Source organism: Castellaniella sp. (assembly GCF_036379515.1).
In the GTDB taxonomy this organism is placed as follows: Bacteria; Pseudomonadota; Gammaproteobacteria; order Burkholderiales; family Burkholderiaceae_B; genus Castellaniella.
Genome location: NZ_DASVGN010000007.1, coordinates 1 through 57671, shown reverse-complemented (window position 1 = coordinate 57671; position 57671 = coordinate 1). Strand labels below are relative to the sequence as shown.

Annotated in this window: 54 protein-coding genes, 1 tRNA gene, 1 pseudogene and 1 riboswitch (1 of these 57 running past the window's edge); of the genes and pseudogenes, 18 read left to right on the top strand and 38 right to left on the bottom strand. The window is 62.2% G+C overall.

Going from position 1 to position 57671, the window contains the following annotated elements:
- The 8 genes from pyrE to VF285_RS01700 all read right to left on the bottom strand — a co-directional run.
- On the bottom strand, positions 1 to 192 hold the 5' end (the start) of the coding sequence (pyrE, locus tag VF285_RS01735) for an orotate phosphoribosyltransferase (protein ID WP_346950943.1). Its footprint begins 477 nt before the window's first position; only the first 192 of its 669 coding nucleotides appear in the window; the start codon lies at positions 190 to 192; its stop codon lies off the left edge, out of view.
- A gap of 125 nt (positions 193 to 317) precedes the next feature.
- Positions 318 to 644 carry a hypothetical protein gene (locus VF285_RS01730; protein WP_346950881.1) on the bottom strand — a complete coding sequence of 109 codons (327 nt, stop codon included), beginning with the start codon at positions 642 to 644 and terminating at the stop codon, positions 318 to 320.
- Between the two features lie 115 nt (positions 645 to 759).
- Positions 760 to 1659: a helix-turn-helix transcriptional regulator gene (locus tag VF285_RS01725; RefSeq protein ID WP_346950880.1), complete on the bottom strand. Its 900-nt coding sequence runs from the start codon at positions 1657 to 1659 to the stop codon at positions 760 to 762.
- A 13-nt stretch (positions 1660 to 1672) separates the two neighbouring features.
- Positions 1673 to 2377, bottom strand: coding sequence for an orotate phosphoribosyltransferase (locus VF285_RS01720; RefSeq protein WP_346950879.1), 705 nt, complete (start codon positions 2375 to 2377; stop codon positions 1673 to 1675).
- Positions 2378 to 2416: 39 nt separating this feature from the next.
- Positions 2417 to 3673 (bottom strand): hydantoinase/carbamoylase family amidase, encoded by a 1257-nt coding sequence (locus VF285_RS01715; protein ID WP_414648042.1) that lies wholly within the window; start codon positions 3671 to 3673, stop codon positions 2417 to 2419.
- A 29-nt stretch (positions 3674 to 3702) separates the two neighbouring features.
- Complete coding sequence (locus VF285_RS01710; protein WP_346950878.1) at positions 3703 to 4653, bottom strand: dihydroorotate dehydrogenase; 951 nt, start codon at positions 4651 to 4653, stop codon at positions 3703 to 3705.
- Complete coding sequence (locus tag VF285_RS01705) at positions 4646 to 5494, bottom strand: dihydroorotate dehydrogenase electron transfer subunit (RefSeq protein WP_346950877.1); 849 nt, start codon at positions 5492 to 5494, stop codon at positions 4646 to 4648. The genes VF285_RS01710 and VF285_RS01705 overlap by 8 nt, the downstream gene beginning before the upstream one ends.
- 44 nt (positions 5495 to 5538) lie before the next feature.
- Complete coding sequence (locus VF285_RS01700; RefSeq protein WP_346950876.1) at positions 5539 to 6780, bottom strand: MFS transporter; 1242 nt, start codon at positions 6778 to 6780, stop codon at positions 5539 to 5541.
- Between the two features lie 233 nt (positions 6781 to 7013).
- Between VF285_RS01700 and VF285_RS01695 the strand changes: the two genes are divergently transcribed.
- From VF285_RS01695 to VF285_RS01680, 4 genes are all read left to right on the top strand, one after another.
- A complete protein-coding gene (locus tag VF285_RS01695) occupies positions 7014 to 7421 on the top strand; it encodes a DoxX family protein (protein ID WP_346950875.1) in 408 nt (135 codons plus the stop codon).
- A gap of 33 nt (positions 7422 to 7454) precedes the next feature.
- Complete coding sequence (locus VF285_RS01690; protein WP_346950874.1) at positions 7455 to 8264, top strand: class III extradiol ring-cleavage dioxygenase; 810 nt, start codon at positions 7455 to 7457, stop codon at positions 8262 to 8264.
- Positions 8265 to 8319: 55 nt separating this feature from the next.
- Entirely contained in the window at positions 8320 to 9111 is a 792-nt protein-coding gene (locus tag VF285_RS01685; protein WP_346950873.1) for an exodeoxyribonuclease III, read from the top strand.
- Positions 9112 to 9284: 173 nt separating this feature from the next.
- Positions 9285 to 9521 carry a hypothetical protein gene (locus VF285_RS01680; RefSeq protein WP_346950872.1) on the top strand — a complete coding sequence of 79 codons (237 nt, stop codon included), beginning with the start codon at positions 9285 to 9287 and terminating at the stop codon, positions 9519 to 9521.
- Positions 9522 to 9561: 40 nt separating this feature from the next.
- Here VF285_RS01680 and VF285_RS01675 read toward each other — a convergent pair whose 3' ends face one another.
- From VF285_RS01675 to VF285_RS01650, 6 genes are all read right to left on the bottom strand, one after another.
- Complete coding sequence (locus VF285_RS01675; RefSeq protein WP_346950871.1) at positions 9562 to 10587, bottom strand: 2Fe-2S iron-sulfur cluster-binding protein; 1026 nt, start codon at positions 10585 to 10587, stop codon at positions 9562 to 9564.
- Positions 10588 to 10630: 43 nt separating this feature from the next.
- On the bottom strand, positions 10631 to 11110 hold the full coding sequence (locus VF285_RS01670; RefSeq protein ID WP_346950870.1) for a heme-binding protein: 480 nt from the start codon (positions 11108 to 11110) through the stop codon (positions 10631 to 10633).
- Between the two features lie 22 nt (positions 11111 to 11132).
- The gene (locus VF285_RS01665) at positions 11133 to 12593 is read right to left on the bottom strand and encodes an aldehyde dehydrogenase family protein (RefSeq protein WP_346950869.1); all 1461 of its coding nucleotides are present in this window, start codon (positions 12591 to 12593) and stop codon (positions 11133 to 11135) included.
- Positions 12594 to 12711: 118 nt separating this feature from the next.
- On the bottom strand, positions 12712 to 13449 hold the full coding sequence (locus VF285_RS01660) for an iron-containing redox enzyme family protein (protein WP_346950868.1): 738 nt from the start codon (positions 13447 to 13449) through the stop codon (positions 12712 to 12714).
- A gap of 153 nt (positions 13450 to 13602) precedes the next feature.
- The gene (locus VF285_RS01655; RefSeq protein ID WP_346950867.1) at positions 13603 to 15072 is read right to left on the bottom strand and encodes a gamma-glutamyltransferase family protein; all 1470 of its coding nucleotides are present in this window, start codon (positions 15070 to 15072) and stop codon (positions 13603 to 13605) included.
- Positions 15073 to 15082: 10 nt separating this feature from the next.
- Positions 15083 to 16603, bottom strand: a complete 1521-nt coding sequence (locus VF285_RS01650; protein ID WP_346950866.1) for a hypothetical protein — start codon at positions 16601 to 16603, stop codon at positions 15083 to 15085.
- A 485-nt stretch (positions 16604 to 17088) separates the two neighbouring features.
- On the opposite strand from VF285_RS01650, the gene VF285_RS01645 reads away from it, so the two are divergent.
- Both VF285_RS01645 and VF285_RS01640 read left to right on the top strand, forming a co-directional pair.
- On the top strand, positions 17089 to 17838 hold the full coding sequence (locus tag VF285_RS01645) for a sulfite exporter TauE/SafE family protein (protein WP_346950865.1): 750 nt from the start codon (positions 17089 to 17091) through the stop codon (positions 17836 to 17838).
- Between the two features lie 91 nt (positions 17839 to 17929).
- A complete protein-coding gene (locus VF285_RS01640; RefSeq protein WP_346950864.1) occupies positions 17930 to 18694 on the top strand; it encodes a GntR family transcriptional regulator in 765 nt (254 codons plus the stop codon).
- Positions 18695 to 18726: 32 nt separating this feature from the next.
- Here VF285_RS01640 and VF285_RS01635 read toward each other — a convergent pair whose 3' ends face one another.
- From VF285_RS01635 to VF285_RS01615, 5 genes are all read right to left on the bottom strand, one after another.
- A complete protein-coding gene (locus tag VF285_RS01635) occupies positions 18727 to 19635 on the bottom strand; it encodes an ornithine cyclodeaminase family protein (RefSeq protein ID WP_346950863.1) in 909 nt (302 codons plus the stop codon).
- Between the two features lie 5 nt (positions 19636 to 19640).
- Positions 19641 to 19928: a 2Fe-2S iron-sulfur cluster binding domain-containing protein gene (locus VF285_RS01630; protein ID WP_346950941.1), complete on the bottom strand. Its 288-nt coding sequence runs from the start codon at positions 19926 to 19928 to the stop codon at positions 19641 to 19643.
- 4 nt (positions 19929 to 19932) lie between these two features.
- Entirely contained in the window at positions 19933 to 20247 is a 315-nt protein-coding gene (locus tag VF285_RS01625; RefSeq protein WP_346950862.1) for a ferredoxin, read from the bottom strand.
- 11 nt (positions 20248 to 20258) lie between these two features.
- Positions 20259 to 20612 carry a 2Fe-2S iron-sulfur cluster-binding protein gene (locus VF285_RS01620; protein WP_346950861.1) on the bottom strand — a complete coding sequence of 118 codons (354 nt, stop codon included), beginning with the start codon at positions 20610 to 20612 and terminating at the stop codon, positions 20259 to 20261.
- Positions 20613 to 20802: 190 nt separating this feature from the next.
- On the bottom strand, positions 20803 to 21828 hold the full coding sequence (locus VF285_RS01615) for a bile acid:sodium symporter family protein (protein WP_346950860.1): 1026 nt from the start codon (positions 21826 to 21828) through the stop codon (positions 20803 to 20805).
- 80 nt (positions 21829 to 21908) lie between these two features.
- On the opposite strand from VF285_RS01615, the gene VF285_RS01610 reads away from it, so the two are divergent.
- On the top strand, positions 21909 to 22736 hold the full coding sequence (locus VF285_RS01610; RefSeq protein ID WP_346950859.1) for a helix-turn-helix transcriptional regulator: 828 nt from the start codon (positions 21909 to 21911) through the stop codon (positions 22734 to 22736).
- A 13-nt stretch (positions 22737 to 22749) separates the two neighbouring features.
- On the opposite strand, the gene VF285_RS01605 is transcribed toward VF285_RS01610, so the two are convergent.
- The 3 genes from VF285_RS01605 to metX form a co-directional block, all read right to left on the bottom strand.
- Positions 22750 to 23997 (bottom strand): muropeptide transporter, encoded by a 1248-nt coding sequence (locus VF285_RS01605; RefSeq protein ID WP_346950858.1) that lies wholly within the window; start codon positions 23995 to 23997, stop codon positions 22750 to 22752.
- Positions 23994 to 24623, bottom strand: coding sequence for a methionine biosynthesis protein MetW (gene metW, locus VF285_RS01600; protein ID WP_346950940.1), 630 nt, complete (start codon positions 24621 to 24623; stop codon positions 23994 to 23996). The genes VF285_RS01605 and metW overlap by 4 nt, the downstream gene beginning before the upstream one ends.
- Positions 24624 to 24637: 14 nt before the next feature.
- A complete protein-coding gene (gene metX, locus VF285_RS01595; protein ID WP_346950857.1) occupies positions 24638 to 25879 on the bottom strand; it encodes a homoserine O-succinyltransferase MetX in 1242 nt (413 codons plus the stop codon).
- Positions 25868 to 25946, bottom strand: a riboswitch (SAM riboswitch). Its footprint overlaps the gene before it by 12 nt.
- Before the next feature lie 166 nt (positions 25947 to 26112).
- On the opposite strand from metX, the pseudogene VF285_RS01590 reads away from it, so the two are divergent.
- Positions 26113 to 26226 (top strand): annotated as a pseudogene (locus VF285_RS01590) (helix-turn-helix domain-containing protein); the annotation flags it as partial.
- A gap of 49 nt (positions 26227 to 26275) precedes the next feature.
- Here the strand turns inward: VF285_RS01590 and VF285_RS01585 are convergent.
- Positions 26276 to 26824, bottom strand: coding sequence for a hypothetical protein (locus tag VF285_RS01585; RefSeq protein WP_346950946.1), 549 nt, complete (start codon positions 26822 to 26824; stop codon positions 26276 to 26278).
- Positions 26825 to 26950: 126 nt separating this feature from the next.
- On the opposite strand from VF285_RS01585, the gene gshA reads away from it, so the two are divergent.
- Complete coding sequence (gene gshA / locus VF285_RS01580) at positions 26951 to 28513, top strand: glutamate--cysteine ligase (RefSeq protein WP_346950856.1); 1563 nt, start codon at positions 26951 to 26953, stop codon at positions 28511 to 28513.
- 97 nt (positions 28514 to 28610) lie between these two features.
- Here the strand turns inward: gshA and VF285_RS01575 are convergent.
- Positions 28611 to 28685 (bottom strand) — tRNA-Arg (locus tag VF285_RS01575).
- Between the two features lie 188 nt (positions 28686 to 28873).
- On the opposite strand from VF285_RS01575, the gene VF285_RS01570 reads away from it, so the two are divergent.
- A complete protein-coding gene (locus VF285_RS01570; RefSeq protein ID WP_346950855.1) occupies positions 28874 to 29785 on the top strand; it encodes a c-type cytochrome in 912 nt (303 codons plus the stop codon).
- A 71-nt stretch (positions 29786 to 29856) separates the two neighbouring features.
- Here the strand turns inward: VF285_RS01570 and VF285_RS01565 are convergent, their stop codons facing one another.
- A complete protein-coding gene (locus VF285_RS01565; protein WP_346950854.1) occupies positions 29857 to 31251 on the bottom strand; it encodes a sodium:alanine symporter family protein in 1395 nt (464 codons plus the stop codon).
- Between the two features lie 213 nt (positions 31252 to 31464).
- Between VF285_RS01565 and VF285_RS01560 the strand changes: the two genes are divergently transcribed.
- The 4 genes from VF285_RS01560 to VF285_RS01545 all read left to right on the top strand — a co-directional run bounded on the left by VF285_RS01560 (position 31465) and on the right by VF285_RS01545 (position 38003).
- Entirely contained in the window at positions 31465 to 32265 is an 801-nt protein-coding gene (locus VF285_RS01560; protein ID WP_346950853.1) for a hypothetical protein, read from the top strand.
- 126 nt (positions 32266 to 32391) lie between these two features.
- Positions 32392 to 33474: a uroporphyrinogen decarboxylase gene (gene hemE, locus VF285_RS01555; protein ID WP_346950852.1), complete on the top strand. Its 1083-nt coding sequence runs from the start codon at positions 32392 to 32394 to the stop codon at positions 33472 to 33474.
- A gap of 184 nt (positions 33475 to 33658) precedes the next feature.
- Complete coding sequence (locus VF285_RS01550; RefSeq protein ID WP_346950939.1) at positions 33659 to 35800, top strand: primosomal protein N'; 2142 nt, start codon at positions 33659 to 33661, stop codon at positions 35798 to 35800.
- 34 nt (positions 35801 to 35834) lie between these two features.
- Complete coding sequence (locus tag VF285_RS01545; RefSeq protein WP_414648045.1) at positions 35835 to 38003, top strand: UvrD-helicase domain-containing protein; 2169 nt, start codon at positions 35835 to 35837, stop codon at positions 38001 to 38003.
- 78 nt (positions 38004 to 38081) lie between these two features.
- On the opposite strand, the gene VF285_RS01540 is transcribed toward VF285_RS01545, so the two are convergent.
- From VF285_RS01540 to ddpX, 7 genes are all read right to left on the bottom strand, one after another.
- On the bottom strand, positions 38082 to 38309 hold the full coding sequence (locus VF285_RS01540; protein ID WP_346950851.1) for a hypothetical protein: 228 nt from the start codon (positions 38307 to 38309) through the stop codon (positions 38082 to 38084).
- Between the two features lie 82 nt (positions 38310 to 38391).
- A complete protein-coding gene (locus tag VF285_RS01535; protein WP_346950850.1) occupies positions 38392 to 39348 on the bottom strand; it encodes an ABC transporter ATP-binding protein in 957 nt (318 codons plus the stop codon).
- The gene (locus tag VF285_RS01530; protein WP_346950849.1) at positions 39345 to 40415 is read right to left on the bottom strand and encodes an ABC transporter ATP-binding protein; all 1071 of its coding nucleotides are present in this window, start codon (positions 40413 to 40415) and stop codon (positions 39345 to 39347) included. Before VF285_RS01530 ends, VF285_RS01535 begins: the two co-directional genes overlap by 4 nt.
- Positions 40415 to 41251, bottom strand: coding sequence for a D,D-dipeptide ABC transporter permease (ddpC, locus tag VF285_RS01525; RefSeq protein ID WP_346950848.1), 837 nt, complete (start codon positions 41249 to 41251; stop codon positions 40415 to 40417). Before ddpC ends, VF285_RS01530 begins: the two co-directional genes overlap by 1 nt.
- On the bottom strand, positions 41248 to 42270 hold the full coding sequence (locus VF285_RS01520) for an ABC transporter permease (protein WP_346950847.1): 1023 nt from the start codon (positions 42268 to 42270) through the stop codon (positions 41248 to 41250). The genes ddpC and VF285_RS01520 overlap by 4 nt, the downstream gene beginning before the upstream one ends.
- Entirely contained in the window at positions 42270 to 43832 is a 1563-nt protein-coding gene (locus tag VF285_RS01515) for an ABC transporter substrate-binding protein (RefSeq protein ID WP_346950846.1), read from the bottom strand. The genes VF285_RS01520 and VF285_RS01515 overlap by 1 nt, the downstream gene beginning before the upstream one ends.
- Before the next feature lie 110 nt (positions 43833 to 43942).
- Entirely contained in the window at positions 43943 to 44500 is a 558-nt protein-coding gene (gene ddpX, locus VF285_RS01510) for a D-alanyl-D-alanine dipeptidase (RefSeq protein WP_346950845.1), read from the bottom strand.
- Positions 44501 to 44694: 194 nt separating this feature from the next.
- On the opposite strand from ddpX, the gene VF285_RS01505 reads away from it, so the two are divergent.
- Together VF285_RS01505 and VF285_RS01500 are read left to right on the top strand one after the other, a co-directional pair.
- The gene (locus tag VF285_RS01505) at positions 44695 to 45447 is read left to right on the top strand and encodes a TSUP family transporter (protein ID WP_346950844.1); all 753 of its coding nucleotides are present in this window, start codon (positions 44695 to 44697) and stop codon (positions 45445 to 45447) included.
- Positions 45448 to 45491: 44 nt separating this feature from the next.
- Positions 45492 to 46364 carry an aldo/keto reductase gene (locus VF285_RS01500; RefSeq protein ID WP_346950843.1) on the top strand — a complete coding sequence of 291 codons (873 nt, stop codon included), beginning with the start codon at positions 45492 to 45494 and terminating at the stop codon, positions 46362 to 46364.
- A 16-nt stretch (positions 46365 to 46380) separates the two neighbouring features.
- Here VF285_RS01500 and VF285_RS01495 read toward each other — a convergent pair whose 3' ends face one another.
- From VF285_RS01495 to xdhA, 5 genes are all read right to left on the bottom strand, one after another.
- Positions 46381 to 47877: an AMP nucleosidase gene (locus tag VF285_RS01495; protein ID WP_346950842.1), complete on the bottom strand. Its 1497-nt coding sequence runs from the start codon at positions 47875 to 47877 to the stop codon at positions 46381 to 46383.
- A gap of 89 nt (positions 47878 to 47966) precedes the next feature.
- A complete protein-coding gene (gene guaD / locus VF285_RS01490; RefSeq protein WP_346950841.1) occupies positions 47967 to 49367 on the bottom strand; it encodes a guanine deaminase in 1401 nt (466 codons plus the stop codon).
- 59 nt (positions 49368 to 49426) lie between these two features.
- On the bottom strand, positions 49427 to 50473 hold the full coding sequence (gene xdhC / locus VF285_RS01485) for a xanthine dehydrogenase accessory protein XdhC (RefSeq protein ID WP_346950840.1): 1047 nt from the start codon (positions 50471 to 50473) through the stop codon (positions 49427 to 49429).
- Positions 50473 to 52848: a xanthine dehydrogenase molybdopterin binding subunit gene (xdhB, locus tag VF285_RS01480; protein ID WP_346950839.1), complete on the bottom strand. Its 2376-nt coding sequence runs from the start codon at positions 52846 to 52848 to the stop codon at positions 50473 to 50475. The genes xdhC and xdhB overlap by 1 nt, the downstream gene beginning before the upstream one ends.
- A 10-nt stretch (positions 52849 to 52858) precedes the next feature.
- Complete coding sequence (gene xdhA, locus VF285_RS01475; RefSeq protein ID WP_346950838.1) at positions 52859 to 54343, bottom strand: xanthine dehydrogenase small subunit; 1485 nt, start codon at positions 54341 to 54343, stop codon at positions 52859 to 52861.
- A gap of 226 nt (positions 54344 to 54569) precedes the next feature.
- Between xdhA and VF285_RS01470 the strand changes: the two genes are divergently transcribed.
- Positions 54570 to 55538: a LysR family transcriptional regulator gene (locus VF285_RS01470; RefSeq protein ID WP_346950837.1), complete on the top strand. Its 969-nt coding sequence runs from the start codon at positions 54570 to 54572 to the stop codon at positions 55536 to 55538.
- Between the two features lie 95 nt (positions 55539 to 55633).
- Positions 55634 to 57088 (top strand): NAD-dependent succinate-semialdehyde dehydrogenase, encoded by a 1455-nt coding sequence (locus VF285_RS01465; RefSeq protein ID WP_346950836.1) that lies wholly within the window; start codon positions 55634 to 55636, stop codon positions 57086 to 57088.
- A gap of 25 nt (positions 57089 to 57113) precedes the next feature.
- On the opposite strand, the gene VF285_RS01460 is transcribed toward VF285_RS01465, so the two are convergent.
- Positions 57114 to 57671: LysR substrate-binding domain-containing protein (locus VF285_RS01460; protein WP_346950835.1), on the bottom strand; the 558-nt coding region annotated here is incomplete at its 5' end.

Sequence of the window (57671 nt, the reverse complement as noted above, 5' to 3'; positions counted from 1 at the left end):
CTCGAGGCCGGAATTGACCAGCGCCTCGGCATAGAACTTGCCCAGCCGCCCCACGCAAGCGCCATCATTAAAGAGACCCGCGTTAAAAAAATAGGGGCTCACGCGCCCCGATTTGGTCTTGAATTCACCAAAGCGCAACACACCATGTTCCAGGGCGAAGCGAACGAAAGCAAGGGCGTGTGAGCCAGGCATCATGAGGGGCCTCAAATCGGGTAAACGTGCCATTATCCGCCATTTTGGCAGGCTGCCGCAGGCCAAGTCCACGCTCGACCAGGCACGGTCCATGTCAGACTTCAGTCAGTGAACTGCGGCAGAAATCAGAACGCGGATTCATTCCATTCGTAATCCACTGCCACTTCGCCCAACACTCGCAAGCGGTCAGCTGGGGCCATGTCCAGCGCAGCGAGCAGCCTGGCATTGAACCCTTCCAGCGTGGCCTTGATCCTGTCGGCAAACTCGGGCGCAACCGCCTGGTCTTCGTACTTGATGACATACGTCTGCGCCGCGATGCCCACCACGAAATACAGGCCGGCGTTGTCGGGGTCGCGCTTCATGAGTTCGAACGCGTCTTTGTAGAACTGCTTGAAGGAATCACTACCGGACTCCGACTGTGCAAAACGCTGTGTGATTTCCTTGAAAGTCATACTTGTTCCCACTCCATGATTGGCCTGCCGGCCCCTGCGGGTAGCAGGTAGATAGCATAGCCGCAATCTGCCGTAGCGGCAGAGAATGCAAGAGTCTCGCCCCGCGAGCCCTCGCTCATAGCCGGTCCAGCAAGCGCTGCAGGTGCCCGGCGCCCACGGCGCCTTTGTAGGCGCTCTTCCAGAGCTTGGCCGTCAGGTCTTCATAATGTTCGATCGCCTCTGGCGCAGAGGTGACGGTGGCAATACCGTTACGTACGTTGGGGAGTTCACCCAGTCGAAATGGGCTGGTGGCCACCGCCTTGCCCGACGGGCCCGCAAAGAACTCGAAGGTCGAGGCCGGCATGGCATCGTCCACCAGACCGATCCGCACGTTCAGGGGCTCGCTCGCCATCAGGTCTGCCACCCGGGCAATCTCACGGCGGGCTGCAGCCAACCGGTTCTGGCGCACCGAATCCGACAGGCGCACCCGCCCCACCATGCCAATCTGCAAAAACCGCTCCAGCCCATGCATACCCACCAGGCCCACCACCTGGGGCCGGCGCCTGCGAAAGGCGGCGCGACGCTCTTCGATCACGTGGATGATGGCATCCACCTCGTCTTGCGTAATGGCCCCCCCAGCCCGCCGCGCGGTCACCTCCATCAGCATCTCGCGCAAGAGCGCGGGGTAGGCGTCCGAGGCCAGCAGCAAAGACACCGGCTCGAAATGCACGAAGATGCTGTCGGCACTGTGCTCGAGCTGGCGCATGCGCTCGAACAGCCCCAGTGCATTGGCGTAGTACTCGACCTGGGCCCCCAGCAGCGAGGCCAACGTCGTGCGCAGCAAGGCAGCCACGCGCTCAAGCGTCTCGATCTTGACGATCTCGCCCTTTTCCATCCGATACACGGCGGCACGAGAGATCCCCAACTGATCGGCCACATCCTCGGCCTGCAAGGCCGCGCCAATGCGATACGCACGCAGGCGCTCGCCCAGGGCAGCGTAATCAATGGTCGAATGGAAGGTATCGGCGCTTGGCATGCGCAGGCGGGCGTTAGCGCTTGACGGGGTTGCGTGCCACCCCACCATGGGCCTGCGACCAGCGGGCCGGGTCGGAAAGAAACGCCTGAAAATCCCGCAGCGCCGAGGTTTCAATGCCACCCCGAGCCTGCCAGACCCGGCACACATCCTGCCAAGTGGCCAATGAATGGACGGTCACGCCCAGGGGAGCGAGCAGCTCCTGCGTCGGAAAGGTCGCGTAATCAAACAGCACGAACAGCGTATCGACGCGCGCACCTGCCGTCTCGAGCGCCTTGCAAAACCGCACCTTGGACTGGCCCCCCGCCATCATGTCGTCGATCAACAGCACGCGAGCACCAGGCTCCACAACCCCCTCGACCTGGCTGCGCACCGTGCGATGCTTGCGCACATAATGCAGCGGCAAATCCAGAGCATCCGCCACCCAGGCCGCAAAGGCAATGCCGCTTGCCTCACCACCCACCACGGCCGCCAGCCCATCGAGCACGCCCGCCGTCCGCAAGACGTGCAGGCCATGGGCCAACAGCCGGCGGCGCAAGGTAGGGAAAGAAATCAAGCGCCGACAATCGATGTAGACAGGGCTTGCCCACCCCGACGGCAAACGGAACGGCTCTTCGGAGCGAACTCTGACGCAACCGGCATCCAGCAAGGCGCGCGCCACTGCCGCAGCGGGATCGGGTTCCTGTGCGAAATGATCCGAACCCAGAAGAGACTGATTCATGATTGTCATCCTGTTCAACAAACTGCACCGGCAGCTGCGTCACGCATCCAGAGGCCCCAGCGCGTCACTGAGCACCTGAACGCCCTGCATGAAATCGTCCAGTTCCATGGCCTCGCGAGGATTGTGCGAACCGTGCTGGTTGCGCACGAACACCATGCCGGCGGGGATGCCGGCATTGGCCATAAGGGCGGCATCATGCCCCGCCCCACTGGGGATCACGTCGAAGGCGAGCTCGCGGGCGGCGCAAGCCGCAGAAAGCGTATCACACACATGAGGATTCATCGTCGCCGGTGCCGACAGCACGCGGCGATCGAAGGCGAATTTCACGCCACGCTCGTGCTCGATCGCCGAGCACTCGGCATGTACCAGCTGGTAAAAGGCTTCCAGCGTATCCGTGCTGCGACTGCGCGCCTCAAGACTGAAGAACACGCGTCCCGGAATGCGCGAAATGGCGTGATCGGCCGGGTCGGTCCCCACGATACCGGCCGTCACTACCAGATCGGTCCCGCGCTCGAGCAGCACACGCCAATGCTCGTCGAGCCGCATGATGAGATCCGACACCGCAAACATGGCATCGTGACGCAGCCACCGGGGCACGACACCCGAATGCCCTGGCTCGCCTTCACACACGATCCGGTTGTGGCGGAAATTTCCGCGGATGCTGGAGACCACGGCGACGGGCAGGTCGCGGGCCACCATGACCGGCCCCTGCTCGATGTGAAGCTCGAGGTACGTCTTGACGTGCGCGGTATCAAACAGGCGTTCACCTTCACGAATGGCGGCCATGTCCGCCCCCAGCGCCTGCATGCAGTCGCCCAGGGTTTCGTCGGCTTCGCGGCGCTTGAGCGCCAGATCGGCTTCGGACAATTTTCCCAGAAGTGCGCTGGACCCCACGTACGCCTTGCCGAACCAGGCGCTTTCTTCGCCTCGAAAGGCGATCACCTCGAGATTGCCGCCAATCCCCGCACGGCGCCTGGCCACCAGGCAGAGCAGCCCAGCCAGGACCCCGGCCATCCCATCGAAGTTGCCCCCCTGGGGGACGGAATCCATGTGTGACCCCATCCATATCACGGGGTTTTCAGCAGGCGTCTCGGGAAAACGAAAAACCAGGTTGGCGGCGCGATCCGCCTCGACCACAAGCCCTTCGGATTGCGCAAATTCGCGCAGGTAATCGGCTGCCGCCGATTCGCCGCGCCCGTAGCTTGCGCGGGTGATACCCACGCCGTCAAAAGAAAAGTAGTGCATATCCGCAAAGAGTTTCGCGGCCAAATCCCGATATGCAATGAGATCAATCATGTCTGTGCCACACCTTCAAACGCACTGCACTAGCCCGACTGCTGCGCCATCCGCAACCAGCTGTCCGTCAGATCCGCGTCCAGCGCCATACCGCCCGTCAGACTGCCGACCGCGGCAACGTGCTCCGCCTCACAAAACCGGACGAGGTCCTGAGTGATCTTGTACAGAATCCCCGGGTCCTGAAACGAGGCCGCACCAACCTGGACGGCGCTCGCGCCCGCCAGCATGAACTCGACGACGTCCTCGGCACAAGCGATCCCGCCACACCCGATCACCGGAATGCTGACGCTGCGATGGCACTGATACACCATGCGCAAGGCAATGGGCTTGATGGCAGGACCCGAGAGCCCCCCCATGACGTTTCCGAGCCGAGGCTTGCGCGTATGCACGTCGATGGCCATGCCCAGCACCGTATTGCCCATCACCAGAGCATTGGCGCCACCCGTCTCGGCCGCACAGGCAATCTCGGCCACATGCGCTACGTTGGGTGTGAGCTTGGCCCAGACCGGCAAAGTGGTCTCGCGACGCACAGCGCGGACGGCAGCCAGCGTGGTCTCGGGGCTCATTGCGAAAGCCAGGCCGTCCGCCTCCAGGTTGGGGCACGAAATGTTGGCTTCGATCGCGACCACTCCCGGTACCGAGACGCGCTGGGCGGCCTGCGCGAATTCGTCCACGGTATCGGCCGAAATCGACACCACGACAGGGGATTCAAATTGCAGGTAGGGCGGCAACACATGCTGCAGAAAATAATCCAGCCCCTTGCTCGGGATGCCAATGGAATTGAGCATGCCGCTCGCCGTTTCGGCCACGCGCGGCGTCGGGTTGCCAGGCCGGCTCTTGGGCGACACACTCTTGATCACCAACGCGCCCAGCTGATTGAAATCCAGCGCCTCGGCGTATTCAATGGCAAAGCAGCCCGACGCCGGCATGATCGGGCTGATCAGCCTCAGCCCATCCAGGTCTACACGCAAATCAACCATACTGGACCTCACCAACGACATCACGGATGGCAAAGACGGGGCCATCGCGACACACTCGCAGAAACTGCTTGCTGCCGGCTACGTCGAACAGCCGCACGCAGGAAAGGCACACCCCCATCCCGCACGCCATGTGCTGCTCCATGGCCACCTCGCCCAGTACGTCCGGAAAGTCCTGCAGCACGCGCTGCAGCAGCATCAGAAGACGCTGCGAGCCGCAGGTATAGACCGCATCCGTGCCGCCATCGGCCAGCAGGCCGCGGATCAGGGATTCAACCCGCGACACTTCCGAAGAACCATCGCTGTCATACACGCAATGCACTTCGGCAGGCGCCGTACCCAAAAATTCGCCGCGCATCAGGTCTTCGGGCGAGCGCGCCGACATGACGGCCACGATGGCCACCCCCGCTTGTGCCGCTTCACGCACCACGGGCGCAAGCGTAGCCAGACCCACGCCCCGCACCAGCAGCAGTATCCGGCGAAACTCGGGCTTGACCGTGAACGTGTTGCCCAGCGGCCCCACGATCTGCATCGAATCGCCCACGGCCAAACTGGCCAGCGCCTGCGTCCCCGTCCCGGTGACGTTATAGAGAAACTGAATTTCACCCGGTGCCGGGCCCGTTCCGTAGACGCTCATGGGGCGCAGCAGAAACGGCTGCGACGCTTCGGTCACCGGGCACTTCAGCTGATAGAACTGCCCCGGCCGCGTGGCCGCAACCAGATCGGCCTCGGCCTGCAGTTTCAGATACTTGTAGCGTGCATTCACCCAGCGGTGTTCCTGAACACGACACGTGTGCGAGGCAACCGACTCGGCATTACGCTGGAAACCACAGACCTGGTTCACGACCGACTCCTGCGTCGCGCTTTCGCGTGACCGCTCCATCACCTTCACTTCAGCTCTGCTCCCTTCAATTCAGGGATCAGGAAGAGCGTGGCCAGCATGTCCAGCACATAGATGGACGCCAGCAGCGCGATGGCCACGTGAAATGAATAAGCTGCAGCAATCGCACCCACTACCAGCGGGCCAAAGCCGCCGACGGCACGCCCCAGATTGAACAGCACGTTCTGCGCCGTGGCACGCGCTTCCGTCGGATACGCTTCGGACATCACCGCCCCGTTGCCGCCCAGCATGCCGTTGACAAAGAACCCCATGAGCGCACCGGCCCAGAGCATGGTGGCTGGGTCCGTGAGCTGCGAGTAATACAGCACCATGACGATGGCACCCAACTGGTACAGAATGAAGCTGGGCTTGCGGCCGATGCGGTCGGCCAGATGCCCGAACAGCCAGATGCCAAGCGCCATGCCGATGATGGTGGCGCCGGTCCAGACAGCCGATTTCGTCAGGCCAAAGCCCTGCGACTTGGCGAGGTAGCTTGGCATCCAGATCATGATCCCGTAGTAGCCAAAATTCTGCACCGAGCACAAGATGAACATGCCGATGCTGGTGCGGGTCGTGCGCGCATCCTTGACCAGCATGCCGTAGGACTGGGAAAACTGCGGGCGATGCGCTTTGACCGTCTTCACGAACAGGTCAGGCTCATGCAGATGACGGCGGATGGCCCAGGCAACCACTGCCGGGAAGATACCGACCAGGAACATGCCACGCCAGCCGATATGCGGCAACAGGAACGGGATCACGATGGCGGCCAGCAGCACCCCTGCCTGCCACCCCAACGCGACGTAAGACGATACCCGGGCACGCTGGCTCGGCGGCCAGGCTTCGGCAGCCAACGCCATCCCGATGCCGAATTCACCCCCCAGGCCGACGCCGGCAATGGTGCGGTAAATCAGCAGATCCCAATAGCCCTGGGCAAAGGCACACAGGCCCGTGAACACGGCAAACAGCAAAATGGACCAAGTCAGCACCCGGACACGGCCATAGTGGTCGCTGAGCGTGCCAAAGACGATGCCGCCACACACGGCACCCACCAGCGTCCAGGTGACCAGCGCACCGGCCTGCCCTGGAGCCAGGTGCAGGTCGGCTGAAATGCCGGCCAGCATGAAACCCAGGATCAGCAGGTCGAAGCCGTCCATGGCATAGCCGATTGCCGAGCCCCACAGGGCTTTCCAGGCATAGGGCGTGACGACATCCCCCGAGCTGCCTGGTGCTGTATTGAGTTGAGCGTCCACTGGTTTGCTCCTGTTGGTTTGCTCTGATGCGATGAAAAACCGGTTTCGGCAACCTGCGAAGTGCTTCACAGATCCACCATTGAATCTACTTTTTTATATTAAGATAATTTTTTAGACTGATGATCCCATGACGAATAGGTATTTCTACTAATTCTTGGGTCCCGGTGAGGGACTTTGTGGTGTAGGATTTCAACTCTTCATGCTTGCTGAGCCGCAACTCTAGGACACCCTCCATGGACAAATCCTGCTGCGCCACCTGGGCTCCCCGCCTGACCAGCCTGATCCGCATCGGAGCAGGCTACATGCTGTTCATCCACGGGACTGCCAAACTCTTTGGCACGCCCCACATCGCCGCCTTCGAGCATCTGCAAGTACTGTCGCTCTTCGGCATTGCAGGGATCATCGAGCTGGTCTGTGGCGCACTGGTCCTGCTGGGGCTGTTCTCTCGCCCGGCCGCCTTCGTCGCCTCCGGCCTGGGTGCTGCGGCCTACCTGGTGGGCCACGTCACGCCGCACGGGCATTTCCTGTTGCCCATCCTCACGGGGGGCGAGGCACCCATCCTGTATGCGTTCGTCTTCTTCCTGCTCTTTCTGTACGGCCCAGGGTCCTGGAGCCTGGACAAACTGCTCCGCGGAAAATAGACTCAACCCGCAGCGTTCGCCTCGACACACACCATGACTTCTACGCAACGGCAGCCTATCTATTTCGTCTCACACGGCGGCGGGCCCTGGCCCTGGATGCCGGAACAGGCAGCTATGTACGCGCCGCTGACACAGGCGCTGCAATCCATCCCGGCCCAGCTGCCACAGTCGCCCGCAGCCATCCTGATGGTTTCGGCTCACTGGATCACGCAAGGCGCCGTGCAAGTCACAAGCGCCGCGAACCCCGGCATGCTTTATGACTACTATGGGTTCCCGGCACCCACCTACCAGATCCACTACCGGGCGCCCGGATCGCCCGAGTTGGCCGGTCGCGTGACTACGCTGCTGCAGGGGCAAGGCGTTGCCGTCACGGCGGACTCTCAACGCGGCTATGACCATGGCGCCTTCGTCCCGGCGTACGTCATGGTCCCGCAAGCCACCATCCCCATGGTGCAGCTCTCGATCGAGGCCGGCTTCGACCCCGACTTTCACCATGCGCTGGGCCTGGCGCTGCAGCCGCTGCGAGACGAGAACATTCTCATCGTGGGCAGCGGCCTGAGCTACCACAACCTGCGCCGCTTCGGCCCTGCCGGCCGTGAGCCTTCCGCTCAGTTCGATGCCTGGCTGCAGGATGCCCTGATCGACCGTGACCTGAACGCCCGGCAAGAGACGCTGCGCAGGTGGTCTCAGGCGCCTTCGGCACGCATCGCCCACCCCATGGAAGACCACCTGGTACCGCTCTTCGTGGCCAGCGGCGCAGCGGGCGAAGACAAGGCCACCTGCTTTCATCACGAAGTCGACGCATTCGGCAGCCTGACGGTCTCCAGCTTCCGGTTCGGCTGATTTCCCGACCGGCGATCGTCTACAGTACGGGAAGAACAACGACTGGAGTCGCACCGTGCTGCGCATCACCACACTGAACCTGAACGGCATTCGCTCGGCCTACCGAAAAGGCCTGGCCGACTGGCTGGCGGCCGCCTGCCCGGACGTCGTGTGCCTGCAAGAGATCAAGATCCAGGATGCCGACCTGACCGAGGACATGCGTCATCCGGCCGGCTACACGGGCCATTTTCATCCCGCCGAAAAGAAGGGCTACAGCGGGGTGGGCCTATACGCTCGCGTGCCGGCCGATTCAATCACCATCGGCATGGGCAACGCAGAATTCGACGCAGAAGGCCGGGTGCTGCGCGCCGACTGGCCCACGTTCACGGTCGTCAGCGCCTACCTGCCGTCGGGCACGAGCGGCGACGAGCGCCAGGCGGCCAAATACCGATTCCTGGACTTGTTCGAGGACTGGATGGGTGGCCTGATGCAGGAGCACAAGGACACAGGCCGCGAATTCGTCCTGTGCGGCGACTGGAACATTGCCCACCACGAAATCGACCTGAAGAACTGGAAAGGCAACCGCAAGAACAGCGGCTTTCTGCCCGAGGAACGCGCCTGGCTCACCAAGATCTTCGATGACCATGGCTGGGTGGACGTCTACCGCCGCCTATACCCCGACGCCACCGACGAGGCCTACACCTGGTGGAGCAACCGCGGCCAGGCCTATGCCAAGAACGTAGGCTGGCGCATCGATTATCAGGTCGCCACCCCAGGTATTGCAGCGCACGCACGACGGGCAGCCGTCTACAAAGACACCCGCTTCAGCGATCACGCCCCTCTGACGGTGGAGTACGACTGGGACTGAGCGCCACCGGGCGCAGGCGGGAGCGCAGGCAGGCGCCCTCGACCGCGGCCTTCATCTTCGATCGTGCCCCTTCACAACACTTCCTGGAATATTAGGGTTAACACTAGGCACACGGCATTAAAAACGGTATACTGAATCCAGTCAATCAGGACTAACCATTAAAGGAGTACGACATGACAGACTCAGGTCGCTATCCAAGCACCCCTATTGGTCAGGAATTGGGCCGTTTCTATATGCACCGCTCAGTGCTTCGGCGCTCGATCCCCCTTTTTTCCATGACCTGGCACGATTTTGGCCGCTACCTGAAGGGTGAGGCTGCCATGATCCATAACACGCCCCAACGCAACGATCACGGCAAGGGTCAGGGTGGCGCTTCAAATCCGCATGGTCATCGGCCTGCACACGCCTGAGCGTTCAGGCAGCAGCAGGAAGCCGACACCGGTAGCGACCTCAGGCCGCTACCGGTTTTTCATTCTGGCCATGGTGAAATGTAAAGCTGTCCGAGTAGATCACGTCCATTTCGGCACCCAGGCCCAGGAGCACGCGCTTGGTGTCCGTCACCATTTGTGGCGACCCACACAAGTAAAAGGCATATTCGGAGACGTCCTGGAAATCTTGCGCAAGTGCGTCCTGCACATGACCCGTTCGCCCAGTCCATGATTCACCGGCACGCGACAGCACCGGGACGAAGTTGAATTCGTACAAACGCCCGAGCCAGGATTCCAGCTCTTCACGGGCATAGAGGTCCGCTTCGGTGCGCATCCCCCAGTACAGTGAGACAGGGGGGCAATCTTCATCATCCAGCAGTGATTCCAGCATCGCCCGAATCGGCGCAAACCCGGTCCCTGTCGCCACGAAGATCATGGGCCGATAGTCTTCCGCGTGATAGCAGAAGGTGCCTTTGGGAATTTCGATATCGAGGGCATCGCCGGCCTTCAGGGCAGGCAAGCGCTCCTGCGTAAAGGCGCCCCCTGGCACGTGACGGACGTGAAACTCCAGCTCGTTGCCAAACGGAAAGGCACTCGCCATGGAAAAGCTGCGTTCGGCGCCATCCGGCAAGAGGATGTTCATGTGCTGACCAGGCCGGTAATCGCAATCAAGGTCCTCCGGCAACTGGAGCACCAGACGCGAAATGTCGGCCGTCAAAGGCTCGACCTGGTGCACTTCTGCCACGGTGTGCACAGGCTCTGCCAGCACGGGCCCATGGTTGGCAGGCGTCAGCACCACATCGGTATCAGGGTGTGCCTGGCACGCCAGGGCATAGCCTTGCTCCGCTTCTTCCGGCGTGAGCGCCATCGGAAACTCGTCGTAATGGACGCAGCCTTCCTGGAGCCTGACGCGGCAGGTGCCACAACCACCAAACGTGCATTCGTGAGGCAGTCTCACCCCCGTTCGCAGTGCGGCATCCAGAATGGTTTCGTCGCGTGAGACCTCAAAGACCTCACCGGTATCTGATACGCGAACCTTGTGGCCCATGGCGATTCTCCAGAGAAGCAGTGGGGCAAGGCCCCACAACTCCCTATTTCTTGATGTCGGCTTCTACCAGCACCGTCAGGCCCTTGTCCTTCAAGGCATCGGCCAGTGCCTGCAATCCTGCCAGGCCCGCTTCGGTGTCCTGTTTGCCATTGCCGCCGCTCATGCCCAACCCGCCAACGACTTCTCCATTGACCACGATGGGAAAGCCGCCCACGAAGCCCGCAAAACGTCCGCCAAAGCTCAGCTGGATGCCGAAGGCCTCATTGCCCGGCAGCGCCGGCCCGTTGGGCGCGCGCGTGAACAGGTGCGTGGAGCGTTTGTGCCCTGCTGCAGTAAACGCCTTGTTCATTGCAATCTGCGGGCCCGTGATGCGCGAACCGTTCATGCGCTCCAGGGCAATGGGATAACCGCCCGCATCCACGACGCAGACAGTTTCCAGAACGCCGATTTCCTTCGATTTGGCGATTGCCGCATCGATCATCAGGCGGGCTTCTTCACGTTCGAGTTGTAGAGTTTGCTTCATTACTGTCCTCCAAAAGTAGACATCACACGCCGCGATAGACGGTCTTGATCTGCGTGAAGAATTCGAGACCGGCGCGCCCGGATTCGCGAAAAGTTGCGGTGCTCGACCGCTTCAGGCCTCCAAACGGTGCGTTCACCAGATTGCCTGTGGTGGTCCGATTCACCTTCACCGTGCCCGCCTGGATATCGTGCGGAAAACGATGCGCCAGACGCGCGTCCCGCGTCACCAGGCTCGCAGACAGGCCGTATTCGGTGTCGTTGGCCACGCGGATGGCGTCGTCGTAGCCATGAACCGTCAGGATGGCAATCACCGGCCCGAAGATTTCCTCGCGCGCAATGCGCATGGAGGGAGTCACGCCGGTGAACACGGCGGGCGCCACGTAGTAGCCCCCGTCATAGCCGGGGCCCGTGAGACGGTCACCGCCCACCAGATGCGTCGCCTCAGCCTTGCCAATGGCGACGTAGTCGAGAACGGTCTTCATCTGGCTCTCGGTTGCCAGCGGTCCCAACTCATTGCCTTTTTCGAACCCGGAACCGATCTTGAGCTGCGCAATTCGCTGCAACAATTTTTCGGTGAAGGCCTCGCGCACGGGCTCGTCAACCAGCACGCGGCTGGTCCCCGTACAGGCCTGGCCCGTCAGGGAAAGACCGCCTTTCACCGTCAAGTCGACAGCCAGATCCAGATCCGCATCTGCCATGACAATGAGCGGATTCTTGCCGCCCAGCTCCATCTGCAGGCGGGTGGTCATGGACGCCCCGCGATGGATTGCTTCACCGGCCCGAGTCGAGCCGGTGAACGTGACTGCACGAACCTCTGGAGACTGCGTCAGTACGTCGCCAATGCGCGAGGCACGCCCCGTGATGAAGTTCAGAACGCCCGGCGGAATGCCTGCATCCACCAGAGCCTCCGCAAGACGATATCCCGACAAAGGGGTATCGGTAGAGGGCTTGAACACCACCGTATTACCGGTGATGAGTGCCGGCGCGATCTTGCGCGCCGGGATGGAAATCGGAAAATTCCACGGCGAAATGACCGTCACCACGCCCAACGGCTCGCGCTGGGTGTACACCACCTGATCGGGATCATCCTGAGGGAAGGTCTCACCCGAGTAGGTCTGGCCTTCGATCGCGTAGAACTGCAAGGTTCCTGCAGCACGAAGGACCTCGGCGCGCGATTGCGACAGCAGCTTGCCCTCTTCACGCGTCAATTCTTCGGCGACAGCATCGGCGCGCTCGCGCAGAAGTTCGCCTGCCCGGATGAGAATGGCTGCGCGCTTCGTGATGGGCGTATCGCGCCACGCCGAAAACGCGGCCTGCGCCGCTTCGAGGGCAACCCTGGCGTCTTCTGGCCCAGAATCCTGAAAATGACCGACGCAGTCTTCCGCATCTGCCGGATTGCGATTGAGATAGGTGGCGCCGGAAGCGGCAGCCCGCCAGTCGTCGCCAATATAGTTCTTGAAAACCTGATTCTTGAGGTCACGCACCGCCTGGCACCCCTGTCACCGATTGAGCACACGAGAGCCCCGGGCAATCGCCCGGGAGAGAATATGGCTTGCGCACAGGCCAGAGAAGCGTGATGCTCGCTGGCCTGCGCGCAACCGATTACGCTGCTGCTTGCATCTCCAGCTCTTCGAGCGGGATTTCGTCCTTGACGTAATCGTTGTAGAGCGCCGTGGTGTACAGGAACCGCATCTTGGCACCGATCTCGCAGATACGCAGGCATTTCTGCTGCAGTTCGACGGTGTTCGCATGTTCCAGAACGATCTGGTATCCGCGCTCGCCGTGGATTTCATCCGACACGATGTGCAGGTCGAAGAACTCGGCCTCTTCGTCCGTGAAACCGTATTTTTCTTTCAGGATGGGTGATTGCTTGCGGTAGATGGATGGGACCTGGGATTCCAGCCCCACCACCAGGCCCGCCACCGCTACGATGGGGTCTTCGCGCATGGCCACGCAGTAGCACCAGGACTGCAGCGCGCGGGTGGTTGGCGACATGTTGTCCGGATTTTCGACGCGGGCACGTGTGGTGCCACACGCTTCTGCGAAGCGGATCAGCAGATCCGTGTGCCGATCGCCACCGATTTCTTCCTCGTACATATTGGCGAGCAGAAAATCCTTGGCTTCAGTGAAGTTGTCCGGCATGCGGGCATACACATAGGCCAGATAGTCGGCAAACGGCCCGACGTAGTGGTAGTGATTTTCCGCCCAACGCGCCATGTGTGCACGGCTGAGCTTACCGGTTGCCCAGGCAACGCTGAAAGGAGCCCGGTTCGCGCTATTGCCCTTGATCGCCTTTTCCAGGGCAGTGCGGAATTCGTCTTGAGTCATCAATGAAGGCATGTCTGTTCCCGTAAGAAAGCACAACGCAAAATTGGGTGGTCTGGTGACCTACGTTTGGTGAGACTGCGATGTGTTCAGGTCTCACCCTCAACATATAGATTATTGTATACCGTATACCGTACTAGAAAATAAGGGTTATCCCCGAAAATCCGTTCAAACTGAAACAGAGACACTCAGCCACTGGCCGTCTTTACGCGGATCGGCGGCCCCCTCCAACGTCCCATCGCGATGGCGCCGCACGGCGTGCGCGCCTCCGAAGTCGCTGCGCCCCGCCAATTCACCCACCGCCGGATGCGGAGGCTCGTAGCCTGCGGTACGCAAAGCCTGGGCAATCCTGTCAGGAAAGCCGTTTTCGATTGCCAGGGTGTCGCCCGCCTCCAGTCGCCAGCGCGGCGCATCCAGCGCAGACTGCAGGCCGCTATTCCAGGCCAGCACCCGAGTCAGGATCTGGATCTGGCCCTGCGGCTGCATGAGCCCCCCGACAACCCCCATCCCCAGATAGAACTCGCCGTCCTTCGTCGTGAGCCCCGGGACCACCGTGTGATAGGGGCGTTTGCCCGGTGCCGGGCCATTGACGTGGCCCAGCTCAGAGAACCCGAAACCCCGGTTCTGCAGGCAAAATCCGTGCGCGGGCACCACGATGCCCGATCCGAATCGTTTGAAAATGCTGGACATGAGCGTGACGGCCAGACCTTGTCCGTCATCGACCACGGTACAGACCGTGTTCCCGGAGGGGTCGGCAACCGTGCGTTTGGCCTTGGCCATGGCGGCCGCAGTGGCCTGCACCATCTGCACCCAGGTGGCGGGGTCTTCGGGGTCCCCAGCGACCGCCTGAACCGCTGCCAGTGCATCCAGGATGGCGACGCCGTGCGTGTTGGGTGGGCACTCGTGAATGCGCGCCCCGTGAAAATCGAGCGAAAGTGGCGTCACGAAATTACCTTCATGCCGTGCGAAATCACTGGCATCCAGTACGCCCTCTTCCGACTGAACCGCAGCGGCAGCCGCAGCCGCCACCGGACCTTGATAGAAATAATCCGGCCCGTCGGCCGCGATACGTTCGAGCGTCAGGGCCAGCGCCGGATTGGCGAAGGTCTCTCCCGCCACAGGGGAGTTGCCCGCACGGTACAACTGTGCACATGCGGGGTGCCGTCGCACCACGAAATCAAACAGTTTCCATTCGTGCGCGGACACCGGAGCCACCGCAAACCCATCGCGGGCATGACGGATGGCCCACGGAAACAATGCCCGCCACGGCAGCCGCCCGAAACGCCGGTGCAAATCCCACCAGCCTCGAACGGCACCGGGTGTCGTGACCGAGAGCGGGTGGCGTTCGGGTATCCGCCCTCCCGGCAGCGCCTCGATCAGGTCCGGCTGCAACGCCTCGGGGGCACGACCCGTGCCGTTGTAACTGACCACGGGCCGCCCTTGCGGGCAGACCATGGCCAGCAGATCGCCGCCCACACTGGTGGCCATGGGCTCGACCACCCCCATGACCGCGTCGGCGGCAATCGCCGCATCCACTGCCGAACCGCCTGCCTGGAGCACGTCACGAGCCGCCTGTGCAGCAAGAGGATTGCCTGTGGAAACCATGGCTTGACGTGCGCCCTGCTGGCGATTGCCCATCGATTTTCTCCTAGGCCATCCAGATTGCGGCAAACGTGGTGGAGATTGCCAAGGCCACCAGAACCGGAATCGTCAGCACGCGCACCAGGTCGAGCACCGACACACGGGCAAAGCCCGCTACGGCGATCAGCGAGGACCAGGCAATCAGCGTGCCACCGCCCGTCCATACCGACCCCATCTGACCAATCGCGGCCAATGTGGCCACGTCCACGCCAGCCACAGGCCCGATCGCACCTGCGAGAGACCCCGTCAAGGGCAGACCGGAGAAGCCTGAACCATCAATGCCGGTCACCATCCCCACGATCAGCTCGCCAAACGCCATCATGAATGCGTTGTTGGGAATGAAGTGCTGGGCCGCCGTGATCAGTTCGAACAGCAGTGCGGGCGCGTGGGCCGAAGGAATCCCCAGGATCTGCGCCGTGGCGTCCGAGGTGCCGAGGAAAAAGAACCCGGCAATCGGCAAGACCGAGCCCATGGCCTTGAACGCAAACACGAAGCCATCGGTCATGTAGTCAGGACACAGGTCCAGCATCCGGCGCGGCCCGACGTACATCAGACAGACCAGCATCATGAGCGCAAACCCGACACCCCCCACCAGGCCCGCCGCATCGCCGCCACGCAACGCCGGAAGTTTCGGGAAGATGGTCGGCAAGACAAGCACCAGGATGACGGCCAGGAAAGCCAACGGCGTCACCACGGCAAACACCCTGCCGCACTTCTTCAGATGCGCCTGTGCCCTGGAGGCATAGGGCACGTCTTCCTGGGGCGCATCCGCGCTGCGAGCCATCTCGGCCTTGTCGAAGCTGCCTGAGCGTTCGATAGGCGCCATCGTGCCGTCGCTGGCCAGGGCCTGCCAGTCATCGAGCAATGCCGGGTCAGGCTTGCGAATGCTCTTGCGCGTGAAGAAATACGCCAGAACCAGCGCAATGATGCCCGTGATCAACGACAGAATGAGCGCCTTGTCCGCCACCCCCTGAGCACTGGCCAGGCCAGCAGCCTTCGCGCTGATTCCCGGTGCCACACCAATGATGTAGTCGGACGACAGCGCCATCCCCTGGCCAGCGATGGCGATCACCATGGCACCGGTCAGCGGAGGCAGCCCTGCAGCAATGGCGGCCGGCAGCAAGACGGCCGATACCAGCGGAACTGCCGGCGTGGGCCAGAAGAACAACGAGAACACGTACGTGATGATCGTCAGAACGATGAAAGACGAGGCCCCACCTCGCATGACGTGCTGAAAGGGCTTCACCATCAGGACGTCTGCTCCCACCGCCTTGAGAGCGCTGAGCAGTGCAGTCATGAACGTGATGACCAGGAAGATATTGAAGAGCTCCTTGGCGGCCACGAAGCTGGCCGAAAAGATTCCGATGAACCCACTCACGGGGTTGCCCGTGAGCGCCGTGACGACCAAGAAAGTGCCAACCACCGCAGGAACTACCACGTTGGCACGAAAGATCATCGTACCGATGATCACCAGCACACTGAGCAGATATAGCCAGTGCGCCAGGCTGAGAGTGACTTCTGAGCCCATGAGCCTCCCCTATAGACAAACCCCGGGTCGATACCCGGGGAAGAACACGTTGAAAATGACGCGAACGAATCAGTCAGAAACCTTCAAAACAGTCATGCTCATGCATCTGAGCATTCTGTATACAGTATGTTATTCTTCCTAATCCCCTTCCGAATACACGGGTTTCCCCTAAAGCTGCTTTCTTCGCCTGTGGCAGAACATCAGATCCCGACTGAATCCGGCACACAGAAGTGGCGAAACCATAGGGAAAATCAGTGTCTGCATGGAGGGCTGCAGGCACTGCCTTGATCGATTTTGCCAGAAATTCTTTGAACGCCTAGGGAAATCACCATCTCGGAACCAAGTCTTCGAATCATCGATAGTGGCCTATCATTTCAGACATTCGTATACAGCATACTATTTGAGTTACAACCCTCAATGACCTGCCCGCCCGCACGGGGCTTCCTCTGGCACTGAACACGCTTTTCTTCTCAAACGCCCCTCCCATGACGACGACCCTCCTTCCCTTCACTGACCCCTGGATCTACGCCCTGATGGCTGCACTAATTCTGGGTTCAGCCTTTCTGCAAGGGATGGGTGGCGTGGGGTTCACCATGTTTGCGGCGCCGGTGGCACTTATCGTGAGCCCCGAACTGGTGCCAGGCCCACTGCTGACCCTCGGCGGAATGGCCACGCTACTGACGGCGCTGCGCGAACGGCAGCATATCGCCTGGCAGCCAGCCTCTTTTGCTCTGGGGGGCCGCACCGTCGGGGCTCTCATCGCGGTCCTGGCACTCAGCCACCTGCCGCGGGGGGCACTTGGCCTGGTATTCGCGGGGCTCATCCTGCTCGCCGTCATTCTCAGTGCGTCGGGCCTCAAGTTTGCCGTCACACGAGGCAATGCCAGCGTTGCCGGACTGGTCTCGGGGGTCATGGGGACACTCACATCGGTGGGCTCTCCTCCGCTTGCCATCATCATGCAATACAGCGCACCACCGTCCATTCGCGCCACCATTGGGGCCATACTGGCCTGTGGCGCCACTGTCTCGATCGGTCTGCTGGCCCTCTCTGGGCACTATGGCCTGCGCGACGTGCTGCTGAGCGTCACGTTGCTGCCATTTCTATTCTGCGGGTTCTGGCTCTCCAACCGCGCACGACACCGCGTCAGTGGGCCAGCACTGCGCCACGGGCTGCTGATCTTTTGTGCAGTGAGCGCCATCGTCCTGGCAGTGAAGACCCTGTGGCAATGGGCCTGAGCAGCGAATTCATGGTTTGTTCGACAGAGAAACCAGCCATTGTCGTCCTGTATACTAAGCACGTAGACGGAAACGTGTCGAGAACCGCATCATGAGCGTCAATTCCACGAAACTGAGTCATCCTTCGTCGCGTTCCACCGCAAATCGCGACGATCTCAAAATCGGCGATCAATACTCCCCACTTTTCGCGCTCATCCGAGACCGGCTGCGCGACCGAATCCTGCAGGGCGAATTCCGCCCTGGGGCACGGCTGGTCGAAAGCCGGTTGTCCGACGAAATGGCGGTTTCACGCATCCCGGTCCGCGAAGCGCTACGGGCGCTCGCCGCCGAAGGCCTGGTCACCATCGAGCCGCGCCGGGGTGCTTCTGTCGCCATCCTGTCCGACGAGCTCGCCTACGACATGGTCGAAGTTCGCGCCGCCCTCGAAGGACTCAATGCGCGCCTGGCGGCAGAGCGGCGCAACGAGGCTGCCATAGAACAACTTCAGGGCATTCTCAAAGAAGGCACGGCGGCAGCTGAACGCGAAGGTGCCGAAGCCTGGGAAACCTGCCGACGGCTGAACCGCACCTTCCACGAAACGCTCGCCACCGTCACAGGCAACCCGGTGCTCATGGACTTGATGAATTCGCTGCGCGACCGTACGGCGCTGGTGTTCGCACCCAGCAACATGCGGCGCGTGCGCGAGAACTGGGCAGACCATGCCCAGATCCTGCGCGCCGTGATTGCGGGCAACGCAGAACTGGCGGGCCTGCTGGCCACCCAGCACGTGCACAATGCCGCGCGTGCGTACACTCAAGAACGTGAAAAAAAAGGTGACTCACCGGCTCCGACGATACGCGCCGAGGCTCAAGTTTGATGTGAGGCATCGGGCCTGCGGCCCGACCCGCATCACGCGTGCATTGCCCGATAGGCGAGGCCTGCCAAGGCAATATCGGCCAAGCCAATTCCCACGGCCTTATAGATGTAGATGCCATGGCGCTGCTCGGGCGCCTCGGGACGCGCCAGCAGCTGTGATAACTCGATGAGCTTGCGCCCCAGATCGACATCGGGGGAAGCCAGCACCAGATCGCCTGCTTCGCTGAGCGTCTGTGGCTTCCATTCCACAATGATCTGCCGGGCTCTCTGCAACGCCCGGTCGTCCAGCTCACGCGTCGACGGCAAGCTGGAACCAATCGCGGCCACGAATGCATCGTCTTGCAAGAGGTCGCCAGAAAACAAGGCACATTTCGAGCGCGTCGCGGTGACCAGAAGACCGGCCGAAGCCGCAATATCTTCAGGTGCCGCGCGGCGCACCGAGACGCCCGTACGGGCCTCCAGATCCACCACGGCGCGATCCGCACTATGCGGGTCATGCACCAGAATCTGCTGCAGAGGAAAAGCCTGCGCCATCTGAACCGCGTGCTCAGTCCCTTGTACCCCAAGGCCAAAGAGGCCCAACACCCGAGGCGGCTCATGCACGCAAGCCTGAGCCGCCAGCACCGAGCATGCTGCCGTTCGGATGCGCGTCAGCGCACCCGCGTCCAGCGTGGCAAGCGGCAAGCCACTTTCTGCCGAGAACAGAATGACCACAAACCCGAACTGGCCCTGGATCGTGGTGTAGACCTTGGCACCCACGACCCCCTGCGACGGGATGACCGCCCCCAGCGTGGAGAGTTTCACTCCAGCCGATTCAGTTCGCTCTCGCCGCTGAACCGCTGCATGGTTCGAACCGAATTCCAAAAAGGCATCGCGAAGCACGGCCCGGGCCGCTTCGGGGCTCACCAAACGGGATACGTCGTCATCGCTCAAGTGCAGCATGGCCTTCACCACGACACCTTGATGTCGCCGTTGACGAAGGTCTGGCAGGCCATCCGGTAGCCTGCCTCAAAGTCTTCGGGCTTCAGGTGACGCCGCTCTTTGGCTTTGATCGCGTCGGTATGCTCCAACCCTTCTTCGATGTGGCACTTGCAGGTGCCGCAGATGCCACCCCCGCATTTGAAAGGAATCCCTCCCTTCTCACGGATCGAGACACGCAAAAGATTGCTGTTGTCGGGCGCCTGCACCGTCTTGTCGCCATTGTTCAGAAACGTAATCGTCACCATCTCCTGCACCTGCTCAAACACCGGCTTCGCGAGCGTCACAGCGCTCGAGCGATGCCTGCAACCCACCAAACCGGGTCAAATGATCCAACTCTGCGCGCGCCTGTTCGCGTGTCTCGAAATGATCCAGAAATTTGGTGGACACCTGGTTGCGAACGAAAGGCGGCTCGGATTCCGTGATCGTCACTTTGGCGTCCCGATCCAGTTCCGCAATCTCAAAAATGGCCTTGCAGCGGCCGTAGAACATATACCGGTAGGTCTCCACAATCGTGGCCCTGCCTTCCAGGCTGGAGGTATAGAGGTCCGGCTTGCTGGTCAAAATTACATACATGGCGAACTCCATCAAGCCACAGCATTTTGAACGGAGGCCGACACGGAATCCGTGTGGTGGTGGTGAACCGGCTCGATATCCTGAGTCAGTTCGATGTCGTGGGTGAGCCACAGCTGGCAAGTCAAACGGTAGCCTTGGTCCAGGAGCGCGCCCAACTGCTTCTTCTCTTTCCAGTTGGGTGCGGGCAGGTGCTCTGCCCCCTGCAGAACCTTGCACGCGCAGGTCGCACACTTGCCCATCCCGCACTTGTAGGCCAAGTTGGGGTAGGGAAACTGCCGGATGCCGGCGCGCACGACCAGATTGGCGTTGTCCTGCACTTCGTCCTGGTAGATTTGCCCACCCTTGTGTAGGGTTACTTTGACCATGTCTGCCCCGTTGCGATTCGTTCGGATTACTTTAATGGATATTGTATACCGTTTAGAAATCCATGCATCGGGAGTATCCCTGACACGAAAAACAGCGCTGCAACCGATCCGCAGACGACGAGGGCCCTGCAGTCATCTGCAAGGCCCTTCATTCTTGGCAACAGGCCGGCATCAGCCGGCCAGCCTGCGGTCAGCCCGATACGGAAGCCGCCACAGTCCGTTCGGGTGCCGCTTGTGCCGCTTCATGCTGCCGCAAGTAATTCTGTGCCAACACCGCGCACACCATGAGCTGGAGCTGGTGAAAGAGCATCAGCGGCAACAGCACCGGTCCGATCGCACTGGCGCTGAACAACACGCCTGCCATCGGCACCCCGGTCGCCAGGCTCTTCTTCGAGCCACAGAATACGATGGTGATCTCGTCTTCGCGCTTGAATCCCAGACGCCGCGTAGACCAGGTGTTGAGCGTGAGCACGACCCCCAGCAACACCATGCAGGTGAGCACCAGCCAGATCAGTGACACCGTATCCACCTGGTGCCAGAGCCCTTCGACGACGGACTCGCTGAACGCGGTATACACGACGAGCAGAATGGAGCTCTGATCCACGTTGCGGACCAAGGTGCGGTGACCGTCCATCCAGCGCCCCAGCCAGGGACGCATCAAATGCCCCGCCACGAAGGGCAGCAAGATCTCTTGGCTGATGCGGAGAATGGACTGCAGGAGGTCGCCGGAGCCCAGCGCGGACGTGTCGGTCTGCAGCAGGAGCTGCAACAGCAGCGGAGTGACCACGATGCCAATGATGCTGGATGCGGATGCCGCGCAGACGGCCGCCGGGACATTGCCGCGTGCAATCGAGGTGAATGCAATGGCCGACTGCACGGTCCCCGGCAGCACACAAAGATACAGTACCCCTACGTACAGCGGCGCACCTAGCAAGGGCACCAGCACCGGCCTCAACGCCCAGCCCAGAATCGGAAAGATCACGAACGTCCAGGCGAAGACGACCACATGCAGACGCCAGTGCGTCGCCCCCGCCACGATGGCCTGGCGCGACAGCTTGGCACCGTGCATGAAAAACAGCAGGGCAATGGCTGCGGCAGTCAGATGCTTGAAGAAAACAGCCCCCACGCCGTGCGCGGGCAGCACGCTGGCGGTCGCCACGACAGCGATCAGCGTCAGAGTGAAGCGGTCAAAGAGAAGACTGAGTTTCGAGGACATGATGAATTACAGACGGTCGATGGGAAATTGCAGCAGCCAGATTAAACTGTGCTGAATGAAAGGTTTGGCGCCAAAAGATCATGAAACATTTGCGAACGGACATTCGGCTGGCTGCTGATTCCGGCGTCGGCGCGCCTGACGACGCTATCCCCGAGACGTTGCCGCGCCCCGTCTACGGAGGGCTGGACCGACATCCCAACATCGTGCACGCCCGACGTCACCGGCACCAATGGGCACAGTTGTCCTACACGATCCAGGGCCATCTGCAAGTCTGGACCCCCAGCGCCCGGTTTGTTGCCTTGCCACAACGAGCGGTCTGGATTCCACCGAACTTGCTGCACCAGGTCCAGCAGTCTACGCAGGCGGTCATCCGCAGCCTTTATCTGGATACCGAAGCCCTGGGACTGAAATGGTCGGAGTGTCGGGTGCTGGCCATCTCGCCACTGCTGCACGAACTCATTCGTGCCTTCTCGCTCCTGCCGGCAGAATACGACCTGGACGGGGCGGAAGGACGGCTGGTCCGGGTGCTCATCGACGAACTCGCGAAGGCGCCAGAGGCGGGTCTGATCTTGCCCTGGCCTGCTGACCCCAGGTTGCACTCCATCTGCCGCCAACTACAGAACAACCCCGACGACAGAGCCAGTCTCAGCCTGTTCAGCACCAGGCTGGGGGTCTCGGAAAAGACGCTCACGCGCCTGTTTCAGCAGCAAACAGGGCTGGGCTTTCGGTTATGGCGCCAACGCGCCCGGCTGATGCATGCGCTGCCACTGCTGGAACAGGGTGAGAGGATTACCGACGTGGCACTGGCCTGTGGCTACGAGAGCCTGTCCTCGTTCATCGCGACCTTTCGCGAACACACGGGGACCACGCCTGGCGATTTTGCTGCGCACAACCTCGAAGGAAAATGAGACGACGCCTGCCTCATGCCATCTCATCCACATCGAGCGCTCGCACCAGGCCACGCATCCACCACAGCAGAGCCAGGCCAGGAACCGCGATGAAAATCGTCATCACAAAAAACGCGGGCCACCCCGCCCACGCCACCAGCACCGGGGTCAATGGACCAGCCAGGTAAGTACGCCCCACCGCAGAAAAGGCCGACAACAGCGCGAACTGAGTGGCCGAGAACCGCGCCTGACACAAGGCCATCAGCAGGGCCACGAACGCCGCCGTCCCCAAGCCGCCACACAGATTTTCTACCGCCACCACCGTGGCCATGGAATACAAGTGAGCGGGCGTGACTGCCAGCACCCAATAGCCAAAGTTCGACACGGCCTGCAGCACCCCAAACAGCATCAAGGCCCGGTATAGCCCCAAACGCGTCATGAGAGTACCTCCCGCCAGTGCGCCGACCACGGTCGCCGCCAGCCCGAAGACTTTGTTCACCAGGCCCACCTCGGTCACGTCGAATCCGACCCCCCGCAACAGAAAGGTGGTGGACAGCGCGCCGGCAAACGCATCCCCCAGCTTGTAGAGCACGATGAGCAGGAGCACCATCCAGGCTCCGCGCCGCGCGAAGAACTCCCGCAGGGGCTCCACGACTGCCTGCTGCAAAGTACGCGGCGGCTGAACGCTCAACGCAGGTTCGGGCGCCCACAAAGTGGCAAGTGAGGCGAGCGCCATCAACCCGCCCATCAGCCAATACATGGCTCCCCACCCAAGCCACTGATCTGCCAGAATGAGTGCCAGGCCGCCCGACACCACCATGGCCAGGCGATAGCCCATCACCTGCAGGGCGGCACCGGCAGCGCGTTCGTCGTGCTGCAGGACGTCCGTACTGTAGGCATTGAAGGCGATGTCTTGCGTGGCCGACAGAAAAGCTACCCAGACTGCCAGCAGCGCAATGGTTTGCAGCTGACTGCCCGGCGAAAAGAACCCCATGGCAGCAATCGAGGCGGCCAGCAACCATTGGGTGAGAAACACCCAGCCGCGTCGGCGCCCCAACCAAGGAGGCGCGAAGCGATCCACCAGCGGTGCCCAGAGGAACTTCAACGTATAGGCTGTCCCGGCCAAGGTCAGAAAGCCAATGTCCTGCAAAGAGACGTTTTCGACTGTGGCCCAGGCCTGCAGGGTTCCAGACGTGAGCGCCAGCGGCAAGCCACTGGCAAACCCAAGCACCAACAGCGGTGCCACCCGCCGGCTGCGATAGACGCCCCAGCCTCCGGTCATGCGGGCCGGCCTTGCGGCGACTCGAAGCGATAGAGGGCGAGCATGCTGCGCCAACCCTTCAGAAAATGAATTTCGCGCTCGCCCCGAAACGCGGCCAGATCCGTGACCTTCAACCCCAGCCGCGCAGCCAGAAGCTGAAAGTCACGCAGCGTGCACAGGTGGATGTTGGGGGTGTCATACCATTCGAACGGCATCTGGTCGTTGACCGGCATCCGCCCCGCCAGAATCGACCAACCATGGGGCCAATAGCCAAAATTGGGGAAGGAAACAATGCCGTACCGGGCGACCCGCGCCATCTCCTGCAGAATGTGTTCGGTGTGATGCATGGACTGCAGCGTCTGCGACAACACGACCGTGTCGAACTGCTGGTTATCGAAGAGCGCCAACCCGTCCTCGAGGTTCTGCTGAATCACCTGTACACCACGACGCACGGCGGCAATCACCTGGTCATCATCGATCTCGACACCCGCCCCGCGCACCTGACGCGTCTGATGCAGATGCTCCAGCAACTGACCGTCGCCACACCCCAGATCCAATACTCGACTGCCTGGGGCAATCCACTGAGCAATGCGCAGCAGGTCGATCCGTGGGGCGGCCGGTTCCGACATGGCCGACTGCGCCCCCATGACTGATTCACCACTCATGCCGCCAATACCCCCGTAGTGCGACGACGCTCACCCAAATGGAGACGCCGCGCAATGCCGTCGTAATACCCCTGAACCACCGCATGGTAGCGCTTGTCACCCAACAGGAACGCATCGTGGCCATGGGGCGCGTCAATTTCGGCGTAGGTGACCTCGCGATGATTTTTCAGCAAGGCCTGCACGAGCTCGCGCGAATGCTCGGGCGCAAAGCGCCAATCCGTCGTGAAGGACACCAGCAGGAACCGGGCCTGAACAGGCGCCAGGGCACGGGCAAGATCGCCGCCATATTCACGCGCCGGATCGAAATAATCCAGCGCACGCGTCAGCAGCAAATACGTATTGGCGTCGAAATAGCGGGAAAACTTCTCGCCCTGATGCCGCAGATACGACTCGACCTCGAACTCGACATCGTAGTTATAGTGGTATTCACCATTGGGTCCAGGAGTGCGCTGGGCGCGGCCGAACTTGGTGGCCATGACCTCGTCTGACTGATAAGTAATGTGGCCCACCATGCGCGCCACCGAAAGGCCGTTGCTGGGCACCACCCCGTGGGAGTAGTAGTCGCCGCCACAGAAATCAGGGTCGGTCAGAATGGCCCTGCGCGCTACTTCGTTGAAAGCGATGTTCTGTGCGCTCAGGCGGGCGGTACTGGCCACCACGATGCAATCGCCTACCCGTTCAGGACAGGTGATGGCCCAGCTCAGGGCCTGCATGCCTCCCAGAGACCCGCCCATGACGGCTGCAAACCGCGCAATCCCGAAATGATCCGCCACGCGCACCTGCGCACGAACCCAGTCTTCGACCGTCAGTAGCGGGAATTCAGCGCCCCACGGCTGGCCCGTCGCAGAATTGATCGTGGTGGGCCCGGTCGAGCCGAAGCACGACCCGAGGTTGTTCACGCCAATGACGAAGAACCGATCGGTATCCAGGGCCTTGCCTGGCCCCACCATGTTGTCCCACCAACCCTCTTGGTGCGGCGACGCCTGTTCGAGCCCCGCCACGTGATGCGACGCATTGAGTGCATGGCACACCAGGACGGCGTTGCTGTGTTCGGCGTTGAGCACGCCATAGGTCTCGACGGCCAGCGAATAGGCGGGCAGGATCTGCCCGCTGGAAAGCGTCAGCGGCTCGTCGAACGATAAAAACTGCGGAGTGACATAACCCACGCTTCCGGCAGGAACGGGAGGCAGGTCAGTCGAGGAAGCCGAAGGTTCGGCAAATACGGCAGGTGTGGTCATGAGACCTCTTTAGCGGGATTTATGGGGCGCCCGCAAGCGGATCAGGCAAATCGGCGCCAATTCGTTTTTCATTCTAGCACCGGGTAAAACCCCTGAGGAGCAGGCCTGCCGCCGCCTAGTCGCGCCGAATGGTCCTATCGAATCGGGAACATCCTCATCAATCGTGATACATTTCTTGACGATTGAAAACTCAGATCACAAGTCTGGCCATTTGCGGCACCCCGGAGAACAGGATGACACCGTTGACCAAGCGCGAACACGACTGCCTATGTTGGGCTGCCCAAGGCAAAACCAGTTGGGAAATCGGCCAGATACTCGGCATCCAGGAACGCACCGTCAACTTCCACATCGCGAATACCTGCGAAAAGCTTGAAGTACGCACCCGGCAGGCGGCAATCACTGTTGCGTTGCAGCACTGCCTGCTGGCGCCGCTGCGGACCAACGCAGCGCCAGCCAAAAATCATCCACCGGCGCACGGTCAAAATCATGAGGGGTTGCCACCACGATCGCCTCGAGCCATTCAGTATTCGTCACCATGATCTGGATCTCGAAACGCAAGCGACCCTTGGGACCATGTCCTTCGATCACGAAACGCTCACCCGGTGCGGGTAACGTGGCCGGCACCGGCACCCCTGCTGTGCGATAGAACGACGCTACAGCCCAGCGATCCAGCCGCTCACGCGCTTGAGGATCACCGGACAAGGAGGCCGGTAAAGGCGCCTCGCCCAACCCGAACAGTACCCCGCCTGCGTGCGCGGAATGCATGGTCAACGGCAACGGGATGGACCCAAACTGAACGGTTTTCGTCTGCACATGAGCAGCATCAGGAAGAACACCGCTGGCACCTTGTTCGCCAAAGACCACCGAATGCCAGTTGAAACGCGGTGAGCACCCTGCGAGTATCGCAGCGCACAGCAACAGCATCAGAATACGGATCGCTCGCATGGTAGAACAAGTTCCGGCCGGACGGTCCAGTCATTGTACGGCCAGCCGACACAATCACTGCCGCGAGCTTTCAGGCGAAAGCAGCTAGTCTAAAATGCCTTATTCAGACCAACTTGGTACCCATTCATGATGAGCCTGGCCTCCGACCGACGCACGCAGCTCGCTGCCCATCCGGAACTGCTCGCAGGCATCCGGAGAGGAATCGAAAAAGAAGGCCTGCGGGTCGACGCCACGGGCCAGCTGGCCATGACTCCCCATCCGGTCGCCCTGGGCTCGGCTCTGACCAACGCCCACATCACCACCGATTACTCAGAATCGCTGCTCGAGCTCATCACCAGCCCAATCGCAAGCGCGCAAGCACTGATCACGGATCTGACGGACACCCACACCTACGTGGCGCATCGCAACCCTGCGGAGGCCATCTGGAACCAGTCCATGCCGGCCCATTTGCCCAACGAGGCCGACATCCCGGTCGCATGGTACGGCACCTCGAACACCGGCATGCTCAAGCACGTCTACCGCGTGGGCCTGGCCTGGCGCTACGGCAAGGTGATGCAGTGCATCGCGGGGGTGCACTACAACTTTTCGCTGCCCGAGTCGGCCTGGGACGTTCTGGCAGACGGCAGCACTGCACAGGAGCGGCGCAACACCGGCTACATGGCGCTGATCCGCAATTTCATGCGGCATTCGTGGCTGCTGATGTACCTGTTTGGTGCATCTCCCGCCGTGTCGCGCAGCTTCCTGCAAAAAGCAGGGTTCGAAGCACAGCTGACGAAACTAAGCCCGGACACCTACTGCCTGCCCTGGGCCACCAGCCTGCGGATGAGTGATCTGGGCTACAAGAATCCCAATCAGTCAGAACTGAGGCTCTGCTACAACGACCTGGATACCTTCACCGCGCGGATCTACAAGGCCTGTACGACTTCGTCGCCGGCCTACGAGGCCATCGGCACCCACCGCAACGGCGAGCGCATCCAGCTCAACACGAACACCCTGCAGATCGAAAACGAGTACTACTCCAGCATTCGGCCCAAGCAGACGGCGGGTCGTTGCGAACGCCCCAACACCATCCTGCACGAGCGCGGCATCCAATACATCGAAGCTCGCTGCATGGATATCGACCCCTGGGCCCCCGCCGGCATCACGGTCGAAACCGCGCGTTTCCTCGACGCCTTCCTGTTGTGCTGCGCCGTCGAAGACAGCCCCATGTTCCCGGCCCCGGGCAATTGCGCCGAAAGCCAGGAGAACTTTGCGCTGGTGGCACGCGAAGGTCGGCGCCCCGGGCTGGAGCTCATGCGCAACGGCGAGCCCATCGCCCTCAAGGAATGGGCCGCACGGGCCCTGGAACACATTGCCCCGTATGCGCAGCTGCTGGACGAAACGACCGGCGATACCCAGCACGGAGCCGCGCTCGCCGCCCAAATGACCAAGGTCAATCAGCCTGAAGCCACGCCTTCGGCCCGGCTGCTCGCCGCCTTGCGCGAAGAAAAGCAAGAGTTCCACGACTGGACGCTGAAACAGAGTCAGGCGCACTGGACAGCGTTGCAAGCGCGTGAGCTTTCTGTGCAGGCAGAGGCCGCATTCGATCAGGCTGTACGGGATTCCATCGCCGAGCAGACGCAACTGGAAGCCTCGGACACCATCAGCTTCGAGGACTACGTGGCGCGGTTTCACGCGGCCCTGCGCTAGGCGCTACGCAACTCGCATCGCGAAGGAGCGGCGATGCCGAAGAAGGTCAAGTGCAGCCGTTGCGATGCGGCGGCCGCACCCGCGTAGAAACCAACAGTGGCGCGCCCGACAGGAATCGAACCTGTATCGAAAGCTTCGGAGGCTCCCATTCTATCCATTGAAATACGGGCGCGCGGGGGTGTCTGGACGACGCATGCGCAAGGACATGCGCATGGGGTCGCCATTGTAGCGTGTTTATTAGCCCTACGCTGCGCGTGGCTGCAGCAGGCGGGGCCTGTCGCTATAATTGCGGGATAGGGCTTGTAACTGCCCGTTGCGCGACCATTCTGCTGTCGCGGCCCAATATTTCAGGAACCCGACATGAGTCTCCCCGATCACGAAAGTGCACACGAAAGTGAAAGCTCCATTAAGACCCCGCGTCAGTTGCTCATCACCGTCATCCTGGCGTTCCTGATCCCGATCACCGTCATCATCCTGCTCGTCAACATGGTGGGTTCTTCCATCCGTTCCGGCGCCGGCTCCGAAGGGCAAACTCCCGATGCCATCGCCAAGCGTCTGCAACCAGTCGCGGGCTTCAAACTGGTGGATGCCAACGCCCCTCGGGTTTTCCAGACGGGTCAGCAGGTCTTTGAAGCCACCTGTACCGCCTGCCACACGCCAGGCGCCATGGGCGCTCCCAAGTTCGGCGACAAAGCGTCCTGGGCTCCCTTCATCAAGCAGGGGTACGCCGACCTGGTCAAGAACGCCATCCACGGTATCGGCCCCATGCCGCCCAAGGGAGGCAATGCCTCGCTGGATGACTTCGAAGTCGCCCGTGCGGTGGTCTACATGGCCAACCACTCCGGTGCCAACTTCCCGGAACCCAAAGAACCGGCCGCTGCCAAACCCGCTGCTGCTCCGGCTGCGGCGCCTGCCGCAGCTCCCGCTCCGACCCCCGTGGCCGCCCCTGCGCCCACGCCCGCCAAGCCTGCCGAGAAAGTCGCTGCTGCAGCCCCGCAGCCCGCCGCAGCCACCAGCAGTGGTGCCTCGACCAATCCAGTCGGCGACAAGCTCTACCACACGGTATGCTTTGCCTGCCACGCCGTGGGCGCCGCAGGCTCGCCCAAGTTTGGCGACAAGGCAGCCTGGGAGCCCTTCATCAAGACCGGCTTGGACACGATGCTGAAGAAAGCCATCTCCGGCGTGGGTGCCATGCCACCGCGCGGAGGCTCACAAGCCACCGACGCCCAAATGAAAGCAGCCATTCAGTACATGGTGGACGCTGCCAAATAAGGCAGATCTTCAAGCGACATTGAAAAAGCCGGCTTCACGCCGGCTTTTTCAATTGCAACGACAACCTGCCGTTACTGGGTCACCGCTGCTTCGCGCCCACCACTGGCCGCAGAACCAGCCTCACGGCGACGCTGGAAGTAGGCCTTGGTGAGTTTCACAATCAAGGGCGAAAGCAGCAACAGTGAAATCAGGTTGGGAATGGCCATCAGACCGTTGAGGGTATCGGCCAAGAGCCAGGCAAAATCCAGCTGGGTGACCGCACCAAACGGAATCGCGACCACCCAGATCAGGCGATACGGGACCGTGGATTTGGCGCCCAACAGGAATTCCCAGCATTTTTCACCGTAGTAGCTCCAGCCCAAAATCGTGGTGAAAGCAAAAATCACCAGAGCGACCGTCAGTACCGCACCACCGACGCCCGGCATCGAGGCCTCAAATGCAGCAGCCGAAAGGGCCGCTCCACTCTGGCCGCTGTCCCAGACCCCCGAGCACACGATCGCCAGGCCCGTGATGCTGCAGATGATGAGCGTGTCGATGAAGGTTCCCATCATGCCGATGAGCCCAGCCTGAACAGCATCCGTAGAGGTCCCGGCGGCCTGAGCGATCCCCGCCGACCCCAGACCTGCCTCATTCGAAAACACCCCACGCGCCACACCGAAACGAATGGCCGCCATCACGGTCGCACCCGCAAATCCACCTGTAGCAGCCACTGGCGAGAAGGCATGGGTGAAGATGAGGTCAAGTGCGTCAGGGATGCGTTCGACATTGACTGCCAGCACCACCAGGCCTGCCAGTACGTAGGCTACGCACATGAACGGGACGAGCGAGGCTGCCACCATGCCAATGCGCTTGATGCCGCCCAGAATCACCATGCCAATCAGCACCATGGTCACCACCCCAGTCACCCACAGCGGGATCGAGAAGGTGGATTGGAGTGCCAGGGCCATGCTGTTGACCTGAACCATATTGCCAATCCCGAACCCGGCAAAGCCACCGAAGATCGCGAAGGCCACCCCGAGCCAGACCCATTTCTTGCCCAAGCCATTCTTGATGGCGTACATCGGACCACCGGCGTGCTCGCCCCGGGCATCCTTCTCGCGGAAATGCACGGCCACGACCACTTCGCTGTATTTCGTGGCCATGCCGACCAAGGCGGTACACCACATCCAGAACAAGGCACCTGGGCCGCCCACGGCGATCGCCGTGGCCACACCGGCAATGTTCCCAGTGCCTACCGTAGCCGCCAGGCACGTCATGAGAGCCTCGAACGGGCTGATCTCGCCATGGGAGGCATCCCCACGATGGCGCCCGCTCCAGATCATCGCAAACCCCGTGCCGATGCGGCGCAACGGCATGAACCTGAGCAGCAACATTAAAAAGAACCCAGTGCCCAATATGAGCACCAACATCGCAGGACCCCAGACGAAGCTGTTGATCCCATTGACTAACGAATTCAGAAATTCCATTCTTGAGTCTCTCTTCCCTGTTTTAAAAACGGCGCCACTGTACCACCGATCGCCGCCTGCTCTCAGACGTCAAGACGACAATTCGCTGATTTCCACCGCATTCACGCCGTGATCTGTCGTTATTTTCAGGGTAAACCCTGCCGTAGTTTTGCGACTGTCGCAGTCGGGCGGGTTTGCCTATCCTGAGCTCTCCTGACAATTCTGGAGCCAAGCATGAGAGAACGACTGGATTGCGCCGTTCTGGCCATAGGCCGGGAAGATTGGGTCAACACCGTTACGGGTCCCCGCAGCGGCGGACGGCTGGTGCTGCACCCCCTGGCCCCGCAGCTGAACACCGCGACAGCAATGCTGGCCGATGCCGCGCTGCAAAGAGGCCGTTACGATGCAGGGCTGATCCACGTGGATGAAGCCTCATTGGGTACCTGGCGCATGGCGCTTGCGGCACAGCCGCTGCATCAACCTGCTGTTCTCATGATCTACGCAGCAGGCCTTCGTGCACAGGCCATCCGGGACTTGCTCGCGCTGGGGGCCACCGACTTCATGCAGCCGCCGTTCTGCGTTGAAGAACTGCGCGCACGTATTGAACACAATCTTCAACGAGCACCCAGGGTGCTTGTCGCCGAAAATTCCCCCAGCTATGCAAGCACAGCCGCCGACCGAAGCAGCTGTCCCATCTCTGGCACCCCTGGGCCCGACACGACGGCCCACCTGTGTGAAACCATTCTCGACCGCTCGGGCACCGAACTCGAAGCCTACGCGGTGGCCCTGGCGACCCAGCGGGCCACGTCACATGCGTCGTTTCGCGCAGCCAAGGGTGAAGTGGTCGCACGCTTCGAACGCGCCTATATTCGTGCAGCACTGGGCCGACACGCGGGCAACATTACATTGGCAGCTCAAACCGCTCAAAAACATCGGCGCGCCTTCTGGGCACTCATGCGCAAGCACGACATCGATCCTTCTCCATACCGGACAGACCTCCCGCAAAGCAGCGCCCCGGCCCCAGGATCAGGCTAGTACTCTGTCGCCCCTCGGGCCTGCACGCAGAACGGGCTCGTACACTCTCGATGGCGCCTCGCTGACGCGGGCGGAGCTCTGCTCCGCTTGCGGGTAAAATCCAGGGTTGCCACGAGGAATCCTGCTGTGTCTGAACTGAAAAACGACGTTTTCCTGCGCGCCCTGCTGCGCGAACCAGTGCCTTACACGCCGCTTTGGATGATGCGTCAGGCGGGCCGCTATCTGCCCGAATACCGGCAGACTCGCGAACAGGCAGGCTCGTTCATGGCGCTGGCGCAGAATCCCGAGCTGGCCTGCGAAGTCACCCTGCAACCACTGCGGCGTTTCGATCTGGACGCTGCCATCCTCTTTTCCGACATCCTCACCATCCCCGATGCCATGGGATTGGGTCTGCAATTCGTAGAAGGCGAGGGCCCACGCTTCAAGCGACCCCTGCACGACGAAGCCGCCATCGCACAACTGCAGGTTCCCGACCTGGACCGCCTGCGCTATGTCTTCGATGCCGTTGCACTGATCCACAAAGAGCTGAACGGTGCAGTACCGCTGATCGGGTTTTCTGGCAGCCCATGGACCCTGGCCTGCTACATGGTGGAAGGCGCAAGCAGCTCGGACTACCGCCAGATCAAAACGCTGATGTACCGCCGCCCCGATCTGCTGCACCGCATCCTGTCGATCAACGCCCAGGCTGTGCAGGCATACCTCAATGCGCAGATCCAGGCCGGCGCACAGGCTGTCATGGTCTTCGACAGCTGGGGAGGAGTCCTCGCCGACGGCCTGTTCCAACAGTTTTCGCTGCAATACACCCGCCAGGTACTGGAAGGCCTGCAGCGAGAGGCCCACGGGCGTGTGGTGCCTCGTATCGTATTCACCAAGGGTGGTGGTCAGTGGCTGGCTGAAATGGCCGACTTGGGTTGCGACGCGCTGGGAGTAGACTGGACCGTCAACCTGGCGGCTGCCCGTCGCACGGTGGATGACCGCGTAGCGCTGCAAGGCAACCTCGACCCCATGACACTCTTTGGCGGCGAAGCAGCCATCCGCAACGAGGCACGCCGCGTTCTGGCTGATTTTGGCCACGTCCACCAGGGAGGACACGTGTTCAACCTGGGGCACGGCATTTCACAGTTCACCCCTATAGAGGCAGTGTCGGCCCTGGTAGAAGAAGTCCACCGCGCCAGCCCCGCCTACCACGGGACAAAGGCCGGCACCTAGCATTTGCACGAAGATAGCGGAAAAACCCGCCACGGAGCAATGTGCTTATGCACAATCACGAGCGACATCGGGGCTTACCCGAATGTTTCGAGATTCATTGTTGATTGGCGACATAACACATTGTTTTATATGAATAAATGAACTCAATCGATCAATTCAGGAAGGGCTTGACGAATTGACTCAAGTGCGGCAGCCGCCCTTACCATCTGCTTCTCCACAAAGTTATCCACAGCCTCTCGTCTATCTGGCCGTGGCGCTGGATGTCCCGCTGCCTGGGCTGTTCGACTACTCGCACGACCGCCCCCTTGCACGCGGCGTACGTGTACGGGTGACCTTCGGGCGGCGCGAAATGATCGGCATGGTCTGGGAGACGCGCACACGCCCCGATATCGCAGAGGACAAGGTCAAGCCCATCGAAGCGGCATTGGAGGACCTGCCGCCGATGCCTGCAGACTGGCTCCGCCTGGCCGCATTTGCCGCTCGCTACTACCACAGGCCCCTGGGTGAAGTCGTGCTCCCCGTACTGCCACCTTCGCTGCGCAAGCCGGGTGCCTACACTGGCAGCCGCGCAGGAGGCGGCCCGGTGAATCGCGCGGACCGGCGTCCGGGTCGCAAGCCCCCCCCCGAGACACCTCGGTCAAGCGTCGAAGTGCCCACCCTCAATCCTGCACAGTCCCAGGCCCTGGCGGGCCTGCAGGATCTGCTGGAGACGGGCCGGGGGGTTGCCCTGTTGCACGGGATCACGGGAAGCGGCAAGACGGAGCTCTACCTCAGGCTCGCCGAGCAGGTGCTGGCCCAAGGGCGCCAGATCCTGCTGCTGGTGCCAGAGATCAATCTCACCCCGCAGCTGGAGCAAGTGGTCCGCCAGCGCCTGGGGCCCGCACCACACAACGACGAGACGACGGAGGGCACGACAGAAGGCCGATCACACCATCACCTCGTCGTCATGCACAGCCGCCTTTCCGAAGGAGAACGCCTGCGCGCCTGGCTACGCGCCTTTCGTGGAGAAGCGGACATTTTGCTGGGGACGCGCCTTGCACTCTTCACTCCCCTGCCCCGCCTTGGCCTGATCGTCGTGGACGAGGAGCATGACACCTCTTATAAACAACAGGAGGGCCTGCGCTATTCGGCTCGCGATCTCGCCATCTGGCGCGGTCATGACCTGGGCATCCCTGTCGTGCTCGGGTCGGCCACGCCCTCCTTGGAATCATGGCGCCACGCCCGACAGGGAGACTACCGTTACCTGTCCCTGCCGGAGCGCGCACAGGCTCAGCCCCTGCCCGAGATCCGCCTGGTGGACACCCGGCGGGCGACGCTCGAAGAAGGGTTCGCGCCGCAACTGGTGCAGGCGCTCGAGGCTCGCCTGGCGCGGGGCGAACAAAGCCTGGTGTTCCTCAATCGCCGAGGCTACGCACCCGTGCTCCGATGCCCCTCTTGTGGCTGGGTCAGCCAATGCCGGCGCTGCACGGCGCATACTGTCCTGCACCGGCACGCCCGAGGGCGACACACGCTGCAATGCCACCACTGTGGCGACGCTCAACCTGTCCCGCGCGCTTGTCCAGCCTGCGGCGACCCGGACATCCAGCCAGTTGGGCACGGCACCCAACGCGTCGAAGAGTTTCTGAATGAACGCTTCCCCCAGGCCCGGGTCCTGCGGATCGATGCCGACGCCACCCGTCGAAAGGGCAGCGCGCAGGCCTTGTTCGCGCAGGTTCACGCGGGCCAGGCAGACATCCTGGTGGGGACCCAGATGGTGTCCAAGGGGCACGACTTCGCCCATCTGGGGCTGGTGGGGGTCCTCAATTCCGATGCCATGCTCTTCGCCCAGGATTTTCGTGCACCGGAGCGCCTGTTTGCCCAACTGATGCAGGTGGCCGGACGTGCAGGACGCCGGGCAGGCGGTGCCGAGGTCTTCGTGCAGACTGATTATCCCGACCAGACGGTCTACCAGGCACTGGTCAGCCACGACTACCCCCTATTTGCCCAGCAAACCCTGACGGAACGCCAGGACCTCGGCTTGCCACCCTTTTCGGCCCAAGCCCTGTTCACAGCCCAGGCAGGCCAGGTTCGAGTGGCCTTGAGCTTCCTGCAGGCCGTCCGCGAGACCGCCGAGGCACTGCCGCAAGCCACCGGGGTACGCCTGTACGACCCGGTACCCTTGCGCATCGTGCGAGTCGCCCGAGTGGAACGCGCCCAACTGCTGCTGGAATCCGACCACCGCGGCACCCTGCATCAGCTCCTGCACGCGCTGCTCCCGGTGGCCCAGACGCTCCCTGAGGCCAAGGCCGTACGTTGGGAGGTCGAAATCGACCCCCAGGAGATCTGACGTGCCATCCGAGCCCCGCGCGCCACTGCGCACCGTGCTGCCCGCCGGCACCACGGTCGACCCCAAGCTCAATGCGCGCCAGCGCGAAGCCGTGTTGTACCTGGACGGCCCCTGCCTGGTGCTGGCCGGCGCGGGTAGCGGCAAGACCCGCGTCATCACCCAAAAGATCGCCTACCTGCTGCGCGAGTGCAGCTACCCTGCGCGGCATGTCGTGGCACTCACCTTCACCAACAAGGCAGCACGCGAAATGAGCGAGCGGGTACGCTTGCTGGTGAATCCGCAATGGCTGCGTGGCCTGACGGTGGGCACCTTCCACTCGCTGGGGCTGCGCTTTCTGCGCGAAGAATACGCGGCGGCCGGGCTCAAGCGCGGCTTCTCGATCCTGGATGCGCACGATGCGCAAGCCATCATCCAGGAATTGGTGGCAACGACGGACAAGGCACGTCTGCGCAGCGTGCAGCAAACCATCTCGCTCTGGAAAAACGCGCTGCTGGGCCCCGACGCCGCCGCCCGAGCGGCCCGCGATGCCAACGAGGCCGAAGCAGTCCGTATCTACCGCAGCTACCAGGCCACGTTGCACGCTTACCAGTCTGTCGACTTCGACGACCTCATCCGTCTGCCTGCGCAGCTGCTGGCCGACGACGACTCCCTGCGCGCCCGCTGGCAAGCACGTGTGCAATATCTGCTGGTGGACGAATACCAGGACACCAACGTCTGCCAGTACCAGATGGTGCGGATGCTCTCCGGCGAGCGCGCCATGCTGACTGCCGTGGGTGACGACGACCAGGCCATCTATGCCTGGCGCGGCGCCACGTCCGAAAATCTGGCGCAGCTTGCACGGGACTACCCGGCGCTGCGCCTGATCAAGCTGGAGCAGAACTACCGCTCGGTGCAGCGCATCCTGCATGCCGCCAATCAGGTGATCTCGCACAACCCCAAGACCTTCGACAAGACGCTGTGGTCGGACCTGGGCCAAGGAGATCCCATCGCCATCACGCCCATGGAATCCGACCAGGCAGAAGCCGAATCCATCGCCATGCGGCTGTCAGCGGCCCGCTTCGAGCGGCAGGCCCAGTGGAAGGACTTTGCGGTGCTCTACCGCAGCAACCACCAATCGCGCATTATGGAGCAGGCCCTGCGCACGTTGCACATCCCCTATACCGTATCGGGTGGACAAAGCTTTTTTGACAAGGCCGAGATCCGCGACGTGCTTGCCTGGCTGCGCGTCATCGCCAATGAAGACGAAGATCCCGCCTTCATCCGCGCCGCAACCACACCGAAACGCGGCATCGGCCAAGGGACACTGCAGGCATTGGGTGCAGAAGCCGCGCGACGCGGCGTTTCACTATTCACGGTCGCCTCCGAAGTCACCGAAGACCTGCTGCCTGCCGCGCGGCCACGTGAAGCCATCGAAGCTTTCGTGCGGCTCATACGCCATTTCCAGGCGCGGGCTGCCGGCCACGGTACCGTGCCATCGCTCTCGAGCCCACAAGCGCAGTCGCAGGGCGATCTCCTCGCTTTCGATCCCGACCCGCTGCCAAGTGCCGCCCCCCCCTTTGCCCCTCTGACACCCGTGAACGCGGCAGGGATCGACGGCCAGCAGGACGACAGTGCAGGCCGGGTGCTCGACGACCTGCTGGGGCGCATGGACTACGAACGCCACCTGTACGACACCGGCGACGACCGCCAGGCGCAAGCGCGCTGGACCAATGTGCTGGAACTTGTTGACTGGCTCAAGCGCAAGGCCGAAGAAGACGACCTGACGTTGCTGGAACTCGTTCAGCACGTGGCGCTGGTCACCATGCTGGAACGCTCGGACGACGAAGAGCCAGACGCTGTGAAGTTGTCCACACTGCACGCCTCCAAAGGGCTGGAATTCCCTTATGTCTACCTGATCGGGGTCGAGGAAGGGCTGCTGCCGCACCGGGGAGACGACGATGGCGACACCAGTGAGGCAGGACTCGCGGCGCAGGCGCGGCGCATCGAAGAGGAGCGACGCCTGATGTACGTGGGAATCACTCGTGCGCAGCGCACCTTGCAAATCAGCTGGTGCCGCAAGCGGCGGCGTGGCCGTGAAGAGACGGCCTGCGAGCCCTCACGCTTCATCGCCGAGATGGGACTGCAGGCGCAGCAAACCACGCCCATGGGGGATACCGACCCTGACCGCACCCTCAGCCGATTGAAAGCATTGCTCAAAAAATGAAAGGGCGCACCACCCAGGCTCCGAACCCGGTGGTGCGCCCTTTCTGGCCATCGCTACGATGGCCAGACCCTCCGACTGCTACTGCGGCAGGCGGTGGTAGTTCTGCGCCCGAACTTCGGCCTGGGCGTTGATCGCCGCAGCCACCAGACGACCCACCGCAAAAGCAGCACGCCGCAAGGCACGACCCGTCGCCTTGACCCCGCTGCCAAAAGACAAGGGGTGCGACGCATTCAAAATGGTGTAGCTATAGGCGCGCTCCAGCGCGTCGGACAGCAACATGGGACTGGAAGTGACTGGGTAGCTCATGCCTGACTCCTGTTTCAGAAGCATCAGAATTTCGACAAACCCATTATAGGGTTAACCCTATAAAAAAGATAGGGGTAAACCCTTATTCAGACAACAAAGCCACATGACACCGAACTTGGCGGCCTTCGCCATCCGGCAAAAGCGCCAGCGCTTGGGGGCGTTCACACCCTGCTGTCGCCCAGGGGCAGCGGTCGCGGAAGAAGCAGCCTCGCGGCAGGGTACGATTGCCCGGCAGTTCCGCAGGAGCGGCCGGCGCTTCCTCCGCCCAGGCACAATCCAGACGCGGCACAGCCTCGAGCAACTCCCGGGTATAGGGATGGCGCGGGTCTCCAAGCACCTGCGGCGCAAGCCCCTGTTCCACGACCTGCCCCAGATACATCACCGCAATCCGATCGCACAGATGACGCACCACGGACACGTTGTGCGAGATGAGCACATAGGTGAGGCCACGGGCACGGCGCAGTTCTTGCAACAGGTTCAGGATTTGAGCCTGCACCGAGATATCCAGCGCCGACGTAGGCTCGTCGAGAACGATGACATCAGGGTCGGAAGACAGCGCTCGGGCAATGGCAATCCGTTGACGCTGCCCTCCCGAGAACTCATGCACGTAGCGATCCATCTGCTCCGGACGCAGCCCCACCTGCGACGCCAGCGACTCGGCCACCGCTCGATCGGCCCGCTGGTGCCTTGTCACCAATGGCTCGACGATGACGCGCCAGGCCGGCAGACGCGGGTCCAGTGATGACTGCGGGTCTTGAAACACGATCTGGATGTTGGCGGCACGACCATCAGGACGCGGCAGGCGGTGCAGAGTGCCCTGGGTCGGCTGCAGCAGACCGAGCAGCACTTGGGCCAAGGTGCTCTTGCCACATCCCGACTCACCCACAACGCCGAAGGCTTCGCCACGCCGCACCTGCAGCGTGACACCGTTGAGCGCATGCGCCGACTGCACCACGCGCCCGCGCCAATCTCTGGCCACAGGAAAATCCACATGGACGTCTTGTGCGTCCAGCACCCAGTCTTCGTGCACCGCCGTCATGGCGCCACCTGATCAGAAGGAGGCAGCGGATGCCAGCAGGCAGTCCGCCGCGACGTCAGCCGGCCAAAAGGCTCCAACTGTGGCCGACGGCGGCACTGCTCATCCGCATAGGCACAACGCTCCGCAAACACGCAGCCGCTGGGGGGCGTCCGCATGTCGGGAACCCGCCCCGGGATGGCCGACAACCGAGCGCCGGGCGGCGCCCCCTCCGGGAGTCCATCGAGCAAACCGCGCGTGTACGGGTGTCTGGGATCACGCAGCACGCGCGCCGTGGGCCCCTGCTCAACCACGGTCCCGGCGTACATCACATAGACCCGGTCGCAGAACTGCGACACCACGGCCATATCGTGAGTGATGAACAGGATGGCCACCCCGCGCTCGCGCGCTTTGTGACGCAACAGCTGCAACACCTGACGCTGGACCGTCACGTCCAGCGCCGTCGTCGGCTCATCCGCAATCAACAACGCCGGATCACAGGAAAACGCCATGGCCACCATGACTCGCTGACGCATCCCGCCCGACAGCTCGAACGGATATGCCCGCAAAACCTGGGCCGGATCGGGAATCATCATGTCGTGCAGCAAGGCCTGCGCCCGCACCATGGCGTCGCGGCGTTTGAGCGCATGATGCACGCGCAGCACGCCTACCAGCTGGTCGCCAATACGCTGGGTGGGATTCAAGGCCGTCATGGGCTCCTGGAAGATCATGGCGGCCCGCCGCCCGCGCCATTGCCGCATCTGCGCATCGGTCGCCGCGAAGACGTCGTCGCCCAACAGGTGCAGGCTGCCACTGGTCACCCGATAGCCATCTTTGGGGAGCAAGCGCAGCGCCGTCATGGCCGTTACCGACTTGCCTGAGCCGGATTCACCGACTACCCCCACGATTTCACCCGGCAATACCTGCAGCGTGACACCGTTCAAGGCATGAACAGAGCCTCCGAAAACAGGAAACTCCAGACTGAGATTCTGGATGTCCAGCACGGGTGATGCGCCCGCAGGCAGCTCGGCGCCCACGGCCTCTTGCACAGAGGCCGTCGCGGCTGCCAGGGAGATTCTTGCGTCGACCATTACTTTGCCCGCGCCTTGGGGTCCAGCATGTCGCGGACCCCGTCACCCACCAGGTTGCAGGCCAGGGCAGTGACCAGAATCGCACACCCCGGCATCACGGTGTACCACCACTGATCCAGCAGAAAATTGCGACCCGTGGCCACCATGGCACCCCACTCTGCCGTGGGCTGCTGTGCACCCAGCCCAATGAACCCCAACGCAGCTGCCATCAGAATCGCACCGCCAATATCCAGTGTGGCCTGGACAATGATGGGCGAGGCGGCATTGCGCGCCACGTGCCAGCGCACTACGTGGCGACGCGTGGCGCCAAACGTCCAGGCCGCCTTCACGTAGGCCATCTCACGAATGCCCAAGGTCTGACCGCGCGCCAGCCGAACGTAGAACGGAATGCGCACCAGCGTGATGGCCAGCATGGCATTGAAGAGGCTGGGTCCCAAAGCAGCGGCCAACGCCATGATGAGCACCAGCGACGGCACCGACAGCACCACATCCATGCAACGCATGATGAGCCCGTCGATCCAGCCGCCGATAATGCCTGAAAAGCAGCCGATGACTGCACCGACCAGGCTGGAGCACCCCGCCACGAACAACCCCACGCCAATCGATTGCCGGCCGCCGAACAGAACCCGGCTGTAGATGTCACGCCCGACTTCGTCCGTCCCGAACCAATGGGCTGCCGAAGGCGCCGCCAACCGGTGGACCAGATCGAGTTTTTCAGGGTCGTAAGGCGCAATCCACCCTGCCAGACCCACCATGAGCAGCACCACCGCCAGAATCACCAGCCCCAGGACCATGAGCGGGCTGTGCTTGAGCTGGTAGAGGAGATGGGAGATCATCCGACCTCCGTGATCCGCGGGTCGAGCCAGCGATACACCAGATCAACCAGCAGGTTGAGGACGACGTACGCGAACGACACCACGACGGCAAACCCCATGACGGCGGGGAAATCCAAGGCCTGGATGGAATCGACCACGTACGCACCCATGCCTGGCCAGCTGAACACGGTTTCGGTCAATACGGCTCCGTAGAGCAGATCACCCAGCGCCAACCCCAGCATGGTGACTGACGGAATCAGGGCGTTGGGCAGCGCGTGACGCAAGATCACCGTCCAGGCCGACAACCCATACGCGCGCGCCGTGCGCACGTAGTCTTCGCCCAACTGTTCCAGCATGGAGGAGCGGATCTGCCGGGCCACGATGCCCAGATGCACGAACCCGAGTGTGACGGCCGGCAGCAGCAGGTGATCCAGAATGTCGGGAATGAGCGGCCAATCGCCCGCCACGACGGCGTCGACCAGATACAGCCCCGTGAAGTGCGGCGGTGGCGTCAGCCCCTGATCGAGGCGCCCGCCCCCCGGGAACCAACCCAGATGACCGTAGAACACGACGATGAGCCCCAGCCCCAGCCAGAACGCGGGGGTGGACACCCCGGTCACGGCCACGATGCGCGCAATGTGGTCGACGAATTTGTTCCTGTAGACGGCCGACAGGACCCCCAGAGGGATCCCCACCAAAGTGGCCAGCAGCAGCGCCACCAGGGCGAGTTCCAGCGTGGCCGGGAAAAACGCCGCGATGTCCTGAATGACGGGCCGGCGCGTACGAATGGAAATGCCCAGGTCGCCGTGCAGGAGCTGATCCATGTAATGCAGATACTGAACCGGCAGGGGCTTGTCCAGCCCGAGCTCGGCCCGAACCGCCGCCACGATCTCCGGCGTGGCGCGGTCACCCGCCACCAGGCGTGCCGGGTCGCCCGGCACCAGGTGCGAGATGGTGAAGGTGATGAGCGAGACCCCGATCACCACCCAGACCAGATTGAACAGCCGCCGGCGAACGACGAGCCAGCCGGAGATCCCCATTACTTGCGAATGTCGGCCACGTTGAACACGTCATCCAGCATGGGGTTGTAGATGAAGCCTTTCACGTCCTTGCGCAGACCCACCAGATAGTTGTCCTGATACAGGTAGACGTAAGCCGCATCCTTGACGACCTGCTCCTGCACCTTGGTATAGAGCGCCACGCGCTTGGCCTGGTCGCTGATGCTGGCCGCTTCTTTCAGCCATTCGTCGACCTGAGGATTGGAATAGAACGACCGGTTGCCGGCCAGGCCACCCTTGTCGGATTGGAACCAGTAGTTCGTGAACATATAGGGGTCGGCAAAGTCAGGCCCCCAATCCCCTACGGAAATATCAAAATTGCCCTTGTCGAGGTTCTCGCGCAAGGTGGCATTGGCCAGTTTTTCGAGCTTTACCGGAATGCCCACCGCCGCAAGATTGGCCTGGACGGTCAGCGCGATGGGTTCCCAGGACGGCTTGCGGGTGGAATACCGCAACAGCAGCGGCTCCTTGACGCCACCGGCCTGAGCGACTTCTTTCTTGGCCTTGGCAATGTTCTGCACCGGCAGAGGCAAGTTGGCGTCGTAACCCCACAAGCCTTCGGGCACCGGACCGCGCGTCTGCTTCACCTGGCCCAGCATCACGCCATCGACGATGCCCTTGTAATCGATCGCATCGACGATCGCATGCCGCAGTTCGGCATTATGCAATGGGCCCTTGGCGTTGTTCAGATACAGGTAGGTCACGCGCAGCGATGGGAACTTGCCCACCGTGACACTCGGCTCTTTGGCCAAGGCCTTGAGCTGGTCCACGGGCAGATCGGCCGCGATGTCCAGATCACCCTTCTGCAGTTGCAAGCGTTGTGCGGACGCCTCCGGGACGATGCGCACCACGAACTTGCTCAACGTCGGCTTCTTGCTGCCGGCATAGTGCGGGTTACGTTCCATGACCAGGGTTTGCCCCTTGGTCCAGCTCACCAGCTGATACGGCCCCGATCCGGCCGTATGTCCAGCCAGCCAGGTGTCGGCGTCCGGCCGCTCCATGGCTTTGGGATTCACGATGGCCGCACCATTGTTGGCCAGGGTGCTCAGGAAGGGAGCAAACGGCTTTTGCAAGGTGAAGCGCACTGTGTGGGCATCCACTGCATCCACCTTCAGGCTCGGTGGAAAGGCCTCGGAGGGCCCCTGCTTTTTCTTCAACAAGCGTTCGAACGAAAGCTGAACCGCCTTGGCATCGACCGGCGACCCATCGGCAAACTGCTGGCCGTCCTTGAGCGTGAAGGTCCAGACGAGGTTATCGGGCGAGACCGTCCAGCTCTTGGCCAGATCGCCCTCGACTTCGGTGGAACCGTGGCCGTCTTCCTGCTTGTACTGCATGAGACGCTGATACGCGGGGAACACGACGGTCCAATCGTTGTTGTCGATGGTCACCGCAGGGTCCAGCGTTTGCGGATCAGCCGCCTTGCCCAGGACCAACGTATCGGCGGGTGTGGCCGCCCAAGCACCGCCACCCGCACAGGCCAGTGCGCCCATCCCTACGACCGCCGCTGCCAATGCACGGCGCAACCTCAACATACCTGTCTTCATAGGTTCTCCTTGGTGTGGATACACGCTCGCGCGTGCCCCTGTCTTTGTATGTTGCCTCGAATGACTGCAAAGGCCTATCCACGGTTTTACCATGCACGGCCACGGCCCCCCTACGCTTGCACGCGGACTTTGGAGTCCTCGGGAATCAACGCATAATCGGCGGCGTCCGGAAGTTCGTAATGCCACCATTCGGTGGGAATGGACCGGAATCCGGCCTGCAGCATGATGCCCAGCAGCAGCTGCCGGTTGCGCTGCACCATGACGGGCAGATCATCGCGATCGTGGTGCGACTGATCACACATGGCATCGAAACCGGTTCCCATGTCCAGCGCGACTCCATGGGTATCCAGCAAGGTCAGGTCCACTGCCACGCCGCGCGTGTGATTCGAGCCCTGCGCCGGGTCGGCCACGTAGCGTGGATCGGAGATCAGATCCCAGAAGATCTGTTGCACGGCGGCCGGTCGATAGGAGTCGAACACCTGCAAGACGTGCCCGGACTGCCGGGCTGCCCGCACCGCACGGCGCAGGCAACGGGCGGCTTCCGGGCGCAAGGCACAGCAGGCCCCCGGCGCATACACCGCACGACCCGTCAGGTTGTCGGGTGTAGCGTAAGCCAGCGTGATCCGGATGCCGTCGCCGGCTTCGGTCAATTCAATCAGGTCAGACATCAGATTCTCCGGGCAATGCAAGCAAGTGCAGCCGCTTCCAGGTGCCCGGCCATTATGCCGCAAACCTCGCACAAGTCCTGCTCATGCCACACGGCGCACCAGCCAGCGTATGATGGCGGCGCGAGTGGCCCTGCGCGAGGCGCTCGCCTGCCCTCCACGCGCGAAGCTCACCCCTGGCGTCGAACACGATCACCATGGAAATTTCCCTTGACGTTGCCTTCCTGCTGTTCTTCGTCGCCATGGCGGCCGGCACGATAGACGCCATTGCAGGCGGCGGCGGCCTGATCACCATCCCGGCGCTGCTGGCCGTGGGCCTGCCCCCGGGCGCGGCCATTGCTACCAACAAAGTCGGCGGATTTGGCAGCTCGGCAGCGGCCAGCCTGCAGTTTTTGCGCAAGCGCCAGATCGACCTGAAAAAAAGCCGCTGGATGATTCTGTCTACCTTCGCAGGGGCCCTCATAGGAGCGTTTGCGCTCACCCGGATCGACAGCAGTATCCTGCAACGAGTCATCCCGATACTGCTGATCGGCTTTGCCCTGTATTTCCTGCTCTCTCCTCGCGTGGGTGCGAAGGACAGCACGCAGCGGCTCTCGCACACCGTCTACGCGGCCACCCTGGCGCCCCTCATCGGGTTCTATGACGCCTTTTTCGGGCCGGGCACCGGCACGTTCCTGGCCATCTCGGCCGTCACGCTGCTGGGCATGAACCTGACTCGCGCCACCGGCCATGCCAAGCTGCTGAATCTCTCCAGCAACGTAGTGGCGCTGTTGTTCTACGGTCTGCACGGCAACATTCTCTGGGCTTTTGGCCTGCCCATGCTGGCCGGCCAATGGATTGGCGGCACGCTGGGCGCACGTCTGGCCGTCAATCGGGGCCAAAAACTGATCCGCGTCGTGATGGTGATCATGGCCACCATCGTGTCGGTCAAGATGATGTGGCAAGGCTGAAACGCGCACGCGTAGAATGAATCGAATCAAGGAGGTTCATTCTCATGACTCAAGACCTGAACGCAGCCGCCTCCGGCACTTTCAAGATCGGCGGCGACATTCCCATCCATCGTCTCGGATACGGTGCCATGCGCATCACGGGGCATGGCATCTGGGGTCCACCCAAAGACTGGGCCGCCGCGCAAGCCACCCTGAAACGCCTGCCTGAGCTGGGCGTGAATTTCATCGACACGGCCGACAGCTACGGACCCTTCATCAGCGAAGACCTGATCCGCGAAACGCTACACCCCTACAGCGGCATGATGATCGCCACCAAGGGCGGGTTGCTGCGCCACGGCCCCGACCAATGGGTTCCCCTGGGCAATCCGGACTATCTTCGCCAATGCGTGCTCATGAGCCTGCGGCGTCTGGGCGTCAAACGCATCGACCTCTGGCAGCTGCACCGCATCGGCCACGACACGCCGCGCAAGGCGCAGTTCCAGGTCATTGCCGACATGCGCAAAGAAGGCCTCATCCGCCACGTGGGCCTGAGCGAAGTGCAGCCGGCCGACATCGAAGAAGCGCAACAGTATTTCCCGGTGGCGACCGTGCAGAATCAATACAACCTGGGTGACCGCAAGAGCGAAGCCGTGCTGGATTACTGCACCCAGCACCAGATCGGATTCATCCCCTGGTACCCGCTCAATGCCGGCAGCCTCGCGCAGCCCGGCTCGGCCCTGGAAAAGATTGCCCATACGCACGGCGTCAAGCCCAGTGCCATCGCCCTGGCGTGGCTGCTGAAACGTTCGCCCGTCATGCTGCCCATCCCCGGCACCTGCAACCCCACGCACCTGGCCGAAAACGTCGCAGCCGCCAACGTCACGCTGAGCGACCACGAGTTTGAGACGCTGGACCAGCTGGCCGCGCCCAAGCACTGAAGGCGTCCCTGCCGCCCTATTTGAAGGCGGTCTCGATGAAACTGCGCAGCTTGCGCGAGTGCAGCCGCTCGGACGGCATCTCGCGCAAGCGCTCCAGCGCACGGATGCCGATGTGCAGGTGCTGATTCACCTGGGTGCGATAAAAGTCGGTCGCCATGCCGGGAAGCTTCAGCTCGCCATGCAAAGGCTTGTCGGAGACGCACAGCAAGGTGCCGTAAGGCACGCGAAACCGGAACCCATTGGCCGCGATGGTGGCTGACTCCATATCGAGCGCCACGGCGCGCGACTGTGACAGGCGCTGCACGGGCTCCTGCTGATCGCGAAGTTCCCAATTGCGGTTGTCGATGGTGGCCACCGTACCGGTGCGCATGATGCGCTTGAGTTCCCAGCCCGAGAGCCCGGCAACCTCTGCGACGGCCTCTTCCAGCGCCACCTGCACTTCAGCCAGCGGGGGCACCGGCACCCACAAGGGCAGATCGTCGTCCAGCACGTGATCCTGCCGCACATAGCCATGCGCCAGCACGTAATCGCCCAGGCGCTGCGTAGTCCGCAGGCCGGCACAATGGCCCAGCATCAGCCACGCCGAAGGCCGCAGCACCGCCACGTGGTCCGTGATGGTCTTGGCATTGGACGGCCCCACGCCAATGTTGATGAGCGTGATGCCGGCATGCTCCGGGCGCTTCAGATGGTAGGACGGCATCTGGGGCGAAGGCGCACGCTCGGGCCGCTGCGGCTCTCGGCCGTCACGGCCCGTGATGAGATTGCCTGGTTCCACCAGCTCGGTATAGCCGCTGCCTTCTACCTGCAAGGCCGAACGCGCCCACTTCACGAATTCGTCCACATAAAACTGGTAGTTCGTGAACAGCACGAAATTCTGGAAATGTTCGGGCGAAGTGGCGGTGTAATGCTGCAGCCGCTGCAAAGAGTAATCGATGCGCGGGCCCGTGAAAGGCGCGAGCGGCCGGGGCTGATTGGGCCTCCCCTGCCAGGTGCCGTTGACGATGGCATCGTCCGTGACAGCCAGATCCGGGACGTCGAAGTGGTCGCGCAGTGTATGGCCGGGAACCTCGGAATACTCACCTTCGACGTATTCGTCTTCCGGAAACGAAAAGTGCAGCGGGATCGGCATGTCGGACTCGCCGATCTCGACTGGAACATGATGGTTCTTGAGCAAGAGCCGCACCTGTTCGCGCAGATACTCGCGAAACAGCGCCGGACGCGTGACCGTGGTCATGTAGATGCCTGGTTCCACCAGGTGCCCGTAAGACAGGCGGCTGTCGACTTCGGGATACGTATGAATGCGGATGCGGATGGCGGGGTAACAGGCGCGGATGCGCTGGCCCAATGGCAAGCGCCCCCCGCTGTATTCGCGAAACCCTTCGCGGATAAAGGCGGTGTTGCGCTGATAGAGTTCCAGCAGCTTGTCGACGGCGGCATCGGCGTCGTCGTAGCTTGAAAACGGGACGAGCGGAGGCAGCCGCGTGGGCCTAGTGGCATCAGTGAATTTTTCCATCCACTGATTATGGCAGGTCTGCATGACGGTCGGGTGACAGGGCAGGCGCTGAATTCAGCCCCCGCACCGCAGCCCAAATCCGCCTGCCTTCAAGCGTTGACCGCCAGGCGCTCCTCGGCCACCACGCGCGAAGTGGCAGCAGCCCCGCCATAGGACAGATTGGCCCCCGGCCGGCGATGGACTTCTCGCCCGGCCGCATAGGTCGCGGCGATGGCGCGATCGTCACCTAACATCGCCAACGCAAAGAGCAGCTCTTCCAGCGATTCTGCCATGGCCGTCCGGCGCGCCAGCAAGGGCGTCGCCTGCAGATCCATGACGATGAAATCCCCTTCAGCGCCCGGGGCCAGGGTGCCAATCTGCCCCTCCAGACCCAGATTGCGGGCGGCACCCTGAGTGGCCTGCCAGAACATGCGCCGTGCCGTCAGGTAATAGCCCGACAGGCGCGCCACTTTGTGTGCTTCGTTCATGGTGAGCAGCATGGAGAACGAGGACCCGCCGCCCACGTCGGTGGCCAGCGTGACCGGGGTACCAAAGTCTCGCGCGGCAGCAAAATTGAACAGGCCACTGCCCAGGAACTGATTGGACGTGGGGCAGGCGGCGATCACAGCGCCCGCATCGCGCATGCGGCGGCGATCATCGTCGTCCAGCCACACACAGTGGCCATAGACTGAGCGCGGGCGCAACAGACCATAGTGATCGTAGATGTCCAGATAACTGCGATGGCCCGGGTAAAGCCCCATGACCCATTTCACTTCGTCCTGGTTCTCGGCCACATGGGTCTGGATGAAGACATCGGGATAACGCTGCGCGAGTTCGCTGCAAAGCCCCAACTGTTCGGGGCTGGAGGTCGGCGCAAAACGGGGCGTCAGCGCATACAGCTGCCGGCCTGTGCCATGCCAGCGCTGCAACAAGGCTTCGCTGTCGCGTGCGCCCGATTCGGCCGTATCGCGCAGATATTCCGGGCAATTGCGATCCATCATCACTTTGCCGGCCACCATGCGCAGATTGCGGGCATGGCTTTCTTCAAAGAATGCCTGCACCGACCCCGGATGCACCGTGCAATACACCAATGCGGTCGTCGTGCCGCAGCGCAGCAATTCATCCAGAAAGAACCGCGCGACTTCTTCGGCGTATTCGGTGTTTTCGAACCGACGCTCGGTGGGAAAGGTATAGGTTTCCAGCCAGGGCAGCAGGCCCGGCGCAGGCGACGCGATCATGTCGGTCTGCGGATAATGAATGTGGGTATCGATGAAGCCCGGGCAGATCAGGTGCCCGCGCCAATCATGAACAGGTGTCCTCGGGGCCAGTTCGGCCACCACACGGTCATAGTAGCCACAATGCTCGATGCGGCCATCCCGCACCACCAGCAGGCCATCCTGAATCCACTCGCAGGCATCGTCTTCGGCCTTGGGGGTATCCCGAAAATACAGCAGCTGTGCGCGATAGGCCTGCACGTTTGGCACACTGCGGGCATTTGACGTCGCGGTCATGAACAATGTCTCCTGAATCTTATGGTGAAATCAGCCAGGGGGCTGACACGTGTATTCGGCTAGTCGATGCAGGCCGACGAGGCCTCCAGGGGCACCTGCTGCGCCGCGCGGCTCCTGGCACGCGCGCTGCGCAAGCGCATGAGCTGCGCCGCCACCGCCACGGCAATCACGGCAGGTTGCTTGCCTTCGATGCCGGGTTCTCCGATGGGGCAGATGATGCGGGCATAACGCTCGGCCGGAATGCCCTTGGCGGCAAACCGCTGCTGAAACTTGTGCCATTTGGTCCGCGAGCCGATCAAACCGAAGTACGCCACGTCGTCGCGCCGCATGATCTGCTCGCACAAATGCTGATCCAGCATGTGGTCATGCGTCATGATGAGAAAACAGCTCTGAGGCGGCGCCTGATCAATGACAGCTTCAGGCGTGTCGGTGGCTTCAAGGGTCACGTTGGCGGGCACGATCTCCGGAAACAGTTCTTCGCGGGCATCCACCCAGGTCACACGGCACGGCAGTGTCTGCAGGATGTTCACCAGCGCATGCCCCACATGGCCCGCGCCGAACACCAGAATATTGAAAGCATCCGGCACGATGGGTTCCGTGAACACGGCGCAACCGCGCGCATCGGACAAGTCCAGCAAACGGTTCGCCCGAAAACGATCGGCCGGATGAGACGCCGCACCAGGCGCCTGCAAGGCCACCCACGGTTTCACTCCGGGCGCCCCCACCCCGACCTCGCGTTCAAAGGGCTGCAGGTGCGTCAGGCGTTGGCGTGCTTCTTCGAGCCAGACTCGGTCGGCTTCAACCAGATGTTCAAACAGCAGCGTGACCAGGCCGCCACAACACTGGCCCAGCGCAGCAGCCAGCGGCATGTCCTCGATCCAGCGTTCAGGTTGCCCCGACGGGTCCGCCAGCCAACGGCGGGCGCGCTGGATGGCCTGCCATTCCAGGTTGCCACCCCCCACAGTGAGCCACTGACGCTCTGCCGCCACCAGCATCTTGGCGCCAGCCTCACGCGGGGCAGAGCCCCGCACCGATGCGACGCTGATCAGGACGGCAGACTGGTGCCGGTCCAGACACCAGAGGGCCTGAGCAATCCAGTCGGCCATTACGCTGCGCTGCGTTCCCGCAGTTCCTCGACCGCGTTGAGAATGGCTTCGGGCGTTGCCGGCGCGAGCAGGTTCGGTGAATCCTTGCCGTTGCCCACCGCCGAGACCGCATCGTTGATGGCATTGAAGACGCTGATGCCGTGGACCAGCGGCGGCTCACCCACTGCCTTTGAATGATGCACCGAGTCTTTATGGTTGCGCGTCTTGAACAGCTGCACCCTGAAGTCGCGCGGGCAATCACTGATGGCCGGAATCTTGTATGTAGACGGCGCATGCGTCATCAGACGCCCGTCATCCCGCCAGACCAGTTCTTCGGACGTGAGCCACCCCGTGCCTTGAATGTAGCCACCTTCGATCTGGCCGATGTCGATGGCCGGATTGATCGATGCCCCCACGTCATGCAGGATGTCGGCGCGCAACAGCTTCCATTCCCCCGTCAGCGTGTCGACGACGACTTCCGAGACCGCCGCACCAAACGCGTAGTAATAGAAGGGATGGCCGTGACTGGTCGCCTTGTCCCAGCTGATGTCCGGCGTCTTGTAGAAACCGTCCGACCAGAGCTGGACACGATCCCAGTAAGCTTCTTCGACCAGTTGGGCAAACGGCAGGGTCTTGCCATTGACGCTTACCTGCCGCCAGGCGAACACCACGTCGTCTGCCTTGCCGCCGTATTTGCGGGCCGCAAAATCAGCCAGGCGATTGCGCAGCGTCAGGGCTGCGTCTTCGGCTGCTTTGCCGTTCAGATCAGAGCCCGTGGACGCCGCCGTCGCCGATGTGTTGATCACCTTGTAGGTATCCGTGGCCGTCAGGCGCACACATTCGAGATCCAGCCCCAGCGTGTTGGCCACGATCTGCCCCACCTTGGTGTTCAGCCCCTGGCCCATCTCGATGCCACCGTGGTTCACCAGCACGGAGCCGTCACGGTAGATGTGCACCAGCGCACCCGCCTGGTTGAAGGCCGGCACGTTGAACGAGATGCCGAACTTCACCGGCGTCATCGCCAGACCTTTTTTCAGGATGGGGCTCTGGGCGTTGAACTCCTGCACCGCCTGACGGCGTGCACGATAGTCGGAACTGGCCTCGAGTTCGGTCATGATGGGTTCGAGCAGGTTGCCCTCGACCACCTCACCGTACGGCGTGACGTTGCGCGTATCGGTGCCATACAGATTGAGCAGACGCACGTCCAGCGGGTCCTTGCCCAGCTGCCGTGCCACGCGATCGATGAGCACTTCGGTGATGAGCGCGCCCTGCGGTGCCCCGAAGCCCCGGAAGGCCGTGGCCGACTGCGTGTTGACCTTGCCGCACATCGTGTGGATGTCAGCCGCCGGGATGTAATAGGCGTTGTCGAAGTGAGCCAATGCACGGCTGGCGACGGCTTCGGACAGATCGGCCGAGAACCCCGAGTGCAACGTCATGTCGAGCTTGACCCCGAGGATGCGGCCATCGGTGTCGAAGCCCACGTCGTATTCATAGTAAAAACCGTGGCGCTTGCCCGTGATCATCATGTCGTTGTCACGGTCCGCTCGCAGCTTCACAGGCCGATGCAGGTGCTGGGCGCAGATGGAAGCCAGGCACGCAAAAATCGCGGACTGTGACTCTTTGCCGCCAAAACCGCCGCCCAGGCGTCGGCATTCGACCTCGACCTGATGGCGCTGCCAGCCCAATGCGTGTGACACCGCGTGCTGCATCTCGGTGGGGTGCTGCGTGGAACATTGCACCAGCATGCCGTCTTTTTCGCGCGGGATGGCGTAGGCGATCTGACCTTCGAGGTAGAACTGCTCCTGGCCGCCGCATTCGAAAGTGCCTGTCAGGCGCACCGGCGCCGTGGCCAGCGCGTTTTGCACGTCGCCCTGAATCAGTCGCAGTTCATCGGTCGTGCCGGAATGCGCATCTTTGGCCTGTTTGGGCGTGAGCAGAAACGGCAATTCTTCGTAATCGACCTTGCCCAGCCTGGCCGCATGACGGGCTGCCTCGGTGGACTTGGCCACCACGATGAACATGGGCTGACCCACGTACTGGACCAGGCCATCGGCCAGAATGGGGTCGTCGGCCAGCACGGGGCCGCAGTCGTTGACTCCCGGGATGTCTTTGGCCGTCAGGACCGCAATGACGCCGGGCGCCTTGCGCACCGCATCGAGATCCATGCCCAGCACACGGGCGTGCGGTTTGGCCGACAGCCCCAGCGCCGCATAGACGGTGCCGCGCAGTTCGGGGATGTCATCCGTATACACCGCCTCGCCGCTGACGTGCAGGGAAGCCGATTCGTGAGGGCTGGCCGCACCGGCGGCGGGTTCGCCCACCACAGGACGCGGAATTCGGTCGTTGCTCACGGCCAGCCGGTCCAGTTCGACCGGAATGTTGACGCGCATGTTCATAATGGCCTCCTCAAGCGATATCAGCCAGCACGGCTACATTGACCTGACGCGTCGCGAGCGGCGCCTTGGGTGCAGTTTCGAGATAAAACCGGTACAACAGGTTGCGCGAAGCCAGGAGTCGATAGGCACTGGTCGCACGCATGTCCGACAAGGGCTTGAAGTCGAGCGCCACGGACTCCATGGCCGCCCGCACGGGGGCTTCGTCCCAGGCCTGGCCCTGCAAGGCCGCCTCGACCGTCTTCGCGCGACAGGGTGTGGCGGCCACGCCACCGAAGCCTGTGCGCAGCGATTGCACCTTGCCCTGGCCATCCAGCACGACCGCAAACGCCGCGCAGACCGCAGAAATGTCCTGGTCAAAGCGTTTGGAAAGCTTGTAAGCGCGGAACTGGCGCCCGGCAACCTTGACCGGCACGCGCACCCCTTGTACGAATTCGCCGGGCTCGGCCGCATTCTTCTGGTAGGCCAGGTAGAAGTCTTCGAGCGGCATCTCGCGGACGCGCTCACCCTTGCGCAACACGATGCGCGCGCCCAGCGCGATCAAGGCCGGCATGGAGTCGCCAATGGGCGAGCCGTTGGCCACGTTGCCGCCCAGGGTGCCCGCGTTGCGGATGGGCATGGACGCAAAACGCTGGCGCAGTTCGGCGAGCTCTGGAACATATTCGATGAGGGCATCGTAAGCGTCGTTGAGCGACGCGCCTGCTGCAATGCAGAGATCATTGCCGTCGAGATGAATGTCGCGCAATTCGTGCACCTGGCCGATATAGATCAGATGCGGCAGATCGCGATATTGCTTGGTGACCCACAGCCCCACGTCGGTGCTGCCAGCCAGAATGCGGGCTTCCGGGTACTGCAGCCGCAGCTGTGCGAGCTGAGCCAGCGTACGCGGCGCATGGAAGGTATGGCCTTCGAAGGTGTATTCGAACACGTCCGTACGCTGCAGCGTGGCCAGAATCTTTGCCAGCGCGGCACGATCGAACTCGACGGCGGGATAGGCGTACATATCAGTGGCGGCGCGCACGATGGGCTGATAGCCGGTGCAGCGGCACAAGTTGCCCGACAGACAGTCATCCACCTGCGTACGGGACGGTGCGCCGTCTTGCGGACCATGAGCCAAATACATGCCCCACAGCGACATCACGAAGCCCGGCGTACAGAAGCCGCACTGCGAGCCATGGCAATCGACCATGGCCTGCTGCACCGGGTGCAGCGAGCCATCGGGCTGGCGCAGGTCTTCCACCGTGTAAAGGGCCTTGCCATCCAGCGTAGGCAAAAACTGGATGCAGCTGTTGACGGCGCGCAGGGTCACACCGCCATGACCGTCGGGTTCAGCCACCATGACCGTACAGGCGCCACAGTCGCCCTCGGCGCAGCCTTCTTTCGTGCCCATGCACCCCAGATCTTCACGCAGATACTGCAGCACCGTGCGCGTCGTGGGCTGATCGGTCACCTCGTGGACCTGACCCCGATAATGAAACCGGATCGCAGTCGTCTCCATAGTCATACCTTTTTGGCTCATGCGGGCGCGAAACACGCCCATGCTTATGGTGCCAAGATAGCACCGGAAACCGTGCTGGAGCATTCAGGCGCCATGATGGTGCCCATCATATAAAGATGTCCGGCACCGCAGCATACGGCTTCCAGACCTGGCGTCTGCCTCCGAACCGGGCCACTTCAGCACAAGCGCCAATGGACGCCACATCACAAGGCAGGAATAATGGGCCATGCAAAAAGCCCGCGAACCCATGGACACCCATCTGCTGCGCATCCTGCAGATCCTGCTCACCGAACAAAGCGTCTCGAAGGCAGCGATCAAGCTGGGGCTGTCACAACCCGCACTCAGCAATTCGCTGCGCCGGCTGCGCGACATCACCGGCGACCCGATCCTGGTGCGCAGCAAAAACGGCATGGTGCCGACGGAACGCGGGCTCGAACTGCTTTCACACGCCAGCGACGCGCTCAGCGCCATCGAACGCATCACCGAACCACCAGGGGCCTTTGAGCCGGCCACCTCGACGCGCGAGTTTCACCTGGGGGCGCCCGATTACCTGGACGCCATGTTTCTGCCCAACATCGCAGAAATCCTTCGGCGCGAAGCACCGCGCGCCAAGTTCATCGTACACCCCATCAACGCGGATTACGACTATGTAGACGGCCTTGAAAACGGTGGGCTGGACGTGGTGATCGGCAATTGGCTGGAGCCCCCGCTGCAAATGCACATGGCCCGCCTGTTCGACGACGAAGTCGTCTGCATGGTGGGCAGCCAGAATCCCATCGCCAATCGGTCGCTCAGTCTCAAGCAATATCTTGATCTGCCGCATCTGGCGCCGTTCCCGTACGTGTCGGAACGCCAGAGCTTCATCGACGGCTACCTGGCTGCGCAGGGCCTGCAGCGCAACATCCAGATGACGATCCCGTACTTTGGGCAGGTGGCCGGCATGTTGCTGCGTACCGACCTGATCTTCACCACAGGTCGGCAGTTCGCGCAGCACTACGCGCGCTACCTTCCCATCACCATCCTGCCGTCGCCCTTTCCTTTTCCGCCCATGCGCTTTTACCTGCTGTGGCACCGCCGCTGCCACAGCTCGCCCGAGGTGGTGTGGCTGCGCCAGTGCATCGCCAAGGTCGCAGCGATGTTGCAAGCCAGCCTGCTCACCAACCCGCCGACCGAGCCGGACAACATTCAGCCCTGAGCAGTGCGGCCAGCGCTACCCGACCACTGATTTATGGTGCCACGCCACTCAATATCACCGTCAACATCACGCTTAATTCGTAACAGAGGTACGACATGATTCGTTCAAATTTTCTTTCTCATCTTGCCGGCTACGTCAACGACCAATGGATTGCCGCCGACACCGGAAAACGGCTCGACGTCTTCAATCCGGCCACCGGCGAAAAACTGGCCGATGTCCCCTTCATGGGGGCCGCCGAAACCCGGCGCGCCATCGCATGCGCCCAGCGTGCACTCGATTCGGTCCCCGACGCAGCCACGCGTCGCCACTGGCTGGAGAGCATCCGTGACAAGCTCCTGGAGCAACAGGAAGAGATCGGGCGCATCCTGTGCCTGGAACACGGCAAACCCTGGAAAGAAGCGCAAGGCGAGGTGCAATACGCCGCCAGCTTTTTCGACTACTACGCCAAGGTGGTTGAAACCGGCACTGCACCTGAAACCTTGCCGGACAAGGTCAAGGGCTGCACCTGGACGCTTTACAAGCGGCCGGTGGGAGTCGTGGGCCTGATCACCCCCTGGAACTTCCCAATTGCCATGATCGCCAAGAAAATAGCGCCAGCGCTGGCGGCAGGTTGCCCGTCGGTGATCAAACCGGCGCCTGACACACCGCTCACCATGATTGCGCTCTTTGAAATCATGGCCTCGCTCGGCCTCCCCAAGGGCATGGTCAACCTGGTCATCGGCGACGCGGTGCAGATCGGTGCAGAACTTATGAATTCGCCCCAGGTAACGATGGTGTCCTTCACAGGATCCACCGCAACGGGGCGTCTGCTCATGCAACAGGCAACCAGACAAGTGAAGCGGCTGGGTCTGGAACTCGGCGGCAATGCGCCATTCATCGTTCTGGACGACGCCGACCTGGACGCTGCGGCCGACGGTCTGATGAACAACAAGTTCCGGGGCGCCGGCCAGACCTGCGTCTGTGCCAACCGCGTCTACGTGCAAAAGAACGTGTATGACGCTTTTGCACAAAAAGTCGTGGAAAGAGTCGGCAAGCTCAAAGTCGGCGACGGCATGAAAGAAGGAACGGACATTGGCCCGCTCATCAACGCCAACGGGTTTGCCAAAGTCAAAGGCCACCTGGCCGATGCGCTGGACAACGGCGCCACGCTGCTCCTGGGCAAGCAGCCAGACACGCTGGACGCTGCAAGCAGCCTGCTCTTCCCACCTACCGTGGTCGGCAACGTCGATGACACCATGCGCTGCTGCCAAGAAGAAACCTTCGGTCCTCTCATTCCCCTGATTTCGTTCGATGGCGACGACGAAGTGGTACGCCGCGCAAACGACACGGAGTTCGGACTGGCCGCCTACGTATTCGGCAAAGACCGGGCACGCTCGCAACGCATCATTGCCCGCCTGCACTTCGGCCACTGCGCTTACAACACAGGAACGGGCCCGGCTGCCATTGCACCTTTCGGAGGCATGCTCAGCTCAGGTATCGGACGGGAAGGCGGCAAGGAAGGGTTGCTGGAATACCTGGAAATCCAGACGGTGCCCGACGGAAGCCAGTGACCACCGGTATCCGGTAAAGCAGCCTTCAGCGGGCGTCCAGCAGGCTGCGGCCGCAGCTCCCCAGCAAGCGTCGCAGCCACTGGTGCGCCGAAGCACGGTGGTTGCGCGCATGCCAGAGCTGGTAGAAACGCATCAGCGGAAAATCAATGGGGGATTCGACGATCGCCAAGGGCAAGAGCCTGGCGTAATAGCGGGCGAAGTGGCGCGTAGTGGTAAAGACCAGGTCAGTCCCAGGCAACAGATAGGGGGCCAACATGAACGACTGCGCTTCGACGAACTCTGCCCGCTGGATGCGCAGCGAGGTGAGCACGGTATCTATCATGCCGCGCTGGCTGATCGAATACGGGGTGGGCACCACATGCGGGACACGGCGAAAGTCTTCAACCGACATCCGCCGCTGCGCCAAAGGGTGATCGGCCGACATCAGACAGACGATGGGGTCTTCAAGCAGCACCGACAAATGCATGCGGTCGGGCGGTTCAGGCCAGTTGCCGATCACGACGTCCAGCTCGCCCTCGGCCAGGGAATGCTCGAAATCGAACTCCGGCCCCAACGCATGGAAAACCAGTCGGGCGTGAGGCGC

Excerpts from the sequence above, each read along its gene's own strand:
- VF285_RS01730 (WP_346950881.1), bottom strand. The coding sequence starts at position 644 with ATGACTTTCAAGGAAATCACACAGCGTTTTGCACAGTCGGAGTCCGGT.
- VF285_RS01725 (WP_346950880.1), bottom strand. The coding sequence starts at position 1,659 with ATGCCAAGCGCCGATACCTTCCATTCGACCATTGATTACGCTGCCCTG.
- VF285_RS01720 (WP_346950879.1), bottom strand. The coding sequence starts at position 2,377 with ATGAATCAGTCTCTTCTGGGTTCGGATCATTTCGCACAGGAACCCGAT.
- VF285_RS01715 (WP_414648042.1), bottom strand. The coding sequence starts at position 3,673 with ATGATTGATCTCATTGCATATCGGGATTTGGCCGCGAAACTCTTTGCG.
- VF285_RS01710 (WP_346950878.1), bottom strand. The coding sequence starts at position 4,653 with ATGGTTGATTTGCGTGTAGACCTGGATGGGCTGAGGCTGATCAGCCCG.
- VF285_RS01695 (WP_346950875.1), top strand. The coding sequence starts at position 7,014 with ATGGACAAATCCTGCTGCGCCACCTGGGCTCCCCGCCTGACCAGCCTG.
- VF285_RS01690 (WP_346950874.1), top strand. The coding sequence starts at position 7,455 with ATGACTTCTACGCAACGGCAGCCTATCTATTTCGTCTCACACGGCGGC.
- VF285_RS01680 (WP_346950872.1), top strand. The coding sequence starts at position 9,285 with ATGACAGACTCAGGTCGCTATCCAAGCACCCCTATTGGTCAGGAATTG.
- VF285_RS01675 (WP_346950871.1), bottom strand. The coding sequence starts at position 10,587 with ATGGGCCACAAGGTTCGCGTATCAGATACCGGTGAGGTCTTTGAGGTC.
- VF285_RS01670 (WP_346950870.1), bottom strand. The coding sequence starts at position 11,110 with ATGAAGCAAACTCTACAACTCGAACGTGAAGAAGCCCGCCTGATGATC.
- VF285_RS01660 (WP_346950868.1), bottom strand. The coding sequence starts at position 13,449 with ATGCCTTCATTGATGACTCAAGACGAATTCCGCACTGCCCTGGAAAAG.
- VF285_RS01655 (WP_346950867.1), bottom strand. The coding sequence starts at position 15,072 with ATGGGCAATCGCCAGCAGGGCGCACGTCAAGCCATGGTTTCCACAGGC.
- VF285_RS01650 (WP_346950866.1), bottom strand. The coding sequence starts at position 16,603 with ATGGGCTCAGAAGTCACTCTCAGCCTGGCGCACTGGCTATATCTGCTC.
- VF285_RS01645 (WP_346950865.1), top strand. The coding sequence starts at position 17,089 with ATGACGACGACCCTCCTTCCCTTCACTGACCCCTGGATCTACGCCCTG.
- VF285_RS01640 (WP_346950864.1), top strand. The coding sequence starts at position 17,930 with ATGAGCGTCAATTCCACGAAACTGAGTCATCCTTCGTCGCGTTCCACC.
- VF285_RS01635 (WP_346950863.1), bottom strand. The coding sequence starts at position 19,635 with ATGCTGCACTTGAGCGATGACGACGTATCCCGTTTGGTGAGCCCCGAA.
- VF285_RS01625 (WP_346950862.1), bottom strand. The coding sequence starts at position 20,247 with ATGTATGTAATTTTGACCAGCAAGCCGGACCTCTATACCTCCAGCCTG.
- VF285_RS01620 (WP_346950861.1), bottom strand. The coding sequence starts at position 20,612 with ATGGTCAAAGTAACCCTACACAAGGGTGGGCAAATCTACCAGGACGAA.
- VF285_RS01615 (WP_346950860.1), bottom strand. The coding sequence starts at position 21,828 with ATGTCCTCGAAACTCAGTCTTCTCTTTGACCGCTTCACTCTGACGCTG.
- VF285_RS01610 (WP_346950859.1), top strand. The coding sequence starts at position 21,909 with ATGAAACATTTGCGAACGGACATTCGGCTGGCTGCTGATTCCGGCGTC.
- VF285_RS01605 (WP_346950858.1), bottom strand. The coding sequence starts at position 23,997 with ATGACCGGAGGCTGGGGCGTCTATCGCAGCCGGCGGGTGGCACCGCTG.
- metW (WP_346950940.1), bottom strand. The coding sequence starts at position 24,623 with ATGGGGGCGCAGTCGGCCATGTCGGAACCGGCCGCCCCACGGATCGAC.
- metX (WP_346950857.1), bottom strand. The coding sequence starts at position 25,879 with ATGACCACACCTGCCGTATTTGCCGAACCTTCGGCTTCCTCGACTGAC.
- VF285_RS01585 (WP_346950946.1), bottom strand. The coding sequence starts at position 26,824 with ATGCGAGCGATCCGTATTCTGATGCTGTTGCTGTGCGCTGCGATACTC.
- gshA (WP_346950856.1), top strand. The coding sequence starts at position 26,951 with ATGATGAGCCTGGCCTCCGACCGACGCACGCAGCTCGCTGCCCATCCG.
- VF285_RS01570 (WP_346950855.1), top strand. The coding sequence starts at position 28,874 with ATGAGTCTCCCCGATCACGAAAGTGCACACGAAAGTGAAAGCTCCATT.
- VF285_RS01565 (WP_346950854.1), bottom strand. The coding sequence starts at position 31,251 with ATGGAATTTCTGAATTCGTTAGTCAATGGGATCAACAGCTTCGTCTGG.
- VF285_RS01560 (WP_346950853.1), top strand. The coding sequence starts at position 31,465 with ATGAGAGAACGACTGGATTGCGCCGTTCTGGCCATAGGCCGGGAAGAT.
- VF285_RS01540 (WP_346950851.1), bottom strand. The coding sequence starts at position 38,309 with ATGAGCTACCCAGTCACTTCCAGTCCCATGTTGCTGTCCGACGCGCTG.
- VF285_RS01535 (WP_346950850.1), bottom strand. The coding sequence starts at position 39,348 with ATGACGGCGGTGCACGAAGACTGGGTGCTGGACGCACAAGACGTCCAT.
- VF285_RS01530 (WP_346950849.1), bottom strand. The coding sequence starts at position 40,415 with ATGGTCGACGCAAGAATCTCCCTGGCAGCCGCGACGGCCTCTGTGCAA.
- ddpC (WP_346950848.1), bottom strand. The coding sequence starts at position 41,251 with ATGATCTCCCATCTCCTCTACCAGCTCAAGCACAGCCCGCTCATGGTC.
- VF285_RS01520 (WP_346950847.1), bottom strand. The coding sequence starts at position 42,270 with ATGGGGATCTCCGGCTGGCTCGTCGTTCGCCGGCGGCTGTTCAATCTG.
- VF285_RS01515 (WP_346950846.1), bottom strand. The coding sequence starts at position 43,832 with ATGAAGACAGGTATGTTGAGGTTGCGCCGTGCATTGGCAGCGGCGGTC.
- ddpX (WP_346950845.1), bottom strand. The coding sequence starts at position 44,500 with ATGTCTGACCTGATTGAATTGACCGAAGCCGGCGACGGCATCCGGATC.
- VF285_RS01505 (WP_346950844.1), top strand. The coding sequence starts at position 44,695 with ATGGAAATTTCCCTTGACGTTGCCTTCCTGCTGTTCTTCGTCGCCATG.
- VF285_RS01500 (WP_346950843.1), top strand. The coding sequence starts at position 45,492 with ATGACTCAAGACCTGAACGCAGCCGCCTCCGGCACTTTCAAGATCGGC.
- VF285_RS01495 (WP_346950842.1), bottom strand. The coding sequence starts at position 47,877 with ATGGAAAAATTCACTGATGCCACTAGGCCCACGCGGCTGCCTCCGCTC.
- guaD (WP_346950841.1), bottom strand. The coding sequence starts at position 49,367 with ATGACCGCGACGTCAAATGCCCGCAGTGTGCCAAACGTGCAGGCCTAT.
- xdhC (WP_346950840.1), bottom strand. The coding sequence starts at position 50,473 with ATGGCCGACTGGATTGCTCAGGCCCTCTGGTGTCTGGACCGGCACCAG.
- xdhB (WP_346950839.1), bottom strand. The coding sequence starts at position 52,848 with ATGAACATGCGCGTCAACATTCCGGTCGAACTGGACCGGCTGGCCGTG.
- xdhA (WP_346950838.1), bottom strand. The coding sequence starts at position 54,343 with ATGGAGACGACTGCGATCCGGTTTCATTATCGGGGTCAGGTCCACGAG.
- VF285_RS01470 (WP_346950837.1), top strand. The coding sequence starts at position 54,570 with ATGCAAAAAGCCCGCGAACCCATGGACACCCATCTGCTGCGCATCCTG.
- VF285_RS01465 (WP_346950836.1), top strand. The coding sequence starts at position 55,634 with ATGATTCGTTCAAATTTTCTTTCTCATCTTGCCGGCTACGTCAACGAC.